This window comes from Pseudomonas sp. JV414, from assembly GCF_032424305.1.
In the GTDB taxonomy this organism is placed as follows: domain Bacteria; phylum Pseudomonadota; class Gammaproteobacteria; order Pseudomonadales; family Pseudomonadaceae; genus Aquipseudomonas; species Aquipseudomonas lini.
In genome coordinates this window covers 114,785-170,657 of record NZ_VYKC01000002.1, presented here as the reverse complement: position 1 = coordinate 170,657, position 55,873 = coordinate 114,785, and the positions used below count along the sequence as shown (strand labels likewise).

Below are 55,873 nucleotides of genomic sequence, written 5' to 3'. Positions count from 1 at the left end.
CATCGGCGCCAGTGTCGACAGGGGGGGCGGTGAAGTACTCGCGATGCAGGCATTGCTCCTGCCAGCCCTTGGCCTTGGCCGTGTCCAGCACATGCTGCATAAAACCGCCGGGGCCACACACATATAAATGAACATCGCTCTGAGGCATGGCCAGGACCTTGGCCGCATCCAGCGCAGTGTCGGGTTCCTGATCGAAATGCAGGAACACCCGGTGGGCAAAAGCCGAGTGTTGCAGGCGTTCGACAAAGGCCGCGCGTTCTCGCGAACGGGCGCAGTAGTGCAGCTCGAAATCCGCTCCACTGTGGGCCAGGCGCTCGGCCATGCAGAGGATTGGGGTAATGCCGATACCGCCGGCGAAGAGCAGGCTGCGCCTGGCTTCATGGGCCAACGGAAACAGGTTGCGCGGCTCACTGATAGACAGCCGCGTGCCGGGGTGTATCTGCTCGTGCATGGCCAGTGAACCCCCGCGAGAGGTCGGATCCTTGAGCACACCAATCAGGTAGCGATGGCGTTCTTCGGGGTGGTTGCACAGGGAATATTGCCGGATCAAGCCGCCAGGCAGATGCACATCGATATGCGCGCCGGCGCTGAAGGTCGGTAGCGGTCGATCATCGACACTGGCCAGCTCATAGCTGCAGATGTCCTGGGCTTCGTTGTTGCGCGATACCACCAGCACTTCAATCATGCCATTGACTCCTGTGGCGCTTGTTCCTGAGCGATCAGGCGCTCCAGAACACGGCGCGACTGCACGCCACCGGCGTCGATATTGAGCTTGAGCAAGTTGCGCTGGGGATGGCTGAGCAGGTTCTGTTGCTGGCGTTCGAGCATCTCCAGGTCCTCGCTGAAAATCTTCCCCTGACCCTCGCGAATGCTCGCGGTCAAGGCTTCATCCTGCGGGTTGAAATTGCGCGCCATGCCCCAGAAGTACCAGATCGAGGTTTCGGTTTGCGGCGTGATGAAGTCGACGACGATGCTCGATGCCTTGAACTGTTGGGGAGCGTGATAACCACCTTTTCCGGCATGGGCCACACCGACTTCGATCAGCACATGACTGGGCGGGGTGAAGCGGCAGATTTGCCAGCGATCCACTGGCACATCGTCGGCCAGGTTGTTGCCGCGCAGAGCCATGCGCCAGAAGGGCGGGGCCATGATGTTTTCCATGTGGCGGGCAGTGACCACCTCGTCGCCGTCGACCGTGGTCACCGGCGGTGCTTCGTCGATTTCCTTTTGGCCGATGCTGGACGCGTGGACGTAGGTTTCGTGGGTCAAGTCCATCAGGTTGTCGATCATCAGGCGATAGTCGCACTGGATGTGGAACAGGCCGCCGCCGTAGGCCCACTCATCGCTGACCGCCCATTCCAGATGATGGATCAGCGCCGGGTCGGCCAACGCCTGATCGCCGGGCCAGACCCAGATAAATCCGTAACGCTCGACCACGGTGAATGTCTTGTTGCACGGAAAGCCGCGAACCCGTTGCCCGGGCATTTCCACGGTCTTGCCGTCGCAGCCCATCACCAGGCCGTGATAGCCGCACACCAGATTGCCGTTTTCCACATAACCCAAAGACAGCGGTGCGCCGCGATGGGGGCAGAAGTCCTCGACAGCTGCCACCTTGCCTTCATGCCCGCGGTAAAAAACCATCTTTTCACCACAGATCTGACGGCCTAGCGGCTTTTCGGCGATTTCATCGGGCGTACAGGCGACGTACCAAGTGTTCTTGGGGTACATGGAGATTCTCCAAGGCTGTTTGTTGTTATTTAGTGGATCCATTAATGGTGGTTTATGGGGTGTTTGTCAAACTGATTCTGTTTGTTAACGATTTAGTGGATCCATTGATGGTTTTCTAACCCTCCGGATCAGCGCAATCCGAACTTCGTGACACCGACCACAAATAATCTATGCAGCGGATCAGTAACTCGTTAGTTAATAGTACGGAGGGTATTTACTGGAAATACGTCGCATCATACAATGAGAATCATTACTGCTAACTCATTGAGCGCGACGTCTTGAGCCATCCTCACCCCTTTGCCCGCCGCAAGGTCTTCATGAAACACGCGTTGCCGACACTCTCCTGCGTTATGTTTGCCAGTCCTTTATGGGCACAGCAAGCCATCGAACTGCCGACCACTGATATTCAGGCGAGCCGCGTCAGCCAAGACACGAGCTACACCACCTCCCAAGCCAGCACGGCGAGCAAAAGCAATGTGCCGATCAAGGAAGAGGCGCAATCGATCAATGTGGTCACCCAACAAACCCTGGCCGACTATCAGGTGCGCTCGCTGGCCGACGCCATGAAGTTCGTCAGCGGCGTCAGCCAGGGCAACACCCTGGGCGGCTCCCGGGACTCGCTGGTCAAGCGCGGTTTCGGCACCAACGATGACGGCTCGATCCTGCGCGATGGCGTGCGTTCCAATCTGGGGCACAACTTCAGCACCACGACGGATCGTGTCGAAGTGCTCAAAGGGCCTGCTTCGATGCTGTACGGCGCGCTGGAGCCCGGCGGATTGATCAATGTGATCAGCAAGAAGCCTGAATACACCCAGAGCACAACGCTGAGCGGCTCTGCCTATAGCGAAGGCGGCGGCACCATGGCGGTGGACACCACGGGGCCGATGGGCGATACGGGCCTGGCCTATCGCCTGATCGCTGAACGTGGCCATGAGGATTACTGGCGCAACTACGGCGTGAATGAGAGCACGTTGGTCGCACCATCGCTGAGCTGGACTGGCGACCGCGCCAGCTTGACGCTGAGCTACGAGTACAACGAATACTCCAATCCCTTCGACCGTGGCACCGTGTTCACCAACGGTCACCCGGCGGACATCGACTACGACAAGCGCCTCGACGAAAAATGGGCCAAAAGCGTCGGTATCCGTGAAACGGCCACCGCGCGTTTCGAATATCAGTTGAATGACGATTGGAAAACCCGTGTTACCTACGGCTGGAACAACGACCGCTACAGCCTCTCGATTGCCCAGCCGAGTTCGTTGACCGGCAACAATCTGCGACGTGCTGCCAATGGCGCTCACTACGACGATGAGACCCGTTACGCCAGTTGGGACTTCATCGGCCAGCAGGAACTGTTCGGCCAACGCCATGACCTGCTGGTCGGCGCGGACACTGAAGCGTCCGACCAATTTCGCGGTAAAACCTACCGTAATACGGCACGGTCAGGCTTCGACATCACGTCGCCGATTTATGGTCGTCTGGCAGAGCCCAGTCTCGTCAGTGCTGCCCAAAGCGACTTGAGCAACCAGCTGACCTCAAGCTCCGTGTACTTCAAGGATAACTGGCACCTCGATGACCGCTGGATCCTGGTCCTCGGTGGTCGCCAGCAGCATTACGATCAGTACAGCGATCAAGGCCGCGGCAGCAGCTACACCGTCAACCGCGACGATAACGGCGATGCCTTCGTGCCGTTTCTGGGCCTGGTCTACAAAGCCACCGATACCCTGTCGCTGTACGGCAACTACAGCCGTTCATTCAAGCCCAATACCGAAGTCGACGATGCCGGCCACACCTTCGATCCGGAGGAGGGCCGCAGCTACGAGGTCGGCGCGAAGTACGACCCGCTGCCGGGGCTGAACATCAATCTTGCGCTGTTCGACATCGTCAAGAAAAACGTCGTGACCAGCCAGACGCTCAATGGCGTCAGCCTCTCGGAGGCGGCAGGCAAGGTCGGTTCACAGGGCCTGGAACTGGACATTACCGGGCGTGTGGCCGAGCGCTGGGACCTGATCGGCACCTACGCTTACACCCACACGGAAATCCTCGACGATCCGGATGACGAAGGTCACCGCCTCGCCAATGCGCCGAAGCACACCGCGAGCCTGTACCTCACGCATCACTTGAACATCCCTGCGGAGTTCGGCGCTTGGCATACCGGTGCCGGCGCGCGTTACGTCGGCGAGCGCGCCGCCAACAACGCCAACGATTTCTGGCTGAGCAGCTACACCGTGGCCGATGCCTTCGTGCGTTGGGAATCGCCGATGTTCGGGTACAAGACTTCGCTGCAGTTCAATGTCGACAACCTGTTCGACAAACAGTACTACCCGTCCTCCACCGGCAGCCAGCTGCAGGTCAATGTCGGCGAGCCGCGCACAGCACGCCTCAGCGCCAGTGTGACGTTCTGACCCTGTGCATTGACGGCGATCCTTGGGCTTGTGTCGAGCCCAAGTAGCCGGCGCAACCCAATTCAAAATGTGGGAGCGGGCTTGCTCGCGAAGGCGATGTGTCAGTCAACATCAGTGTTGGCTGACCTGACGCTTTCGCGAGCAAGCCCGCTCCCACAGGTTCCGTACCATCAGGCTTCGACCTCTTCTTTCGTTCCGGTGACTCAGAAGTTGATCGAGGCACTCAGCCGCGCGGTCAATGGCGCGCCCTGGAACAGGTAGCCATCGCCCATGTACTCACCGGCATCACGCCAGTAGCGTTTGTCGAACAGGTTGTCCACGGTCAGGCGGAACACCGTGTCGTAACCGTCGATGCGCGTGCTGTAGCGGCTGCCAATGTTGAAGATGGCATAGGCACCGGTCTGCACTTCACCCTGGCGGTTGGCGTACTTGCTGGCGCTGTACTGCACCCCGCCGAGTAGCGCCAGGCCATCGAACCAGGGCAGGGCATAGTCGCCGTAGAGGTTGGCGCGCAGGGTCGGAACGTTAATCGTCTGGTGGCCCTCATAAGCGGGCGTGTCGCTGTCGGTGACCCGCGCGCGGATCGCCGCGACACTGGCAGAAATCTGCAGGCGCTGGCTGGCCCAACCATTGGCCGAGAGCTCCAGTCCGGTGTTCTTCTGTTCGCCCTGTTGGGTGAACGTGAACGTACCGTCGTCATTCGGTCGCGAGTACTGGTAGGCCTGACGGATCTGGAACAGCGTCGCGGCCAGGCTGATGCGCTGCCAGTCGTATTTGATGCCGGCCTCGATTTGTCGCGATACGGTAGGCGCGAGGATTTCATAGGCATTGGTGGTGAACCACGCCGCTTCGCCGCCCAGGGACAGGCCCTTGCTGTAGCGGGTGTACAGCGACAGGTTTTGCAGCGGCTTGTAGATCAGTGCGGCCTGGGGCAGGAACACATAGCGCTGGGTGTGCCGGGTGGTGTCGCCCTGGCTGTCGAAAGTCTCTTCATCCAGGCGCACTTCGCGCCCGCCGAGCACGGTCTGCCATTGCTCGTTGAAGCTGATCCGGTCATTGAAGAACAACCCGTACTGACGGCTGTCCAGGCGTCGATAGGAATCGTTGAGCGGCCCGTCGTAGCGGGCAAAATCAGCCGGCTCGCTGTTGATGTTGGCACTGCCGATCATCTGGTTGATGGCGTCGCGCTTGTCCACTACACGGCGGAACGCACTAGTCCCGACGCTCAGTTCGTGACCCAGGCCGGCGGTTTCGAAGCGGCCGCTGAGGACTGCCTGCACCTCATCGTTGCGACGGGTATCGTCGGGGCTGCGGAAATCGTAAATGTCGTAGTCGCCCTCGGGGCTGAAGTAGTTCGGCACTGCCGCGCTGGCGCAACTGGCGGAGCCGTAGCAGCCCCAAGCGAACGAGCTGTAGTCATCGATCACCACTCGGCTGCGCGAAGCGCTGAGGTTGCCTTTCCACTGATCGCTGAAGCGGTATTCGAAGTTGCCATTGAGGTTCAGCGCATCGGTGGTGACCGGCTTCGAACCGCTCTGGTGAGCCAAGAGCTTTTTCGGCGAGGCGTGGTGCGGCAGGCTGGAACCGCCGAGCAATTGATAGCCCGGTGCCGAGCGCTGTTCCTTGGTCTGGTACTCGGCGTCCAGTTGCAGCAGCGCATCGGGGCTGATGTTCCAGTCGAAGGCCAGCGAGGCGAAATCACGCTGGCCGTTGGTGTGTTCGACGTAGGAATGCAGGTCTTCGTGTGCCAGATTGGCGCGCAGGCCGAACTGCTGTTCGCTGCCGAACCAGCCACCGACATCGGTGGCCAGGTAACCGCTGCCGCGATCATCGGTGGAGACGGTGACCGAACGCACATCGGCAGGCCGCTTGGTCACGTAGTTGACCAGCCCGCCGGGTTCGCTGACGCCGCTTTGCAGACCGGAAAGGCCCTTGAGCAACTCCACTTGCTGTTTGTTTTCCAGCCCGACGTTCTGCTCGCCGGTGATGGTGCGGCCGTTGATCTTGTAGCTGCTGGCGGAGTTGAGGGAAAAGCCACGTACCACAAAGTTTTCGTAGTAACCGACCGGCGCGTAGCTTTCACCCACCGAGGCGTCGTTGCGCAGCACTTCGCTGAGCAGGCGCGCTTGCTGATCCTTGATCAAGGCTTCGTTGACCACCGAAATCGAAGCCGGCGTATCGAGCAATGGCGCCGCTTCGAAACCACCGACCGAAGCGCTTTCGGCCTGATAACCGGAGGTGTCTTCGCCGGTGACGGTCACCGCCGGCAGTTCAGTGGCGGCCCAGGCCGAAGGCATCGCGCTGGCCAGCAGCAGGCCCAGGTTCAGGGGATTGAACGTGAACCGCGGGGCGGTCACTCCCTCGCGGGAGGTCCGGTAAAGCATATCCATGAAAACTCCTCGACGACCGCACTCCCGGGCTGGCGAATACCGGGCACAGATGCCCGGGTGCGCTTCAGCAAAGAGTCGGTTAAAACTGGAAAAAGCGATGTGTGCCCTGAGGGCTGGTAGTGCATGACCCCTGGCGCATACGGCAATTATCGCGCAGGGGCGCTTTACGGTGGGTCAATGTTCTTTGGCTTTCCTGATCCTGATCAAAATAAACAGCAGGACGCAGAGCGCGATCGGGGTCATGGCCAGCAGGGCGTCTCTCGCGGAAATGTCCGCGCCCATGACGTGCAATCCCGAGTAGAGCAGCTTGAACAGGCTCAACAAGTAATAGGTGATGGCGATAATCGACAAGCCTTCGACCGCGCGCTGGATTTTGATTTGAGTATCGGCGCGGGCGTTCAGGCTCTTCAGGATTTCCGAGTTTTGCTCTTCCATTTCGACCTGGACACGGGCCTGCAACAAGTCCCCGAGGTTAGCCACGCTTTCGGCCAGTTGCTCCAGGCGTTGTTCGGTGACCGCGCAGTATCTGACCGTGGGTTTGAAGCGTCTTTCGATGAAGATACCCAGTCGCTGGCAATCACCCACGTGGCTTTCGCGCAGTTCGCCCAGGCGTTCGAAAACCAGCTGTGCATAGGCTTGGGTGGCGCTGAAGCGGTGTCGGGTTTTTGCGCTGCTGCTGACTACTTGCGCCGACAGGTTGGCAATGTCGGTGAGCAACGCTTTCGCATTTCCGGTATCGGGGCCGGCGTTACGTTCCGAGAGGTTTACCAGGGTCTTGTCGAAGACGTTGAGCTGAGTGCTCAAGGCTTTCGCGGTGATGAGTGAAAGCGAAGCCATCATTCGGTAGGTTTCGATTTCCAGCAGGCGGCGGATCATCCGTCCCAGCCGATACGCATTCAGGCGTTTATTAATGAACAGGAAACGGTTGGTGCCGTCCTCGCTCAGGCGAAAATCGCTCCAGACCGTCGCATCGCCACCACCGATGCAAGAGCCGCTAGGATCTTTGAATCCATAAACAGACAGATCGCCAGAAAAGGACGTATCAGTGCGCACCACAATCTGCACAGCGTTGATCATGTGCTGCATGAAGGGTTCGACCCGGTCCATCAAGGCTCTGGGGGGCGGGCTCCAGCATGGCTCGTGACTGGAGGAGGGCACCACCAGCGTCAGCGTCAGGAACTCCGCGTGCCGCTCCCACTTCAAGGCATGGCCCTCCAGCTCGGTGATGCCCTGGGCCGCATCCGGGTCGACCGGGCCGGGGCAGCAGCGACTCAGCAGAGTGTCGCACTGCCCGTCATTCGCCAGAAACGCCATATGAAACACATGGGCGGGCTCGTCGAAATACAGAGAAGGGCGCGCGTGCAACTCGTTGTGCAGGATCAGTCTTTGCGGATGCATGCTGTTTGGGCCATGTTGGAGTTGTTTGTTCTTGGGACAGGATGACGAATACCCGAGTCACAAACAAAACCTGGCGATTGCCCAATGCCAGTCAACCAAACCACGGAACCTGTGGGAGCGGGCTTGCCCGCGATGAGGGAGTGTCAGTCGATATTAATGTTGCCTGATACTCCGCCTTCGCGGGCAAGCCCGCTCCCACAGGGAATGCGTTTAACTGACTGGGTTCACGTAGTCCTTAACGCTGTACAGAACGCACGAATAGCCTCGCAGGCCTGGTGCAACGAAGCATCATCCAGCGCATAGGCAATGCGGATGTAGGGGCCAAGGCCGAACGCACTGCCATGCACCACCGCCACATCGGCTTCGTCGAGCAGCGCATGGGCGACATCTTCGTCGGTGTGCAGCACGCGACCGGCGGGCGAGGTGCGGCCGATCAGCCCTGCGCAAGAGGCGAACGCATAGAACGCGCCCGCCGGGCTCACGCATTCCAGCCCCGGCGTGTCGTTCAGCAGCGCCACCATCAAATCGCGCCGACCCTGGAAAGCGGCACGGCTTTCGCGGATGAAGTCTTTCGGCCCCTCCAGCGCGGCGAGTGCGGCTTGTTGCGAGACAGAGCTCGCGCCCGAGGTCTGCTGGCCCTGCAGCTTTTCCATGGCCTCAAGCAACCAGCGCGGCCCGGTGGCAAAACCGATGCGCCAGCCGGTCATGGCGTAGGCCTTGGAGACACCGTTCATGGTCAGGGTTCGCGGTGCCAGCCGTGGCTCCACCTGGGCCAGGGTGTAGAACGCTTGATCGTCAAAGATCAGGTGTTCATAGATGTCATCGGCCAGAATCAGCACGTGGGGATGATCCAGCAGCACCGCTGCCAGGGCACGAAGTTCCGCCTCGCTGTACACCGCACCGGTCGGATTGGACGGTGAGTTGAGGATCAACCAACGGGTCTGCGGGGTGATCGCGGCGGCCAGTGCCGCCGGCATCAGTTTGAAACCGGTACCGGCATCGCACGTGACGATCCGCGCTTCACCGCCGCACAGTTGCACCATTTCCGGGTAACTGACCCAGTACGGCGCCGGCACGATGACCTGATCGCCCTCGTTGAGGGTCGCGGCCAGGGCGTTGTAGATCACTTGTTTGCCACCGTTGCAAACCAGCGTGTCTTGCCAGCTCACGTCCAGACCATTTTCGCGCCGGAACTTGGCCGCCACCGCTTCTCGCAACGAGCGCACACCGGCGACCTGGGTGTAGCGGGTATGGCCATGCTCGATGGCGTGAATGGCTGCTTCACGCACATGTTTGGGGGTATCGAAATCCGGTTCGCCGGCACACAGCGAAATGATCTTCGCCCCTTGTGCCCGGCGCTCCGCCACTCGGTCCATGATCCGATAAGTCGCCGAGGGTTGTGCGCTGGCCAGGCGTTGGTTGAGGCGCTGAATGTCGGTGCTCATGCCCGGGTTCTCCAGTCGGTCAGGTTCATCAGTTCCAGCGTGGAGCGGCCTTCGGTCAGCGCCTGCATCATCTGCGCTTCCTTGTTCGCACGCGCTTCGCCTTCTGCGAGGGTACGTGCCGCATCGGCTTTGGGAATGATGATCACGCCGTCATCGTCAGCCACCACCAGATCGCCCGGCGCTACGAAAGCACCATTGAAATTGAACGGTTGTCCCACCGAGGGGGCGCTGGCCTTGACCGTGCCTTTCACCGAGATACCACGGGCGAATACCGGGAACTGGCGTTTCTTCAACGCAGCGATATCGCGTACGCCACCATCGATCACCAGACCCACCACGCCAGCCGCTTCGGCCGCCACGGTGAGCACCTCGCCCCAGTAACCGGCGATGAAACCGCCCGTGCCCACCACCAGTACGCTGCCACGGGGTACTCGTTCCATCGCCAGATGCAGGGCCAGGTTGTCGCCCGGCGAACATTCCAGCGGGTAGGCGGGGGCGGCGATGAAGGCGCCGTCCCAGATCGGCCGGATTGCACTGTCGACTGCGCAGGCCAGATGGGATGCCTCATACAGTGTCGAGCTGCCCAGTACTTTTGCCCGCGCGCGAAAATCCAGGGGGAAGGGGAGCGTGGTCATCAGACTTTCCTCTGCAGGTTGTGGTAGCCCAGGGCGGCCCGGGCTTCTTTAAGGGTTTTGCCTTGGCTGATCAGGGCGCGAATGTCGTCTTCGACCGATTCGATCTGACGGGCACACGCCGCCACTTCAGCGGCACGGGCACGAGGCACGATCACCACGCCGTTGGCGTCGGCGACCACGATGTCACGGGAGCAGACCCGCGCTGTACCGATGGACACCGGCTGGTTGACCGACTGCACTTGCACGCGGTCTTTGCCGGTGCGCATGAAGCGCCCTTTGCTGAAGATCGGGTAGCCATCGCCCAGTGCTTTGTTCACATCACGGCACACCCCGTCGATGACCGTGGCGGCGATCTGTCGGGTGCCGGCGTACTGGGTCATGATGTCGCCCCAGACGGTGCAGTCGGTGCGGCCGCCGTTGTCGATCACTACTACGTCGCCGGGCGCGACGTCTTCGATAAAGTCGCCCACCGTGCCCGGTGGGACACTGGCCGAGACGTACTGCACGGTGAATGCCGGCCCGACGATGACCTTGCGGTAATTGTCCAGCGGTGCCACGCCGAGGCATTGACCGGGCAGTCCGAGTTTGTCCAGCGCATCGGAAACGCCAGGTGTGTCCAAGCCTTCAAACAAGGCGACCAGTTCTTTGTCTTCAAGATTCATCAGGCGTGCTCCACATGGATCGCTTCGAATTGGGTGTCGTGCATCACCTCGGCCACCGAGCGACCGCTGCGCACGGCCTCGACCATGCCGTCCTGGCGGCGGGCGATGCGCTCGCCGAGATCGATGACCTTTTCGATATAGGTGTGGGGGACGAATACGGTTCCGCAGGTGTCGGCAATGACATAGTCATCCTCACTGACGTCGACACCGGCTACCTTGATCGTCACCGCGGCATCTATCTGCACCACCCGGTTGCGCGCGCTGATCATGGTGACCCCACGGCCATAAACCGGGTAACCAATCGCTTCGCTACCGTCGATGTCGCGACTGAAACCGTCGATCACCGTGCCGCGCACCTGCTTGCCGGCCGCCGCGTTGGCGAGGATGTCGCCCCAGCAGGAAATACCTTCGATACCACCGGCGATCACCAGCACACGATCGTCGCTGTCGATCTGTTCAACCACCGGGGTAATCAGGTGCACGGTCGGTGCAGTGTCGGACTTGGGCGCCAGCAACACGGTACTGGCGCGGCCGACGATCTTCGGGCAGTTCCACAGCGGGCGTAGCCCCACGGTGGCGCCCGGCAGGCCGAGGAAGTCGAGTGCGTCGGAAACCGTGTTGGTGTCCAGCGCCGCCAAACGTTCCAGCAAACTCTTATTGATCATGGGAAAGCCCCTGTGGTGACGGAGGCGCCCAGTGTCAGCGAGATAATTTGATAGGTATATTACTAATCACAGAAGCATTGCATACGTTAAACCTATGGATTAGCCATGATCAATTTCCGCCTGATTCGTCACCTCTGGTTGTTCCTGGCCGTCGCCGAAGAACAGAATTTCGGCCGCGCCGCCAAACGCCTGGGCATGTCCCAGCCGCCGCTGAGCGAGCAGATTCAGGTGCTGGAGCAGGCGCTCAAGGTCAAGCTGTTCGACCGCTCGCGGCGGGGTGCGAAGCTGACTCCGGTGGGGGCGGCGATCCTGCCGGCGGTGCGCAAATTCGCCGAGCAACTGGAGCGCCTCGAACTGGCCGTGGAAGAGGCGGTGGCGGGGCAGTCAGGGATGTTGACCGTCGGCGCAATTTCCACGGCGATGTTCGATGTGTTGCCGGGGTTGATCGAGCAACTGAAGATCGATTACCCGCACCTCACCGTGTCCGTGCGGGAAATCGACAGCGTCGAAGCCGTGCCTGCGCTGGAAGCCGGGGACATCGACCTGGCCTTCGCCCGTCTGGACGGTGACTTGGGGGCCTCGATCAAGTCGCTGCCGCTGACCGAGGATCGCCTGGTCGTGGCTTTGCCCAGCGATCATCCATTGGCTTCGCGCAAGCGCATCAGCCTGTCGAGCCTGGCCACTGAGCCTCTGGTGATGTTTTCCCGAAAGGTCAGCCCGGTGTACTTCGACAATCTGATCGCGACCTGTCGCGCCAGCGGTTTTTCCCCGCGCGTGCTGCATGAAGTGCGCTCCGTCGCCTCGCAAATCGCTTTCGTCAGTTGTGGGCAAGGCATCGCCCTGGTGCCGGCGTCGCTGAAAAAACTGGCCCCCGATAATGTGGTGCTGCGACCGCTGAGCCAGCCGCTCAATGTGGTGACCACTGCGGTGGCCTGGAACGCCGATCGACCCAATCCGCTGGTGGAGGAGGTGGTTGCCCGGCTCCGGAAGAGAGTTTGATAGGTTTGACCTATGACGGTATTCCCGAATGAGGAATTTACAGAAGGCCCGATCCCCCTGAAATTGTCGGCCTTGCTGGCGGCAACTCCGGCCCGGCGGTCACTTTTTCGCTCAAGGAATCCATCACGTGTCCACACCCGATACCTTCACTAAAGTGCATATCCCTCTGACGGTGGAGGGCGTCGAGCTGAACATCGCCACCCTTCACCGCGACGGTGCCTTGGCGCCGATTGTGTTCCTGCATGGGTTTGGCTCGACCAAGGAAGACTATGCCGACATCGTGCAGCAGGCCGCATTCGCCGGTCATCCTTTCGTCGCTTATGACGCACCGGGTTGCGGGGAAAGCCAGTGCAGTGACGTTTCGCGGATTTCCATCCCTTTTCTGCTGAAGACCGCGTTGCAGGTGCTGGAGCATTTCGGTATCGAACGCTTTCATCTGGTCGGCCATTCCATGGGCGGACTGACCGCACTGATGCTGGCTCATCAATGCCCGGACCGGGTGCTCAGCTTCGTCGACATCGAGGGCAACATCGCCCCGGAGGACTGCTTCCTCAGCCGGCAGATCGTTGATTACCCGGCGGACGATCCCGAGGTGTTTTTCGCCGCCTTCATCGAACGCGCCCGGCACGCCCCGGCTTATGCCAGTGCGCTTTATTCCGCAAGCTTGCGGCACAAGGTCCGTGCCGGCGCGGTGCGCGGGATCTTCGAGTCGATGGTCGATCTCTCCGACAACGCCGACTTGATGGGCAAGTTCCTCGGCCTGCCATGCCCGCGCATGTTCATGTACGGCGAGCAGAACGCTTCATTGTCCTATCTGTCGCATATCCAGGCCCAAGGCGTGCGCTTGGCGCCGATTGCGCAATGCGGGCATTTCCCCATGTATTCCAATCCGATCGCGACGTGGCAACAGATCGCCGATTTTCAGGCGAACGGCCATCGCGGATGAGTCCGGCACGAGTTGTACAGCACCGTTGTGAACTATTCTTTTCAAGTGGCCCCTGCAATGCCTCATTCAAGGAGTTGATATAAATCAACGCTTAAGAGGCTTTAATGGCGGAGTCTGGGCCTGATGCCGAATTCTTGAGCCGGCGTCGAGGATCAACCTGTCTGGGAGTCAGATCATGAGCCAGTATCAACGGTTATTACTGATCATCAACCCGCTGCTGCGCCATTCGCCTGCGATAAACCATGGCGCCGCCCTGGCCAAGGCTAGCGGGGCGAGCTTGCACATTGCCGGCCTGATTCCCTCGTTGGACATTCTGTCGCTGCTCGAAGAAGGCGACCGCAAAATGGCCCGGGCGACCTACCTGCAGGAGCACTGCGACTGGCTCGATGAGCAGGCGGAAAAGATGCGAGGCCGGGGGATCGAGGTGACAACCGAAGTCGCATGGGCTGACAACATGCGCCAGGACATCCTTGACCACGTCACGCAGATGCAGCCCGATCTGTTGATCAAGCAAGTGCAGCATGAGCCTGTGCTCAAGCGCGCGTTCTTCACGCCGCTGGATTGGCGTTTATTGCGCCATTGTCCGGTCCCGGTTTATCTGGTTGGGGGTGAATGCCATGCCTTGCCGCAGAAGGTAGTGGCCGCGGTTGACGTGTCAGACACCGAGCCTTCGAACAATGAACTCAATGACCGGATCATCTTGCAGGCTTCCGGCTTGGCGTTGCAGTGCAATGCCGAGTTGCATCTGTTGTACGCGTGTGACATTTCGGCAGCTTTTCTGGCGGACATGGGCGGCGGTCTGACGCTCGCGGAGCTTACCCGGGAGTTGCGCAGCGACCTGGAAAAGTCTTTTCTCAAATTGGCCGCTCGGTTCGGTGTGCCCTCTGACTGTCGGCATTTGATCATGGGGCACCCTGTCTCGGTACTGAGCGAATTCACCCACGAGCATCAAGTGGATGTGATCGTGATGGGCAGGGCTCAATACCGTGGTCTGGAGCGGCTACTTGGCAGCACGACCGAACATATTCTGTACCAGGTACCTTGCAGCATTCTGGCGGTCTAGGGGCGCACGCCCGTATTGGAATGATGGCCGCCGTCAAAAGAACGCCCGTTTTTGGGGCTTCCGCCCCGGGGAGGTTTTCAAATGACTAGTCCTTCATTGCAAACCATCTTGCATGACCGGGTGGATGCCGGCCGAGGCTTGGTGGAGCCGTTGCTTAAGTACGCTAAAAGAGCCGACGTCATCGTCCTTGCCTTGCCCCGTGGCGGCGTTCCGGTCGCCTATGAAGTGGCCACGGCCCTGGAGGTTCGCCTGGACCTGATGCTGGTGCGCAAGTTGGGAGTACCAACCCACCAGGAATTCGCCATGGGCGCGATTGCCAGTGGCGGCATACAAATCGTCAATGACGATGCGCTGCGGGCTAACGGTATTGATCAACGCACGCTCGATGGCGTGGTTGCAAAGGAAACGCAGGAGTTGTTGCGTCGCGAGCGGGTATACCGGGCATCCCGTGCACCGGTGGAGCTCAAGGATCAGGTGGTGATTCTGATCGATGACGGCCTGGCGACAGGGGCGACGATGATGGCCGCGATACAGTCCGTGCGTCTGCAAGCGCCGTCTCGCATCGTCGTTGCCGTGCCGGTGGCACCCCTTGAGACGGCAGAGGCGTTGCGTGACGAAGTGGACGAGCTGATTTGCCCGCTGATCCCTGATTGGTTGATATCGATCGGCCATTGGTACACGGATTTTTCGCAGACATCGGATGAGGAAGTCATCGATCTTCTGCATCGGGCGTGGCAGAGAGAGTCCGGCTCGGGCGACTCATTTCAGAACGGTTCCGGTATTTGAGCCGTTGCCTGGCGTGGAGCAAACCACGTCAGGCCTTCAAGTAATCCTGACGTTCACGAATTGCCACGGATCGGATTCATCGGTCTGCTCGGGCATCAGTGAGTGACGTCCGGTAAGCGGCGTCCAGTCGGAATAAATGCCTTCTACATTGCCCAGATACGGCATGCAGATCTGCAGAATCTCCCTGAAGGGCAATTCATCCGGCTCGACAATGCCGCGTTGAGGATTGCGAATCGCCCAGATCACGCCGGCCAGCACTCCCGCCGTCACTTGCAGGCTAGTGGCGCTGTTATAGGGGCATAGAGCCCGGGCTTGCTGGATCGATAGGCGCGAGCCATACCAATAACTGTTTCTGGCATGCCCCATCAGCAGCACGCCGAGTTCGTCACTGCCGTCGAGGATTTCGTCGTCGAGCAGGCGCTCGCCGCTCTGGGGGTTCCAGTTGCGCTCGGCAAGTTCATACATCGATAGCAAGGCATCGTCACAGGGCCGATAGGCGTAGTGGACGGTCGGACGGTAAGTCGGCTGCCTTCCCTGGCCAAGGGTGAGGTAGTTGGCAATCGACAGGGCTTCGTTGTGGGTCACGAGCAGCCCATGGGTTGGTCCCGTCGAGGGTGTCCAGGTGCGAACCCGCGTGGAGGCGCCGGGGCGTTGCAGATAGATCCCGGCCTGGCACCCGAAGGCGTGGTAGTAGCCATCCTCGGGAAGCGCTTTTTCATGGCTGCCCCAACCCAATTCCGCCGGTTGGCTGCCTTCACTGATGAAGCCGTCCACTGACCAGGTGTTGACGAACTCATCGGCGATTTTGTGTTGCGATGAATACTGCGAATCGCGTTCGGCGATGTGGATGCAGCGGATATTCAGTCGGCTGGCCAGTTGCGCCCATTCTTCGCGATTAGCGGGCAGGGGCGTTGTGTCACCCAAATCTTCAGCGAGGTTGACCAGTGCCTGTTTGACCAGGTGAGACACCAGCCCTGGGTTGGCACCGTGGGTCAACATGGCGGTGGACAGACCTTGCGCACTTTCACCCCGAAGCTGAAGTGCCGCTTCTCTCAATGCATAGTTGGATCTTTCGGACAGGGATTTGTCGGGGTCGATATAACCGCCTTCCCACGGCTCGATACAGGTGTCCAGATACAGCACGCCTTTACGCTGGGCGAACTGAATCAGGGACAGGCTCGATACCCCTACCGAAAGGTTGAGCAGGAAATCGCCAGCGCTCAAAAGAGGGTCCAGCACCGCCTCGTAATTGCTCTGGTCCAGTTGCTCGGCTTGGTGGGAGACGCCGAATTCCTGCGCGAGCAAACGTCCATCTTCACCAGGGCTAAGGATCAACAGTCGCTGCGGTTCAAGCTCAAGATGGCGCAGTAGCAGCGGGAGTACGCCTTTGCCGATACAGCCAGAGCCGATCATCACCAACCTGGCATTGAAGGGCTGAATGACATGCTCAAGATCTGACATCGATTGCCTCCACCGCCTGACAGCGCGTTCGCCGCGAATGACCTGTCGATAATCACGACGCTCTTAACTAGAGACTGCAACGCTGACTTAAAACTCAAAAAAGTTTCGGACTCCCTCAAGGTGGATCAACTGCCCCCATCGAGACCGAAAAAAACTCATGGAAATGAGGCGAACTGCTGGCCCCCCGATGTCCGGTTCGTTGTCAAACTTGCTTTCTTTTCAGAAGGTTAGGCATCGGCGATATGCGGACTTTGGTATGGATGGCTGCAACGTTTGCCCTGGTGACTCTCTCGCTTGAGGCTCAGGCAAAGGACCTGAGCAAGAACAGTCGTTTCGTCTGCAGCTGAGGCTCGGACATAGCTGCCGGCGCACAGGCGTCAAAGCTTTCCGGGCTCACGCTTTACGGGGCACGCAGGAAACTGCAAGCGCGCAAATTTCCCCGGCCGTGGATGCGCATGACCGCCATGGGGATCACGGAACAAACCTACAACAGTCCCTCCCGTCTCAAGCCTGCCGACATCAAGCAAACGTATTACGAGCAATGCATCAAGCATGAATTGGCGCAACGGTAGGCTGGGGGCGGCTAATCGTAGGAGCTGCCGAAGGCTGCGATCTTTTGACTTTGGCGTCTGTTCAGGCAACGAGTCGCCCGTTGGAAAGATCAAAAGATCGCAGCCTGCGGCAGCTCCTACGGGGGTTCCCTCGTAACATGCGCCGACAACTCACAATCCCCATCCCTCTCTGACAGCCTTTCGAATCCCTTCCAGCAACATCGCAAACGCCGGGTTGTCGTTGTTTTCGCGCCAGATCAAATGCAGCTCGCTCTGCACGCCTTCCCCCAGATCGATGTCGCGAAACACCACGTTCTTGAACACGACGCTGGTGGCGCAACGCGGCACCAGGGCCAGGCCCATTCCGGCGTTGACCAAGGCCAGGATGGTCAGCGACGAGCCGAGCCACTGCACATATTCCGGGGCGACGCGGGCCGAGCGGAGCATGCCGGTCAGCAGTTCGTTGAACGGCGGGTAAGCCGCATGGGAGTACATAAGGAAGGGTTGTGCGTCCAGGTCTTTGACGGACACCGTTTCGGCGCTGGCCAGCCGATGGGTATGGGGTACGGCCAATACGAAGGGTTCACGCACCAGGCATTCGGTGGCATAGCCCGGCTCCAGCAACGGCGCGCGAACGATGCCCAGATCGATCCGGCGGGTGCGAAGGGCCTCGTGTTGCTGGTAGGTATTCATCTCCGACAGATCGATTTTGACCTGAGGTTGTTTGAGCCGCGCTTCAGCGATGACCTTGGGCAGAAATTCGTACACCGCGCTGCCGACGAAACTGATGTTGACCGTACCGATGTCCCCTTCGGCGAAGCGTCGGGCGGTCACGGCGGCTTGCTGGGCGCGCTCCAGCAGATTCTGCGCCTCGATGAAAAAGGCACGGCCGGCGGCGGTCAAAGCGACGCTACGCGTGGTGCGGTTGAATAACTCGACGCCCAGGTGGTGCTCCAACAATTGAATCTGGCGACTGAGGGGAGGCTGGGTCATGTTCAACCGTTCGGCGGCCCGGCGAAAGTTGAGTTCGGTGGCCACGGTAGTGAAGCAGCGCAGTTGCGTCAGTTCGAACATTGATCTAATCCGGGTATCAATCGAGTGCCAAGTTAGATTAGACGGGATCAATAGGCGCGTCCATGATCGTTTCTCCCTTAAAAAAACAATGAACGGGAGTCGCCCTTGAATAACCATCAGAGTCCGCCGGACCCGACCGTCCTTGCCCGAGCAGCGGCCAAGGTCAAGCGTCATGTACTGCCGCTGTTCGTGGTGATGTTCATCGTCAACTACATCGACCGGGTCAACATCGGCTTCGTGCGCAGCCATCTGGAAACCGACCTGGGCATTGGCGCAGCGGCCTATGGATTGGGCGCCGGGCTGTTTTTCATCGGTTACGCCATCTTCGAAGTGCCGTCCAATATGTTGCTGCAACGCTACGGTGCCCGCGCCTGGCTGACGCGCATCATGTTCACTTGGGGTGCGGCGGCGATGGCCATGGCCTTCGTGCGCGGCGAAACCAGCTTCTTTGTCCTGCGCTTCATTCTCGGCGCCGCCGAAGCAGGGTTTTTCCCCGGCATCATTTATTACTTCACCCAATGGCTGCCGTCGACCGAGCGGGGCAAGACCATGGCGATCTTCCTCAGCGGTTCGGCCATTGCGTCGGTGATTTCCGGTCCAGTGTCCGGCGCGCTGCTGCACGTCAACGGTCTCAGCCTGCATGGCTGGCAGTGGATGTTCCTGATTGAAGGCTTTGCTTCCATCGTGCTCTGTGGGTTTGTCTGGTTCTGGCTGCAATCCCATCCACGCGAGGCGAAATGGCTGAGCGTTGAAGAGAAGGACGCGCTGGTAAGCGCCATTGCCCTGGAACAGCAGGCTCGCGAAGCCGTGCAGACGGTCAAACCGTCGATGTTCAAATTGCTGGCTGACCGGCAGATTGCCCTGTTCTGCTTTATCTACTTCTCCATCGCCCTGACGATTTATGGCGCCACGTTCTGGCTGCCCAGCATGATCAAGAAGATGGGTAACCTCGGCGACTTCCAGGTCGGCCTGTTCAACTCGATCCCGTGGATCATTTCCATCCTGGCGATGTATGGCTTCGCCGCTATGGCCAGCAAATGGAAATACCAGCAAGCCTGGGTGGCGGTGACGTTGGTGATTGCCGCGTTCGGCATGTTCATGTCCACCACCGGCGGGCCGATCTTCGCCTTCGTCGCCATCTGTTTTGCGGCCATTGGTTTCAAGGCGGCTTCAGCATTGTTCTGGCCGATTCCCCAGGGCTATCTGGATGCGCGTATCGCCGCGGCGGTGATCGCCCTGATCAACTCCATCGGCAATCTCGGCGGCTTTGTGGCGCCGACCGCATTCGGGTTCCTGGAACAGACCACCGGCTCCATCGAAGGCGGCTTGTACGGCTTGGCGGCCACTTCGCTGGTGGCGGCCGTGGTGATCTTTTTTGCCCGCACGGCACCGCGTGGCGACACGCGCCGCTCGCTCACCGCTAAACCGGTCGACGCCGCAGCGCCAAAAAATCCTGTCAGTCATCAAGCCTTGAATACCGAGCCAAAGGGAGCTGCCTCTTGAAAATCAAACGCGTCACCGTCACCCCCATCGCCTTCCGTGATCCGCCGCTGCTCAATGCCAGTGGCATTCACGAACCCTTCGCGCTGCGTTCGATCATCGAGATCGAGAGCGACAATGGCTACATTGGCTTGGGCGAAAGCTACGGCGACGCCCCGGCGCTAGCGATTCAACAGCAATTGCAAAGTCAGCTGATCGGTCTCGACCCGTTCAACCTCAACCAGTTGCGCGCCATCGTGCAGGCCACCGTGGCGGCAAACAAAACCCAGAGCATCGCCGGGGCGGAACTGGCGCCCGGCTCACATGCCAGCAAAGCGGTGAGCAACGCGTATTCGGCATTCGAAGTGGCGTTTCTCGATCTACAGGCGCATTCCCTGAACGTGCCGCTGGTGGACCTGCTGGGTGGGGCGATTCGTGATGAAGTGCCGTTCAGCGCCTATCTGTTCTTCAAGTACGCGCAACACATCGATTCACCGTACAAACCGGACAGCTGGGGCGAAGCCCTGAACGAAGAACAGATCGTCGCCCAGGCCCGGCGCATGATCGAGGCCTATGGCTTCAAGAGCATCAAACTCAAGGCCGGCGCACTGCCGCCGGAGCACGAAGTGTCGTGCATCAAAGCGCTGAAAAAAGCTTTTCCCGGTTACCCGCTGCGCATCGATCCGAACGGCAACTGGTCGCTGGAAACCTCGATTCGCATGGCGGAACTGTTGGGCGATGACCTGCAATATTATGAAGACCCGACGCCAGGCCTCGACGGCATGGCCGAACTGCACAAACGCACCGGCCTGCCGTTGGCGACCAATATGGTGGTCACGGATTTTGATGAGTTCCGCCGTAGCGTGGCGTCGAACAGCGTGCAGATCGTGCTCGCTGACCATCATTACTGGGGTGGCCTGCGCGACACTCAGGCGCTGGCGAAAATGTGCGACACCTTCGGCCTTGGCGTGTCCATGCATTCCAATTCGCACCTGGGCATCAGCCTGATGGCCATGGCACATGTCGCCGCCTCGGTGCCCAACCTCGATTACGCCTGCGACACCCATTACCCCTGGCAGGAACCGGACGAAGAGGTGATCAAGGGTGGCAAGCTACCCATCGTCGATGGCTGCGTGAAAATCACCCGTGCGCCAGGGTTGGGCCTTGAGCTGGATCACGATCAATTGGGCAAGCTGCATGATCAATACCTGACCTGCGGCATTCGTCAGCGCGATGACGTGAAGCAGATGCAGCGTTACAAGCCGGAGTGGAAGACGATCAAACCGCGGTTTTGATCGCGCATTACCTGACAAACCGGCAACTGTCCCTTCGCGCTTCAGCCCGCCCGACTGGCATCAGGCGCGAAGGCAGTTAGAGCCGCTCATGTGTTATCCGGCGCCAGAAACCGTTGCTCGATGGCCTCCGCAAACGGATAGTACGAAAACCACGGCCTGGCTTCGTCAATCACCCGTTGAAATGACGGTCTCTGTACCAACCGCTCGAAATAGGCGCTCAAATGCCGGTAATCGTCGGGGAATGGCACGAGCGTTCTGGCATAGAAAAGTGCCGGGGCCGCGGCGCAATCGGCCATGCTGAACGCCGGGCTGGCCACCCAGATTCTGGACGCCATCCGGCGATCGAGCATGCCATACGCCGTCTCCAGCGTGGCCCGTTCTCTGCTCAAATCACCGTTGGTCGCGTGTAGCCGATCACTGACAATCTGTTGCATCGGCACTTGTACATAATGGTCGAAGAAACGATCCCATAACCGGACCTCCAGTGCGCTATCCCAATCGTCTGGGACCAGGCGGTGCTTACCTGGATACTGTCGATCCAGGTACTCGATGATGATGCTGGACTCCGGCAGATTCCGCTGGTGAACAGGGTCGCGAATAACCGGGAACTTTCCGATTGGCCACAATGCCAGAAGTTCTGCGCTGTCGGCAGCGTCCCCGAGATCGATGATCCTTCTCTCGAACTCGGTGCCGTTTTCGTAGAGCGCGATGAGTACTTTGTGACAGAACGACGCCAGCGGATGGTAGTAAAGCGTCAGCGACATCTTTCAACTCCTCATTTGACGTGAGGGGGCGAGAGCCCTGGAACTGATGAAGGTGGGGCAATGAACAATCATAGGCGGATGTTGGCAATGCGTCAGGGCCGCCACTTTCAAGCGTGCGTACTTGCACATGGGAAAATCCCTGCTTAACTGAGCCACTGGTCGGTTTGTGACTTGTTAGTCATGGCGTTCATCTCAGCGCCCTTGTACCGTTGTCGCTGGTTCTTGCTGTCAGGCTTGCCCGGAGGAAGCCGGATAGCCATTCACGCTGTGTGATGATCCAATTTGTTCAAGGAAGAGAATGACATGATGCTGAAAACCGCGATCGTCGAGATTGGCAAGAAGTACAAGGTTTATACCGAGCATTATCTCAACGCCACCGCCGACAAGACCATTATTCTGGTCAATGGCTCGCTGGCAACGACCGCATCTTTTGCCCAAACGGTGCGCTACCTGCGGCCACGCTTCAACGTAGTCCTCTACGATCAGCCCTACGCCGGTCAATCGAAACAACACAACCTGCATGACCAACCGATCCGCAAGGAAGACGAGGCCGCAATCCTGTTGGAGTTGATCGAGCACTTTCGTGCGCAGCATGTGATGTCCTTTTCCTGGGGCGGGGCGGCGACCTTGCTGGCGCTGGCGCAGCATCCGCGACGAATCGAAAAGGCAGTGATCAGTTCATTCGCCGCGCGAATCAACACTCCGATGCGCGATTACCTGGAGAGCGGTCGGGATTTTCTCCAGGCGTGTGATCGGCGCAATGTCGGGCGCTTGATCAACAGCACCATCGGCAAGCACCTGCCGTCGCTGTTCAAGCGTTTCAATGAGCGCCATGTCAGCAGCCTGGACGAACACGAATACCAACAGATGCATTTTCACGTCAATGAGGTGCTGACCCAGGACACTCACTGCTACGTTTCCTGTGCCGATGCCATCGAAGTTCCGCTGCTGTTTATCAACGGCGAATGGGATGAGTACACCTCGGTGGAAGACGCTCGTCTTTTTGCCGCTCATAGCCGTCAGGCTCAGTTTCAGACCATCAAGAACGCCGGGCACTTCCTCGATATGGAACACCCAACGGCATGGAGTGACACCCAACAAGCCTTGCTGGGCTTTCTGCAACCGGTCGCCAAGATACCGAGCCAGCCCCGTGACCTGACATTCAGTGGCAAATCGTCAGTGATTCCGCCCCTTCAGTCAGCTAACTGGGTGCGGCTTTAACTGACGCAGCAACTCGATCTGATCTGCTGGGACCAGGGTGCGCAGGGCTTTATACAGCGCGCGGGTTTCAAGCAGGTTCCAGACGCGCAGCATGGTTTCCAGGGCATCCAGTGGCTTGCTGATGAAGTCTTTGGCGCCCAGGGCCAGCGCGCGCAGTCGGGTATCGCGGGTGGCGTCGGCGGTGAGCACGAGGATCGGCAGGTATTCGCCGGCCGGGATGCGCCGATTGAGCTGTTCCAGTACCGCAAAGCCGTCGAACTCCGGCATGTGCAGGTCAAGAATCACCAGATCAGGCTCGAAGCTGTTGAACAGGTCCAGGGTTCGCAGCGGCTGAGTGCTGCTCAGTACATTGGTCAATCCTTCGCGGACAAGCAGCTGCTCCATCAAGTCGAGGTTGGGCCGCTGGTCGTCGATGATCAGAATGCGCAGGTCAGTGTTCACACAGGCTCCGGTAGATGCTGGTCGAGATGGGCGAGGAATGAAGGGATGTGAATCGGCTTGGTCAGCACCGCCGTCGCTCCCGCCTCCAGCAACGCCAGATGAGTGAGGTCGCTGGCATCGGCGGTAATCATCAGCACTGGAATGGCACGGGTGATGGAAGACTGGCGCAAGCGTTGCAGAACATTGAAACCATCCAGATCCGGCAGCGCCACGTCGAGCAAAATCAGCTGCGGCGCATGTTGACGGGCCAGATCCAGGCCCATTTGCCCCTGCATGCTTGAGAGCAATTGGATATGCGGTCGTCGGTGCAGCAGGGTTTCGATCAGGGCCAGGCTTGAGAGGTTATCTTCGATGCACAGCACTTTACCCTGGTAATCGGGAGCGGTGAGGGCGGCCGTGACGGTTGGGTGACTGATTCGTGAAACCGGTGGTTCGGTGACGGGTTGCAGGCGCACAAAGGGCAGTTCCAGGGTGAAACTGGAACCTTCGCCGGGCTGGCTTTTGACGGTCAGGCTGCCGTTCATCATTTCCAGCAAACTCTTGCTCAAGGCCAGGCCCAGGCCAGTGCCTTCCACATTTGGATCGGTCTCCAGGCGCTCGAACGGCTTGAACAGTTGCTCCAGTCGATCGGCCGCAATGCCCTTACCGGTATCGCAGACCGACACGGCAATTCGCTGCTGAATGACCCTGACTTCAATGTGCACCTGGCCCTGGGGCCGGTTGTATTTGATCGCGTTGGACAACAAGTTGAGCAGCACCTGAACCAGGCGTTGCCGATCGGCGACGATTCCGCTGTCGGCGGCCAGCATCGGCAGCTCGACCAGTTGGATGCCGGCGTCGCAGGCCATGGGCGAAACCAACGTCAGGGCTTCTTGCAGCACCACCGCCAAGGGCACGGCTTCAACGTTGAGTGGCAGGCGCCCGGCCTCGATCTTGGCGATGTCCAGCACCTCGTTGATCAGGGTCAGCAGGTGTTGTCCGGCCCGCAGAATGTGACCGATCTGTGCCCGCTGCCCTTTGGACGAGTCCATATCCAGCAGTTGCGCGAAGCCGAGAATGGAGTTGAGCGGGGTACGCAGTTCGTGGCTCATGCGCGACAGGAATTCGCTTTTGGCGCGGCTGGCGCGTTCGGCTTCTTCGCGTGCGGTGCTCAGTGCTATCTCTGCCACGCGGCGATCGGAGATGTCGCGGGTGATCTTGGAGAATCCGCGCAGGGCGCCACTGCTGTCGTATTGCGCGGTAATCACTACGCTGGCCCAGAAGCGGCTGCCATCCTTGCGGCAACGCCACGCCTCTTCCATGTAATGACCGTCGCGAGTGGCCTCGCGCAGCGCCATGTCGGGATGCTGCGGGCACTCTTGCGACAGATAAAACACCGAGAAATGCTGGCCGACGATTTCCTGTTCCGTGTAGCCCTTGATCCGTTCGGCGCCCGCATTCCAACTGGTGACGAAGCCTCGTGTGTCGAGGGCGAAAATACCGTAGTCCTTCACCCCGTCGATGATCAGCCGCAAGCGCTCTTCGTTATCGCGCAACGCCCGTTCACGTTCAGCCAGCAACAGCCCGGCTTCGACCAGACGTGTGCCCAATTGACCAATCTCATCGTTCTCCGGCGGTTGCGGCAGTAACGGCTGACCGAGTGCCAGCCGTTGTGCGTTGCCCTGGACCTGTTTGACCCGGGCGACGATGCCCTTGGACAGGAACAGCACCGCCACAATGGCGCCAAACAACCCGCACGCAGCGGCCAGCAAGGTGGAGAACAACAACCGCTGTCGAGTGGAGGCGGCCGCTGCGGTGCGCTCGGCCAGCAGCGTGTCTTCAAGGGTACGCATGGCGCTGATGCGTTCGCGCAATTCGTCGAGGATGTGCTTGTTGTTGATCAGGATGGTGGTGATCGACTCGGGTGTGGCGTTGCGATCATCGAGCAGCTCAACCAGGCCTTCGACCTTGGTGTCGATCAACGGGGTGATCACTTCCAGATGTTTGCGCACCCGCTCATCGCGAACGTTGCTGTCGAGCCGCTGCAGGGCAGATTCGATCAAGGGCTTGGCTTGCCGATAACCTGGCAGGAAATCCTCGCGGCGAGTCAGCAGATAACCACGTACGCTGGCGGCGGCCTCGGCGAGCAGGGTGTGCACGGCCTGAATGTCGCCTTGCACCAGCAGCACTCGGCGCACGTCCTCTTCCGCGCGTGCGGTCTGGCGTTCGGTGATGTAGATCAACACCAGCGAGAGCATCAGGATCACCAGCGGCAGGGAAATCACCACGAGGGCTTTGCCGCGTAATGGCAGATCGGCCCAGCGGCGCGCGCTTGATACTTTCATGATTGGGTCACCAGACCGAGGGCGATGCCACGAACAGCGGCCTGGGTTCGGTCGGCGGCGCCGAGTTTGCCGATGACCCGTTCTACGTGGGCTTTGGCCGTTCCCGTGGTGATGCCCAATTCTTCGCCGATTTCGCGATTGCTGAAACCGCTGGCCACCAATCCGAGGACCTGGCGTTCGCGGGCAGTCAAGGTTTCGGCAGGCGCGGCGCCACTGGCGTTGCGTTCGGTCATGCGCCGTAGCAGACGTGCGCTGACCGCGCTATTGAGGGCTTCCTCACCCGCCGCGACGCGTTGCAGGGCGTTGATCACTTCATCGCGGCTGGCGTCTTTGAGCAGGTAGCCCACGGCACCGGCATTCATCGCCGCTTCCAGGTGGTCCGGGCTGTCGTCCATGGTGAAGATCACCACTTTCAGGGCCGGCAGGCGCTGCTGAAGAATCCGCGCCGCGCCCAACCCGTTGAGCACGGGCATGCGAATGTCGAGGATGACGATGTCGGGCAGCAGGCGTTCACAAACGTCCACCGCTTCCTGACCATCGCGGGCCTGGCCGACCACTTCGAATTGCGGATGGCCCGCCAGCAGCGCAACGAAGCCGGTTCGGGTGACCTCATGATCGTCCGCCAGAACCAGACGTAAAACTTCAGTCATTGAGCTGTTCCATTGAGGTCGGAAGGGACGGTGGCGCGCAGTTGTGTTCCGCCGTGCGCTTGGCTGACGCAGGTGAAATCACCGCCCAGCAGGCTCGCGCGTTCCTGCATCGCCGCGAGCCCCAGATGTCGGGCGCCGCAGGTGTCGAGTCGTTGCTCCATGGCAAAACCTTGGCCGTTGTCGTCCACCCGCAGCGAGGCTTGTCCTTCGTGCAGTTCCAGCGACAGTACGACGTGGCTGGCCTGTGCATGTTTGAGAATATTGTTGATGCCTTCCTGGGCAATCCGGAACAGGGCTATCTCCACCTGGCTGGGCAAACGTGCTTCGCAACGCGTGCTCCAGTTCACTTTGATCCCGGCGTCGCGCAGGCGATCTGCCTCTTTGTCGACCGCCTTCAGCAAGCCAAAGTCGTCGAGCACGGTCGGGCGCAGGCCGCTGATCAATTGCCGGCCTTCACCCACGCAATGCTGGGCCAGCGCAAGAATCGTCTGTAAGTCCGCACCGAGTTCGTCCGGCAGAGGTGGGCAGCGGCCGGCAAAACCTTGCAGGCGCTGATGCAGCCCGGCGAGGGTTTGCGCCAGACCGTCGTGCAGGTCGTAAGCCATGCGTTTGCGTTCGTCTTCCTGCGCTCTGAACAGCCGATGCACCAGATCGGACATGGTGCGCTCGCGGGCGACCAGTGCATCCAGCAACCGCTGGTTTTCCAGGTGCGCGGCCAGCAGGGTGGCGAGCAATTGCAGGGATTCGATGTCCTCGGTGTCCGGTGCACTGATGCTGATACTGTTGGCCAGCACCAACGCACCGAAGGCCGCGCCATCGCCACCGCGCAAGGGCACTCGCAGCACATTGGGCAGGATCGCGCTCGGCTGCTCCTGCCATCGCGGAGTGCGCATCGCGGTATCGGCGAGGTGTTCGAGGCTGTTTAAACGATCACGGCTACCATGACTGGCGGTGGTCCTGACCTGCGCATCCACGTCCCATTCCAGCAATAGCGCGTGGTCCATCGCGAGGAAGGCACAGGCCCGTTGCAGCACCCGTTGACGCATGGCTTCAGGGGCCAGTTGCGTCAGTTCCTGGCCGGTATCCACCAGCAGCCGCAGACGCGCCGCGCGACTTTGCGATTGCCGATATTGGGTGCGAATGGCCAGGGCGCTACCGGGGTCATGATCATGAATTTGCATGGGCGGGTTCCGGCGCAGACACGCCCGTTCGGGCAGGGGCGTCATTAAACCTTGTTAACGGGGCAGGGCGCTATCTGCCGAATGGCATAGGCAAATGACTCCGGTTGGCCGATGGCGGGCGACGTTTCGAGCGGCACAGTGGGGCCATCGACCACCATTGGAATAGCGCAATGAAATTCAAGACCTCAACCATCGCCCTGTTGTTCGCCCTGACCGCCCCGTTGGCCCAGGCGTTGGAGGCAGTGCCGTACGTCTACAGCAGCGTGGCCGAACAGCCCGGTAACGTGAAGGATCGCGAAATCGCCGCACTGTTTGATCAATGGAATAGCGCGTTGAAGAGCGGCAATGTTCAGAGCGTGGTCGACCTCTACGCGCCGAACGCAGTGCTACAGCCGACGGTTTCCAATAAGGTGCGCACCACGCCCGCGCAGATCAAGGACTACTTCGATCACTTCATGGCGCTCAAGCCGGTGGGCCAGATCAACTACCGTGAGATCCGTCCATTGGGCGCCAACGTGGCCATGGACAGCGGCGTCTACACCTTTTTCCTGACCGAGGCCGATGGCAAGACCCGTCAGGTACAGGCGCGTTACACCTTCGTCTATGAACAAGTGGGCGGTCAGTGGAAGATTCTCAACCACCACTCTTCGGCGATGCCGCAAGCGCAGGTGTTGCACGCCGGGAAGTAACTACGTCTTCGATGGCCAATCGCAAAAAATGTGCAAGACACAGCCCAATGTCAGTCAAGCACAATCCCTGTGGGAGCGGGCTTGCCCGCGATTGCGGTGTATCAGTCAACATTGATATCGACTGACTCGCCCTCATCGCGGGCAAGCCCGCTCCCACAGGAATCGCGCCTTAGCTGACTGTGCGTTGTGTCAGTTCAAAGCCAGGTCGTCCACAGGCTGCTGCCCGCGGGCCTGCGCGGTGCGTTGCAACTGGCTGGCGATCAGGGTGTTTTTCAGCAGATAGGCAATGGTCATCGGCCCGACGCCACCGGGCACCGGGGTGATCGCACGGGCGACGGTGCGGGCGCTGGCGTAATTGACATCGCCCACCAGACGGTTGCCAGACTCGTCGGCGATGCGGTTGATGCCGACATCGATCACCACCGCGCCGGGCTTGAGCCAACTGGCGTCGATCAACTCTGGCCGACCCACCGCCGCGACCACGATATCCGCCAACCGGCACAACGCCGGGGCATCGACGCTGCGCGAGTGCACCACGCTGACCGAGCAGTTGGCCTGCAACAACAAGGTCGCCATCGGCTTGCCAACAATGTTCGAACGGCCGATGACCACCGCGTGCAAGCCGCTCAAGTCAGCACCGCAGGTTTCGTGCAGCAGGCGCATGCAGCCGCTGGGCGTGCAGGGGGTCAACACCTCCATGCCTTGCACCAGCCCGCCGACGTTTTCCCGATGAAAACCGTCCACGTCCTTGATTGGATCGATGGCATGAATCACCGCCTGCTCATCGATAGGCACCGGCAAGGGCAGCTGCACCAGGATGCCGTTCACCGAGGCGTCGGCATTGAGTTGCGCAATCAGTTCCAGGACCTGGGCCTGGCTGGCGGTTTCCGGCAGACGGTATTCAAGGGAGCGGATACCGACTTCCTTGGCGCGCAGCAGTTTATTGCGTACATAAACGTGGCTGGCCGGGTCGTCGCCGACCAACAGGACCGCCAGGGCGGGATAGATTTGCTGGCCGGCCAGGGCCAGAACCTCTTCCCGGACCTCGTCGAGAACCTGGGCAGAAATGGCTTTGCCGTCGATATCGCGGGCAAGTGCAGGGGTGCTGCTGGTCAAAAGAGTCACCGTTGTCTGATTTAAAAGGGGTGAAGTGATCATCAAGGCGTCTTTGCGCACCGATGATCCATCAGAGACATGCAGGCAAGGGCGCTCAGGCTACCAGTTGAGGGCAGGCCAATACCACCGCAACACCGGAAGATAAGACAGGCAGGGGATCGTGGGCAATCTGTAGGAGCTGCCGAAGGCTGCGATCTTTTGATCTTGATCATCGTTATCGATAAAAGATCGCAGCCTGCGGCAGCTCCTACAGGGATCGCATTCGATCCTCCTTGCGGGTCATGATCAGGCTCAACAGCACCGAAGTCAGAATGATTCCGCCGACAACGGCCAGCGACCATTCAACCGGCATGTGAAGCCACGGCATCAGCGTCATCTTGGTGCCGATGAACACCAGCACGATCGCCACACCGTATTTGAGCAGGTGGAAGCGGTCAGCCATGTTGGCCAGCAGGAAGTACAGCGCCCGCAGGCCCATGATCGCGAAGATGTTCGACGTGAACACAATGAACGGATCGGTGGTGACGGCGAAGATCGCCGGGATGCTGTCGACCGCAAACATCAGGTCGCTGGCCTCGATCAGCACCAGCACCAGAAACATCGGCGTCGCCCAGTGCCGACCGTTTTTCAGCACAAAAAAACGCTCGCCATGAAACCTGCTGGTGACGCGCAGATGGCCGTGTATCCAACGCAGAAAGGGGTTGTTATCGAGGTCAGGTCGCTGATGGGCGAATAGCAGCATCTTGACCCCGGTGATAATCAGGAACACACCGAACACATACAGCAGCCACGCGAACTGCGACACCAACCACACGCCGGCGAAAATCATCGCCCCACGCAACACGATTGCCCCGAGCACACCGTACAGCAACATCCGGCGCTGCAACTCCGGTGGTACAGCGAAGTAGCCGAAAATCATCACGAACACGAACATGTTGTCGATCGACAGCGACTGCTCGATCAAATAGCCCGTGAGGAATTCCAGAGTTTTGCGCTGGGCGATCTCGGGCCCGAACTCGCCATTCAAGTACCACCAGAGCAATCCTGCAAAGACCAGCGCCAGCGCGCACCAGGCAATCACCCAGCACGATGCCTCGCGCACCGATACCCGATGCGCCTTGCGCCCGCCGAAGACAAACAGATCCACGGCCAGCATGGCGATGACGAAGAGGATAAAGGCGACCCACATCCAGAGTTCGCCGATGTTCAGGGGTTGCATGTCGTTCTCCCTGTCTGGACGTGTTCTGGAGCCGACAGAGTCATGCTAGCGGGGAGATTGCAGTGAAGAAAAATCGAATATTCTTCACTGACAATTCGTTATTTACGAAGTGTTGCTGACAAAACCTCAGCAACGCTCTCAATGCATCATGCTGTGATCCTGCATGCCGAGCGCCCGAGCGTCGGCGTCAACCTTGATTGTCTCTTTTTCGCCCTTGGCGTTTTCCACGGTCAGGGTCAGGGGCACTTTGTCGCCTTCCTTAACCTGAGTCGTCAGGTCCATCAGCATGATGTGGTAGCCATGGGGATCAAAGCTCACCGGTTTGCCGGCCTGCAGCGCGACGGACTCGACCTGGCTCATGCTCATCACATCGTCTTTCATGCTGGATTGGTGAATTTGCACGGTGTTCGCGACCGGCGACTGCACGCTGAGCAGTTTGCTGTCGCTGTCGGCCTGCAGGGTCATGAAGGCGCCGGTCGAATGCTGGCCGGCCACTGTCGCGCGAACCCAGGCGTCGTTTACCAGCGTTTGGGCGGACACCTGCCAGGCCATGCCGATCAGGGAAAGGCCCAAGGTCAGTTGTTTGATACGTTTTGTGCAGAACGAAGTCATCAGCAGACCTCCATGACGGTGAGCAGGTCTTCTGCACACTCTTTAGCGGTAAGGGACGCGGACAGCCCCAGGCGCAAAGTGCCTCGGGAGTCGAAAACGAAGCTGGTCGCGGTGTGGGAGAGGGTATAGGTCGAACCGCTCGGGATCTTTTCAAAGAACACACCGAACTCCTTGGCGGTGGCGGCGGTTTCTTCCAGCGTACCGTGCAGCGCCTCGAAACTTGGATCGAAGGCTTTGACGTAGGCGTCGAGCATTTGCGGCGTATCGCGTTCGGGGTCCAGAGTGATGAAGATCACTTGCAGGCGTTCGCCATCGCGGCCCATCAGTTTTTTCGCCTGTGCCGCACGGGCCAGCGTCGTCGGGCAGACCGCCGGGCACTGGGTGAAGCCGAAGAAGATCATCGGCATCAGGCCACGGTAGCTGCCCAGCATCCGGTACTCGCCCTGGGCGTCCTTGAGCTTGAAGGTACGCCCCATGATCTTGTCGCTGAGGTCCTTGCCGTACTTGAACGACAGCTTGCTGCTGTCATCGCAGCCAGCGAGCAGGCCAAGGCTCAACAGGCTCATGCCTTGCAGGACCGTGCGACGGGTATACAACGTACTCATGGAAAAAAGCATCCTGTGTAGCGACCGGGAATCTACAGTGGCTGATCAATCGATGAAAAAAAGCGCAGGGATGTTAACAAACTGTTGCCCTGTGGCGCTCAATCGATGGCCAACCGGCATGCGCCAAAAGGTCGCGGTCTCGGGATACATGGAAATACAAATGACGCGTGTATGACATATGGCAGGCAGCAAGCACCGAGAAACCTGTGGGAGCGGGCTTGCTCGCGAAGACGGCGGTACAGTCAACATTGATGTCGCCTGATACACCGCTTTCGCGAGCAAGCCCGCTCCCACAGGGGAATGGAGCTCACACTTCTATTTTATCCAGTACCCGGTTCGCCGTGATCTCCGCGATCATGATGCTGTTGGAAATGCCCAGCAGCGCGTGACGCGATTCACCTTCCAGATGATCGACCAACTGATGGACCATCACATCGACCGAGGCCAGCGTCTCGACCAAAAAAACCGCCAGGGTTTCGGCCGTGGCCTCCGGGTTCACGGAAAACATAGTACTGGGTGTACGCGCGGTGGCTTTGATATCGGCATTCGACGGGAAGTGGAAGTCGAGGGCGCGTTTGGCGGCCTCGTTGAGTTCTTTTGAATCGGGTTCGTACGGGGATATCGGATCGGTGTTCGGCGGATTCGGTGAAGGCTTTATCATATGCTGAGTTTCCTAATGGTGTGCCACCCCTCTTGCGACTAAACGAAAGGGGAGGCAGCTGCACGCAGGTTAGTCGACCGGGAAACTCAGCAATCCGGCGCGCCCGAGGGCGCCCTACGTACAGCCACCATCAAAGTACAGGTCAATGAAAAACCTGCATGACAGATGCACGCACAACCGAGTTAACACGGGCGACTAAACCCGACCACTGATGGGCAGTGGCACGGAAACAATAGAGGCCAGGAGCAGGGCGCACAAGCCGGCGGATTCTGGCGTAAGCGTAGGCAACGGCGCAAGATCTTGTAGCTTGCAGGAAGTAACCTTCATGGTTTTTAAACACGCGCTTTCCGGCAATGTTGAATAATCTGACGCGCACGTCCTACAAGCGGTAAAAGCCTCGAAAGAACCGCTACATGCACTTTTATAAAGCGCGATGCCATAAAAACGTGCGCCTGCCGCGAACGGTGCCCTGAGTTTTCCCCTTTGTCCTCTGTTACCAATGATCCGTGCAACCACGTCTGAAAGACTGTCTTATTCCTGCCAAAACACGTCTATCCCGCGATCGCCAAGCCTGTTTGCCGATTGTTCAGTCGCAAGTTTTACAACGCAAATGAAGCATCGACCCACCGACTGGCACAAAGGCTGCATTGATCCTCTCAGGTCCATCGAAAACAGATGGGCAGCCCACTCGATCAACGAAGATCGACCGGCCGAGCAGGTCGTGGGCAACATCGGTGGATCAGGCGAAGGCGCCAGGTCGAACACCGCGAAGAACAGGCAAAGACGCCTGAAACCGAGAGGTTTCAGGCGTTTTTTTTTGCTTTTTTTAACCGTGATTGGCTTTGGCTGGGTGCTTACTATGAATTCCAATGTTGCCGCGTTGAACAAACTGCAAACACTGATCGTGATCGGCAATGGCATGGTCGGACATCATTGTGTCGAGCAGCTCATCGAGCGCGGCGCCCTTGACCACTATCGCCTGCATGTCTTCAGTGAAGAGCCGATGCGCGCCTACGACCGGGTGCATCTGTCCGAGTATTTCGGCGGTCGCGATGCTGAGTCGCTGGCCCTGGGCGAAGCCTCTCTGTACCAGACGCCGGGCGTCACCCTGCATCTGGGCGTGCCGGTGCTGGAAATCGACCGTGACCGTCGTCAGGTAATCACCGCACAAGGTTGCGTCTCGTACGACAAACTGGTTCTGGCCACCGGTTCTTATCCGTTTGTGCCGCCTATTGAAGGTGCGGAAGGTGACTCGCGCCTGGTCTATCGCACCCTCGAAGACCTCGACGCGATTCGCGCCGCTGCGGCCAATGCCCGACGTGGCGTTGTGGTCGGCGGTGGCCTGCTCGGTCTGGAAGCCGCCAACGCCCTGAAAAGCCTGGGCCTGGAAGCGCATGTGGTGGAATTCGCCCCGCGCTTGATGCCGGTGCAGCTGGACGAGCAGGGTGGCTTGGCGTTGAAAGCGCAAATCGAGCGGCTCGGCGTGGGTGTGCATCTGTCCCGTGGCACGCAGTCGATCAGTGCTGGCGAGCAGTACCGCTACCGGATGAATTTTGCCAATGACGAATTCCTCGAAGCCGACCTGATCGTGTTCTCCGCCGGCATCCGCGCGCAAGACGCGCTGGCCCGGCAATGTGCGCTGGACATCGGTCCGCGTGGCGGCGTGGTGATTGACGATCAGTGCCTGACCAGCGATCCGAATATCTATGCCATCGGCGAGTGCGCCGCCTGGAATGGCAGCCTCTTCGGTCTGGTCGCCCCCGGTTACCAGATGGCCCGTGGCGTGGCGTCCTTGCTGTGCGATCAAGTCGCGGAGCCGTTCCAGGGCGCCGACATGTCGACCAAGCTTAAACTGCTCGGCGTCGACGTCGGCTCCATCGGCGATGCTCACGCCCAGACGCCGGGTGCGCGCAGCTATCAGTTCATCGATGAAGCGACGGCCAGCTACCGCCGCCTGGTGGTGGATGCGGACAGCAAACGCGTGCTCGGCGCGGTACTGGTCGGCGACAACAGCTACTACGACACCTTGCTGCAATACATGCAGAACGGCATTGCCTTGCCGTCGGAACCTGCCAGCCTGATTCTGCCATCGTCCACCGGTGCGCCAACCCTGGGCCCGGGCGCGTTGCCTGAGGCAGCAACAGTGTGTTCGTGCCATAACGTCACCAAGGGCTCTATCTGCTCGGCCATCGACGGTGGCTGCACCGACTTGGGCCTGCTCAAGTCACAGACCAAGGCTTGCACCGGTTGCGGCGGTTGCGCGGGGCTGCTCAAGCAAGTGTTCGAGCATGAACTGATTGCCCGTGGCGTCAGTGTCGACAAGAGCCTGTGCGAACACTTCGCCTACACCCGTCAGGAGCTTTATGCGCTGGTGCGGGTAGAAGGGGTGATCACCTTCGAAGAACTGTTGGCCAAGCACGGTCGCGGTCACACCGGTTGCGACGTGTGCAAACCGGCGGTGGGCTCGATCCTCGCCTCGTGCTGGAACCAGCCGATCATGGACGCTTCGCTGGTGCCGTTGCAGGACACCAACGACACCTTCATGGCCAACATGCAGAAAAACGGCACCTATTCGGTGGTGCCGCGCATCGCCGGCGGCGAGATCACCGCCGATAAGCTGATCGCGATTGGCGTGGTGGCGAAGAAATATGACCTCTACACCAAAATCACTGGCGGCCAGCGGATTGACCTGTTCGGCGCGCAGTTGCATCAGTTGCCGGACATCTGGTCCGAGCTGATTGAGGCCGGTTTCGAAACCGGGCACGCCTATGGCAAATCGACCCGCACGGTGAAGTCTTGCGTGGGCAGCACCTGGTGCCGTTATGGCGTGCAGGACAGCGTGAAAATGGCCCTGACCCTTGAGGATCGCTACAAAGGCCTGCGCTCGCCGCACAAGCTCAAGTTCGCGGTCTCTGGCTGCACCCGTGAATGTGCCGAGGCGCAGAGCAAAGACGTGGGCGTGATTGCCACCGAGAACGGCTGGAACCTCTATGTGGCCGGTAACGGCGGCATGCGCCCGCGTCACGCCGAGCTGTTCGCCACCGACCTGGACGATGAAACCCTGATCCGTTACATCGACCGGTTCCTGATGTTCTACATCCGCACCGCCGACAAATTGCAGCGCACCTCGGTCTGGCGCGAAAGCCTGGAGGGCGGCCTGGATTACCTCAAGGACGTGGTCATCAACGACAGCCTGGGCCTCGGCGCGGAACTCGAATCGCAGATGCAATTGGTGGTCAACCGCTACGAATGCGAATGGGCCAACGCCCTCAAAGACCCGGAAAAACTCAAGCGCTTCCGCACCTTCGTCAACGATCAACGCCCGGACCCGGACATCCATTTTGTTCAGGAACGCGGTCAACGCCGGCCGATCATGGCCGCCGAACTCAACCTTATCCCTGTCACCGAGGAGAATGCCTGATGAGTCAGTCCAATACCCAGCGTGTCAACGCCCTTGCCACGGCGGCCAATGCTCAAGCCTGGCAGGCGGTGTGCAGCGAGCAGGATCTGGTCAGCAACTCCGGCGTCGTCGTCTGGCTCGACGGCGCGCAGGTGGCGCTGTTCTACCTGCCGCAGGCCGAAGGTCGCACCCTCTACGCCATCGACAACCATGATCCGCAATCCGGCGCGAACGTTATCGGTCGCGGACTGATCGGCAGCCTCAAGGGGGATCTGGTGGTGGCCTCGCCGATCTACAAACAGCATTTCCGTCTTGAAGACGGCAGTTGCCTGGAGTACCCGGAACAGCGCCTTCGGGTATGGCCGGTGCGCCTGAACGCCGGCGTCGTGGAAGTCGCGGCGGCTTGATTGCCGCCCTGAACCGTATCGGAGAACGTTGATGAAGACAGCCGCACAGTTGCTCAAACTGAAAATCGTGCAAAACCAGCAGGTGCATAGCATCGCACCGGATGAGATGGTCCTCGACGCCCTGAAAATGATGGCCGAGAAAAACGTCGGCGCGTTGCCCGTCATCGAAGACGGGCAGGTGGTCGGTGTCATCAGCGAGCGCGACTATGCGCGCAAGGTGGTTCTACAGGGACGATCTTCGGTCGGTACACCGGTGCGCGAGATCATGAGCGCGCCGGTGGTGACCGCCGACAGTCAGCAGAGCATCGAGCGCTGCATGGCGGTCATGACCGACAGTCATTTGCGCCATCTGCCCGTGCTGGAGAGCGGTGAGCTGATCGGACTGTTGTCGATCGGTGATCTGGTCAAGGAAGCCATCGTCGAGCAGGCCGATTTGATTCGGCAACTGGAGCACTACATTCGCGGGCACTGAGCACGCTGCGTCGCCGAATCACAAAATCAAAACGCGATAAGGGCATACCACAGGTCGTAAAAAACGGCTCAAACGGAAATAAGCCTAAGTAACCGGTTGGAACAGTCGATAACCCCAAGAGCAAAGCAAGTCAGCCGACCATGCAGATGCCGCCAGGGGAATCATCGAATGTCCATAAAGTTGCGTTTGTTTTTGTTGATCGGCACCAGTTTGCTCACCGCCCTGATCGTGAGCCTGGTCAGCTATCTGGGCAATACCCGGATGGCTGAAGCGGTGAGTGACAACGAGGTCAGCATGACCGCGCTGCGCAACCACCTCGAAGCCGACATGATGCACGATGCGCTACGCGCGGATGTGTTTTCGGCAATGTTGGTCGGGTTGGGCAAAAGCGACAGCAGCAAAGCAGAAGTGCGCAGCTCCCTCGATGAGCATGCGGCGCATTTTCGGGAGATGCTCGGCGACAACCTCAAGCTGCCGGTCAACGCCACCCTCAAGGCAGCACTGGACAAGATCAAGCCCAGCCTTGATACGTACATTAGTGCCGCCGAACGCATTGTCGGGCTGGCGCTGGAAAATCCGGATACCGCACAGCAGCAACTCGGCACATTCAATACCGCGTTCAGCCAACTGGAAGACCAGATGGGCGCTCTCAGCGAGCTGATCGAAACCAGCACCCAACAGACCAGCGCGGGCACTGCGCAAGCTATCAGCAGTGCCAACTTCACCCTCGGCACCGTCCTCATTGCCAGTTTGTTATTGCTGCTCGCCCAAGGGCGCTGGGTCATCCTGAGCATCATGGGGCCGTTGCAGATCGCCAGTCGCATTGCCGAGAGCATCGCCCATGGCAATTTGAGTGAACCTATTGTCGAGCCCACCCGCAAGGACGAAGCCAGCACCTTGATTCGCAGTCTGGCGACCATGCAGCGCGACCTGCGCGGCATGATCGAGGTGGTTCGCAGCAATGCCCACGGCGTCAGTGGCATGAGCCAGCAATTGAGCAGCGGCTGCCATCAGGTCGCGGGCAGCAGTCAGCAGCAAAGCGTCGCCGCCAGCACCATGGCCGCGGCCGCCAGTGAGATGACCGCGAGCATCGAAGAAATCACCCGGCATGCCGAGCGCGCACTGGATATGGCCAATCAGGCCGAGGAGCTGGCCAAGGACGGCGGTCGGGTGATCCATCAGGTGGTCAGCGACATGGACGGTATTGCACGTTCGGCGCAGCAATCGGCCCAGGTGATTCGCACTCTGGACAAAGAGTCCGAGGGGATTTTCAGCATCATTCAGGTGATCAAGGGCATCGCCGATCAAACTAACTTGCTGGCGCTAAACGCCGCCATCGAGGCCGCTCGCGCCGGTGAACAGGGCCGTGGTTTTGCCGTGGTGGCTGATGAGGTGCGCAGCCTTGCGGGCCGCACCAGCGCCTCCACTCAGGAAATCGCCGCCATGGTCGCGCGCATTCAGCAAAGCACCCGTGAGGCGGTCACCAGCATGGAGGCGGGCGTCGCGCAGGTCGACAAAGGCATGGCGGTGACCGCCGACGTCGAGCGTGCCATCCGCGAAATCCTCCAGGCCACGCTCAGCACCACTGAGCTGGTCAATGACATCAGCCGCACCATCGGTGAGCAGAGCCTGGCCAGCAATGAAATTGCGCACCAGGTGGAAATGATTGCCGGCATGTCCGAAGGCAACAGCAAGGTCATCAACCAGACCGCCTCGACCACCGATGAGCTGTCCACCCTGGCAGGCCAGCTCTCGCAATCGGTGGATCGGTTTCGTCTTTGAGGCATTGGCTGGCCCTGTTCCTTGGGCCAGTCAGCTCATCCAGTTGCCGCCATCGACGTTATAAGTCTGTGCCACGATGTACTCGCTCTCGTTTGATGCCAGGAAGATCGCCATACCGACAAGGTCGTCTGCCGTGCCCATGCGTCCGAACGGGACTTCCTGACCCGCCAGCTTTTTCTTCTCCCCGAGCGGCCGGTTTTCATATTTGGCGAACAGCGCATCGACGCCATCCCAATGCTCACCGTCCACCACACCCGGTGCGATGGCATTCACATTGATCTTGTGGGGAATGAGATTGAGACCGGCCGATTGCGTGAGGCTGATCACCGCCGCTTTGGTCGCGCAATACACCGCGACAAGCGCCTCACCGCGCCGACCGGCCTGACTGGCCATATTGATGATCTTGCCGCCGTGGCCCTGGCGGATCATCTGTTTGGCCGCGGCCTGCAGCGTAAACAGAGTGCCGGACACGTTGATCGAGAACAGCCGTTCGTAGCTGTCGCGAGAAATCTCCGCAATCGGCGCGAGATCAAACAGTGCCGCGTTGTTGATCAGGATATCGAGCTTGCCTGCAGTGGCGATGACCGCCGCGATGGCGCCGTCGATCGATTGCTGATCGGTCACGTCCATCTCGACCGCATAGGCATTCGGCCCCAGTTCGGCCGCGGTGGCTTGTGCGCGATCCAGGTTGATGTCTGCAATCGCGACCGTAGCGCCTTCACGGATATAGGCCTGCGCGAACGTTCTCCCGATGCCTCTGGCAGAACCGGTGATAAGGGCGCTTTTTCCTTCCAGACGTTTCATCTTTCCCATCCATTCATAAGAGCTATAGAGACGCCCCCGTTGAGGGCATTAAAAGCGGTCGTCAGGCTGCGAAGAACCCTGTGGGAGCGGGCTTGCCCGCGAAGGCGGCGTGTCAGACGACATCAATGTTGAATGTGCCGGCCTCTTCGCGGGCAAGCCCGCTCCCACAGGAATTGCATCAAGTCGTTGCTACTTGGGATAACCAGCGCGCTTCATCTCGCGTTCGGTAGTTTGCTGGGCCGAGGCCAGAGCCTGCTCAACCGGCATCTGCCCGGTGAGCGCCGCAGACAGCAGCTTGCCGACCGAAGTGCCGATGGCCTGGAACTCAGGAATGGTCACGTACTGGATACCGACGTAAGGCACGGGTTGGACTGACGGGTGCGCAGGGTCGGCGTGCTGCATCATTTTCAACGTGACACCGGCGAAGGGTGCCGCCTGCAAATAAGCGTCGCTGTAGGTGGACATGCGAGTGCCCGGCGGTACGTTGGTGATGCCATCCTTCTCGGCGACCAGTTGGATGTATTCCTTGGAGGTCGCCCAAGTCACAAAGGCCCTGGCGGCTTCCTTGTGTTTGGACGTCGCAGGGATGGCCAGCGACCAGGCATAGAGCCAAGACGAGCCCTTATCGGTGACTTGTGTGGGCGCCGCGACGAAGCCGACCTTATCGGCCACCTTGCTTTGAGTGGTGTCGGTGATGAAGGAGCCGGCGACGCTGGCATCGACCCAGATCGCGCATTTGCCGCTGTTGAACAGGGCCAGCGTCTCGTTGAAACCATTGCTCGAAACACCCGGCGGGCCGTACTGCTTGAGGGTGTTGACGTAGAAGTTGGCCGCAGCGGTCCATTGCGGCCCGGTGAGTTGCGGCTGCCACTGCTCGTTGAACCAGCGCGCGCCAAAAGCGTTGGACATGGTGGTCAGCAGGGCCATGTTTTCACCCCAACCGGCCTTACCGCGCAGGCACATTCCATACTGCTCTTTATCCGGCTGGTGCAGCTTGCCGGCGAACTCACCGAGCTGCGTCCAGGTCGGGTGCTCGGGCATCGTCAGGCCGGCGTCTTTGAACAGGTCGGTACGGTAATAGGTGATAGTGCTTTCGCCATAAAACGGCAGGGCGTAGAGCGTGTCGTTGACTGACAGTCCCTGACGAACCGAGGGAAAAATATCCTCGAGGTCATAGCTGGCGGGCAGATCCTTCATCGGTTCCAGCCAATGCTTGGCACCCCACAGTGGTGTTTCGTAAGTGCCGATGGTGAGCACGTCGAATTGACCGCCCTGAGTGGCAATGTCAGTGGTCAGGCGCTGACGCAACACGTTCTCTTCGAGTACCACCCAGTTGAGCTTCACGTCCGGGTGCAGCTGTTCGAATGTTTTGGACAACCGCTGCATGCGGATCATGTCGCTATTGTTCACGGTGGCGATGGTCACCGTTTCGGCCGCCTGGCAGAGCAGGGCAGAGGACAGGCCGGCGGACAGAAAAAACGCGCTTGGAATGATCTTCATCGTGTTCTCCGCTCTGCGCCTTGGGCGGCAGAAGCTCTTATTGTTTTTGTAGTCCTCGGTGCGAGTCATCGCCGCAACGGGATGACCACAGGATTACAGCAACCCAAGCGGTGAACAAATGAACGGCATACGCGGCACTGATACTTTTTTAACCACGCAGGACCATGGAAAAAAAGTATCAGTGCCCGCCATCCAGCGCGCTAGGCGTGCTACCTGTTTAGGGTGAATCTGATAACAGCGCCGTAGAGTTTCGAATCAGCTTCGACTCGTCCCGGGCTTCGCGGTAGCTTTGATAAAACCAACAAAAATGGAATCGCCAGGGTGATGAACCATCACGTAACCGCAGACAAGCCACCAGCGCTTGAAGTCATTCTGAACGAGCCCCAGCACAGCTTTCGTTGGTATGAGCATGACTATCCCTTCGACCTTGCGCGCTGGAACCATCATCCGGAATTCGAGATCCACCTGATCCGCGAAGGCAGCGGACGGCTGTTGGCCGGTGACTACATCGGCTTGTTCGAGGCCGGCCATGTCGCCCTGATCGGTCCCGGCCTGCCTCACGACTGGATCAGCGACCTGGGCAAAGGGGAGGTGATTGCCGGCCGCGACGTCGTGTTGCAATTCGATGGTCAGATGCTGATGCAACTGCGCGACAAGGTTCCTGAACTCAGCGAGTTGCAAAGCCTGTTTCGCCAAGCGGCCCAAGGCATTCAGTTTCATGGCGTTACCCGCAAGAAAGCGGCCCGACTGCTGGAAGACATGGGCCAGTGCGAAGGATTGCAGCGATTGTGCCTGTTCCTGTCGTTGCTGCAGTTACTGGCATCGGCCCCCGAAAGTGAAAGACAGACGCTCGCCAGCCTGCAATATGCGCCGATGCTCGACGCATTGACGGCCCAGCGCATGAGCATTGTCTTCGACTACATCCTCAACGACCTCGCGGATGAGCTGCGGATGTCCGTCATCGCCCAGCGCCTGGACATGAATGAACCGGCCTTCTCCAAATTCTTCAAACGCGCCACTGGCCATACCTTCGTCGACCTGACGCGCAAACTGCGCGTCCAGCGCGCTTGCCGTTTGCTGGTGCAAAGCAGTTTCAGCGTTGCGGATATCTGCTTTGAAGTGGGATATGCCAACCTGTCGAATTTCAATCGACACTTTCGGCATGAAATGCAGGAGACGCCCAGTCAGTATCGACAGCGGTTGCAACGGGTGGTGGCGGTCAGTCATTAAAGGGCACAAGATCAAAAGATCGCAGCCTTCGGCAGCTCCTACGGATGTACGCGATCCATGTAGGAGCTGCCGAAGGCTGCGATCTTTTAAGGCTGAGGGGACAGACCTGGAATTATTTTCCTCCAGTTCTTGACATGCCTTTCGAACCAGTCCAGAATTGCGTCCATTCCTGCTTAGGGAACACGAAAACCCCTTAGATTTCAAAGGGTTGGATGCTAGATTAGAATCTTGTTTCCAGATACGAGTTTACACGTTTGGTGTTGTGCTACTGACATCAGATGTTTGAGGCCGAATAGCAAAATGGTTATGCAGTGGATTGCAAATCCACCTACGCCGGTTCGATTCCGACTTCGGCCTCCACTTTAAACGAGCTCCGTAGATCCATGATCTACGGAGCTTTTTTATTTCGCAGTCCTGCAAGATTTAGTCTTGAAAAGGATCTTTGCGAACTTGCTTCACCGGAGCGGGATGTATATATTTCCCCCTCTGTTGCACAAGCGTCAGAACTGCCAGATCGTTATTGGTCAGTCTTCAGACCGCTTTACCGCGCTACCGCCCGAATGGCGAAACTGGTAGACGCATGGGACTTAAAATCCCCCGCTCGTAAGGGCGTGCCGGTTCGATTCCGGCTTCGGGCACCATCTAAAATCAAGGGTTTGCGGGCGAAAGCTAATGCAAACCCTTGTTTGTTTCTGGTCCGCTATTGTGGAGTTGGTCCGCAACTCACTTGGTTGGCGAAACTTTTTTGCCCTTGCGGTTGCGTATGTACTGCTCTGTCACTCCAGCGGTCTCCCTGGCCATATCAAACCTCTTGCACAACATGGCCACCGTTATTCGCTGGCCGATTAAATAGGTCAAGTCCATTTTCGTCACGCAGGCCAGCATCGGCGTCAGATGATTGCTGCTAGCGTCTGGCTGCCGCCGGCATGAGTGGTGGTCATGTGCATCACGGAACGACTTGGCGGCCGGATGCACCCGCCAGTTCGCACCTGCATACTCTCCGCGCTTTCGGGATCAGCTACAGTTGATAGATCATTCAACGGAGGTGCGTATGAGCATCACTGTCTGCGTCGTATGTGGAGATACCGCCGAGAAGGCTTATCCAGTAGGCAGTTTTGATGAGTTTAAATGTGCGAGCTGTGGCTATTACTCAGTCAATCGGCAGTTGATTGAGGAGATGGAGGCAGCAAATCAGGTCTTTGATACTGAGCGCACCCAGCAATATTTGATGATCCACTCTCGGCAGGGCCAAGTGCCTGCGATTACGCGTGTAGAGACTACAAAGCATCGACTGATTGTGGAGAACGCCTGAAAAAGCTCGCCGACAGGGTAGTGTCACTCATCGCCGAATAACTCGGCCCGAAGTATGGCGGGCTGGTCATGCAGCACTGCACTGATTGGTCAGGCAGCGTCCGCATCATCTCGATGCAATCGCCAACCAGTATCTGGTGGGAAAGGATCATAATTGGTTTCCAGTCAGGCGCCGGGCCTCGCCGGCTGGCATGAAGTGTATTTGTGAGCTATTGGTTGATGGACCGGCGTGAGGCCGGATTGAGGAGAGTCGATATGGCTTATTGGGATTCGTACGGTTATCCAGAGAGCGACCCAAAAGTGTGGATCACGTTCGGCCCGCAAAAGGATGGTCCGCCGCAGGTGGCGTTTCTCGGCCCTATTCAGCCAGAGGGTGATAGCCCCAAAGCGGTCGAGTACTACCAAGAGGTGGCAGGGCGCTGGACTGACGAGCTTGCAGCCCATGAAGAGTTGGACAAAATAGCTCAAGCACTCATTGAACAGAAACGTCTGTAGCAATAAGAGAGGGGTTAGCTGCGCGCGTGAGCTGATCGGTGAGCTGGCGGGGAAGTCCGCGCAGCGTCAGCGTGCCGCCAGCTTCGCAGCAGTGGTGAGTCCGGCTGACACGGTCTGCCTGACGCACCGCAATTTCTGATTCTACGACTGCTTCGCAGCCGAACGCAGCCTTCGGCAGCTGCTACAGATCCACATCAAACACTACTTCTCCGTCCATTTCCCACCACCGGTTTCGCAATCGATCTTGGCCTGCGGCAGGTTCTCGATGCTGTAGTAATACGTGATGACCTGGGCATTGTCGGGGATGTTCAGCGGTTTGCTGTTCTTGTCTTTGCTGATGGATTGAGGGTTGGCCAGCGCCTCAGGAGTCAATGTGCCCAAGCAGGTGGCCCGATAGCGATCGCCGCACTGTGCGACTTTTTTCTTGGTGCTGGTCAGCATTTCCTTGCTCTCATTGCTGCAGGACCAATCTATAGAGTCCACGGGCATGCCTTCGTACTCATAGCAGGAATGTGTTTCGATCACGGGAACTGAAGGGCTTTGCGATCGGGTTTTGACGTCGCACCCTTGCGCCATCACCCACGTCGGGCACAGGCAGACGATCAGAAGCAGAAGAAGTCTGTTCATCGGTATTTCCTCTCCTATAGCGCCCCGTATGGGGATCAGGAGTCAGCTACACGAATGGCTGGCCGGTGAAACCGCGTGGCAGTCTTTGCAAACCGGGCATTTCGATCAGCCGCTGGGTCCAGGCTGCGCGCCAGTCATTGGCGGTGTGGGTGGCTTTGGCCTTGCGTGCGGCCCGACGTGCAGCGTTGCGTTCGGCTTTGCGTGCTTCTTTGAACGCATCGGTGTTGCGGCAGCTTCTGCATTTCACGCGGGTCAGTACGCTGCTTGAAGTCAGGTTGCTGCCTTTGTGTCCGCAGGCCAGGTGCCCGCCGACTTTGAAGTGAGTGACCATGGGGTATCTCCTTCTCGATATGTAATCGTTCGACAGGCGGGCGAGGGCGTTCGTTCGTTATATAGCAGGCAAAAAAAGGCCCGCATGCGGGCGGGCCAGGGGATTTCTTGAAAGGAGTGGATGCACTGTAGGGGATGAGTTGTGAAGGCCGTGTGAAATGGGAAAAGACACAAACAAAAAATCCCGGCAAATTTGGCCGGGTGGGTGTGTAGCGCAGACAGGTGTAAGCCTGGTGACGATGATGATCACCGATCAGGCGTCCTGACTCGGGCTCAATCCCTGGTTTGAGTATCTTGGTCGACTCATCTGAAACGAGGCAGCGGCGGCTCGACAGGTTTGAGTGAAGAGAGCGCGCTGCGAATCTGCGGCGTGTCTTTCTCGATGTCATTCAGACGATCGCGAATCCTGAGGGCTGTCGGATGCCCCCCTTGATTATCAACCCAATCGGCGATTTCCTTGCATGCAGCGGCAAGGCGCGCCTGACGGGAGTCAAGCAGGGTAAGCAGGGTGGTGATGGACTCTTTCTCGGACATGACATACACCTCCGTTCAAAGAAATCGGGCAAAGGGCAACAAAAAGCCCGCGAGGAGCGAGCTTTCTGCCGATGGGTCGCTGATCCTTCAGCTCCTCTGAGTATAGACCCAGATAAGAAGCCCGCAGAATTCGCAAGAATCGTACGCAAGGTGTTGCGGGCAGCCGTAACGGTGCGCATCTCGTCTTCCGGTTGAACAATCCTCATGACTTTATTGCAAGATGCATGTGCTATGGTTGTGTGCTCAAGCATTAATCATCTAATAACCAGAAGCCACCATGAATAACGATCAGCGAACCGCTCACCTCATTTACGGACCGATTGCTGCAGGAAAATCAACCTTTGCCCGCACACTTGCCACAGAGGTCAACGGTGTTCGCTTCGCCATTGACGAGTGGATGCAGGCGATGTTCGGGGCTGACGCGCCTGAACGAATGGACATGTCGTGGGTCATGCCTCGCGTGGCCAGATGCCAGGCCCAGGTCTGGTCAGTCGCACAACAAATACTTGGCACCGGAACAGATGTCATTCTGGAGCTTGGCTTGCTTCAAAAAACGGATCGGGATTCGATCAAGTCGAAGGTTGAACAAGCGGGGCATGTGGTGCTTTTCCACTTTGTCGACGCCCCACTGCCAATTCGCAGACAACGTGTGCTTCGCAGGAACGCGGAGAAGGGGGAAACTTATTCGTTCGATGTGACACCGGGGATGTTTGAGGCTATGGAGTCCTGCTTTGAGCATCCGACCGACAGTGAACTGTCGGACTCGCACCTTGTGCGAGCACCGCAAGAATGAGCAGAGTCGTGAATACAGATGACAATGGCAGTGCGGACGCAGGTCTTGAGTTTTGCATCAGATTGTCGCGCGCCTATGCCAATTTGACGCGGCGCCTTGATAACGTGTTGTCCGGCTTGCACGGGCTCAGTTTTGCCGATTTCATGACCCTTTATTACCTTGAACGCGCGCCGGGTGGCAGGCTGCGTCGAGTGGACTTGGCTGAGCGCCTGGGCTTGACCGCCTCCGGTGTCACTCGCAGCTTGCTTCCCCTGGAAAAATTGGGCCTGGTATCACGACAGCCTGACCCGAGGGATGCACGAGTGGGCTACGCAACACTCACAGATTCGGGGCGCCAGCTCTTGGGCCATGCAGTTACGTCGGTCCGCACTGTTGCACAAGATGCAACCGAATGGGTTGCATCAGAACAGATCGAGGCGGCATCAGCACTACTCGGGCGACTGGCAGGGATGAACTCGTCCAATAGTTAGAAGCGCCAGGATTGGGGCAGTCATTTCGAATTATGCGGGCGCCGAAAATGAAACGAACCGGCTTCAGGCCTGCCGGGACTTCGGCGAGCTGACCGCGTTAAGCCGCCGACATTCGCGCGCGGCATCCTCTTCAAGATCGAAGCCGTCACCGATGAAGCCGCGAGTGCGGGTATCGGCGATGCGATACCAGACGGCAGCGTCGGGGGGTGGGTGATCGGGTTCTCCAGCCCGGCGACCATGAATAATGATCTTGTTGCAGCGTTTCACAACGAAAATGTCTTCCATGGCGTCACCGAAGCTATTCGTATTCAGATCAAGCATAGAAGCCCTTTGCAATCACGCAAAAAAAGGGCAGGTCAGTTCGTCGGTTTAGTTCGCATGGAAGAGGTCTTACGGTGTTTCGGCCGTCTCGATAAGTTTATCCAGAAGCACAGCCAGCGCGACTTCTTCGGCCCTGAGTCTTTTACGTCCCCTCGATCGCGGTAGTTCAGATAATGCGCCCCGCATGAAACCATCGACGACCGCCGGATGGATGTAGCACTTGCGGCAAACCGCCGGGGTATTGCCCAACTGCCGGGCGACGTTCTTGACCATTTCCACCACATGCCGCTTCGCGTCGGCTTCCGATTCCCACTGCAACTCGCGCAGCACCGCCAACGCCAGTGCACTGCCGGCCCAGGTGCGGTAGTCCTTGGCGGTGAAATCGGCGCCGGTCAGCGTCTGCAAGTAGGCGTTGACGTCGGAGGAGCTGATGGTATGCCGTTCGCCGTTTTCGTCCAGATACTGAAAGAGGTTTTGCCCAGGAATCTCCAGGCAACGTTTGATAATTCGCGCCAGGCGCCGGTCTTTGACGGTGATCTGGTGCTCGATGCCGCTCTTGCCACGAAACTGGAACAGAATCGCGCTGCCGTTGACCTCGACATGACGGCTGCGCAAGGTCGTCAGGCCATAGGAGCGATTGTCCCGGGCGTATTGCGTGTTGCCGACCCGGATCAGCGTCGCATCGAGCAAGGTAATCACCGTGGCCATGACCTTGTCGCGGCTGAAGCCGGGCGCGGCCAACAGAGTTTCAAGCTGTTTACGCAGTTTCGGCAGGGCCTGGCCGAAGTCCCGCAAGCGCGAGTATTTGTCGGCATCGCGCACTTCCCGCCAGCGCGGGTGATAACGGTATTGCTTGCGGCCGCGAGCGTCGCGGCCGGTGGCTTGCAGATGGCCGCGCGGGTCGGGGCAAATCCATACATCGGTGTAGGCGGGCGGCACCGCGAGTGTATTGAGGCGTTTGATTTCATCCGGATCGGTAATGCGCTGACCCGCCGGGTCGAAGTAGCAAAACTTGCCGCGCAGGAGCTTGCGGGTGATGCCGGGCTGGCTGTCATCGACGTAATGCAGGTCGGGCGGCAGAACATCGGGCAACGCGGTATCTGGCATGATGGGCAATCCTGGGCGACGAATCATGGGTCGTTAAGCCATTGACCGCGTACCGTTGCCGGGGTGCCGACAGATTTTATGCCAGCACCGCCACCGCTTTGATTTGCGCCCAGAGTTGCTGTCCGGGGTGCACGCCTAACTGATCCCGGGAATAGCGGGTGATCCGCGCCAACAGCGGTGTACCGGCCGCGTTCAGGCGGATCAGTACGTGAGCGGCGTTATCGGCGCCGATTTCACTGATCACCGTGACCGGCAGGCGATTGAGAATGCTGCTTTGCTCGACGCCTTGCAGGCTCAGGCTGACATCCCGCGCCTGGACCTTGCAGCGCAGTGCCTGGCCTTCAGCCATCGGCGAATGGGCGACCCGAATGCTCAAGTCCGTGTCGGGCAGCTGCAAGGTCAACAACTGATAATCGGCGTCATAGGCGCTGACGTGTCCTTCGATCACCACGCCGGCGTCGTCGCCCAGCGCCAGTGGCAAATCGAGCCGGGCCAGGGTTTCGCCGATGGCGCCGCTGGCCAAAGCCTTGCCGTCGCTGAGCAGGACGAGGTGGTCGGCGAGCCGCGCGACTTCATCCTGGGAATGGCTGACGTACAGCACGGGGATGTCCAGCTCATCGTGCAGCCGTTGCAGATACGGCAGGATTTCGTTTTTACGCTGGGTATCGAGCGCCGCCAGCGGCTCGTCCATCAGCAGAAGCTTCGGGCTGGTGAGCAGTGCGCGAGCGATGCCGATCCGCTGGCGCTCGCCGCCAGAAAGGTTCTGCGGATCACGGCCCAACAAATGGCCAATCCCCAGCAATTCAGTGGCATGCGCCATGTCGACCCGGCGCTGTTGGCGGGGAATACGTCTGAGGCCGAATTCAAGATTGGCCCGCACCGACAAATGCGGGAACAGGCTGGCTTCCTGGAAGACATAACCCAAAGCGCGTTTATGCGGCGGGACAAAAATCCCCTTGTCGCTGTCTTGCCAGACTTCATCGTTGACCTGAATAAAACCCTGTTCGGCCTGCTCCAGGCCGGCGATGCAGCGCAGGCAGGTGGTTTTGCCCGAACCGGAATGGCCGTAAAGCGCCGTTACTCCGCGGCCGGGCAGTAGCAGGTCGACATCCAGGGAGAATCCCGAATAATTGAGTTTCAAGCGCGTATGAATCATCGATCAGCTCCAGACCGCTTTGGTTTTACGGCTGGAGTAGAGCGCCAGCAATACTGCAAACGAGAACACCAGCATCGCCCCGGCCAGCCAATGGGCCTGGGCGTATTCCATGGCTTCGACGTGATCGTAGATCTGCACCGAGACCACGCGGGTCTTGTCGGGAATGTTGCCGCCGATCATCAGCACCACGCCGAACTCGCCGACGGTGTGGGCGAAACCGAGAATGGCCGCGGTGATAAAACCGGGGCGAGCCAGCGGCAGAATTACACTGAAGAACGTGTCCCAGGGATTGGCGCGCAAGGTGGCAGCCACTTCCAGTGGGCGAGTGCCGATGGCGGAAAAAGCATTTTGCAGCGGTTGGACCACGAACGGCATCGAGTACAGCACCGAGCCGATCACCAACCCCGCAAAACTGAAGGTCAAGGTTCCAAGGCCCAGCGATTGGGTGAACTGACCGATCCAGCCGTTCGGGCCGAGCGCCAGCAACAAGTAAAAGCCGATCACTGTGGGCGGCAGCACCAGGGGCAGGGCGACGATCGCCCCGATCGGGCCGCGTAGCCAGGAGCGGGTGCGCGACAGCCATAACGCAATCGGAGTGCCGATGACCAGCAGGATCACGGTCGTCAGGGACGCCAGTTTGAGCGTCAGCCAGATGGCGGAATAATCGGCACTCGATAGCGTCATTTAGAGTTGGTAACCGTAGGATTTGATAACAGCGGCGGCTTTCGGACCTTTGAGGTAATCAACCAGCGCCTTGGCGGCCGGGTTGTCCTTGCCCTTATTGAGGATCACCGCGTCTTGTTTGATCGGGTCATGTAGATCGGCCGGGACGATCCAGGCCGAACCGCTGGTGACTTTGCCGTCTTTGTAGATCTGCGACAAGGCCACAAAACCGAGTTCGGCGTTGCCAGTGGAGACGAATTGGTAGGCCTGGGTGATGTTCTGGCCTTCGACGAGTTTGTCTTTAACCTTGTCGGTCAGGCCCTGCTTGGCCAGTACCTGAGTGGCGGCCAGGCCATATGGGGCGGCTTTCGGGTTGGCGATGGACAAATGTTGATACTGATTGTCGCTCAGCACCTTGCCCTTGGCATCGACGTAACCGTCCTTGGCCGACCATAGCGCCAAGGTACCGATGGCGTAAGTGAAGCGCGAGCCTTTGACGGTGTCGCCTTCGGTTTCGAGTTTTTGCGGGGTGGTGTCGTCTGCCGAGAGGAACACTTCGAACGGCGCGCCGTTCTTGATCTGGGTGTAGAACTGGCCGGTTGCACCAAAGGAGGTGACCAGTTTGTGCCCGGTGTCTTTCTCGAAATCGGCCGCGATGGCCTGGATCGGCGCGGTGAAGTTGGCGGCAACGGCGACCTGGACTTCATCCGCCTGGGCGGAGCCGAAAGCGAACACAGTGAACAGGCACGCGGGGGCAAAGCGTGAGGCACGAATGATCATGAAACGGCTCCGTGGCGGGCGAGATGAAACGCTATATAGCGGAATATATAGCGAATTGCCTGTAAACGGAACTTGTCGGGTGCAGAGAGCGGGTTGGCATTGAGTGCTGCTAAGTGCGGAACCTGTGGGAGCGGGCTTGCTCGCGAAGGCGGTGTGTCATGCGACATCAATGTTGACTGTGCCGTCGTCTTCGCGAGCAAGCCCGCTCCCACAGGTTTTGTGTCTAGTGAGTCAATTTGGCCAACGCTTCATCCGCCAAACGCCGAGTCAGCTCTGCCGAAGTCAATTCAACGCCCAACGTAAACGCCTGCCCCGCCCAAAGGTTGCTGAAATCCGCTTCCCCCTTTGCTCGCAATGGCATCAACGCACCGCCCGCCAGGGGGAACGCCGGCGCTTTGGCGCTCATCGGCCCCAGCTCACGCATCACCCGATTAAGAATCCCGCGCGCCGGGCGCCCGGTGAAAATGTTGGTAACCGCCGTCTCGCTTTCCTTGGCCGTGCGCAACGCCTTGTGGTGAGACGCGCTGACCTTGGCCTCCGGCGTGAACAAATAAGCCGTACCCACCTGGACCGCCGAAGCGCCCAGCAGAAAAGCTGCCGCGACGCCCCGCGCATCTCCAATCCCGCCCGCCGCAATCACCGGCACGTTCACTGCATCGATGATCTGTGGCACCAGGGCGAAGGTCCCCACCTGGCTGCTCAGGTCATCACTGAGGAACATCCCCCGGTGGCCGCCGGCTTCGTAACCCATGGCGATGATCGCGTCGCAACCGTGCTGCTCGAGCCAGATGGCTTCTTCGACCGTAGTCGCCGAGGAAAGAATTTTCGCCCCGGTGGCTTTTACCCGATCCAGAAGCGACTTTTCCGGCAGGCCGAAGTGAAAACTCACCACTTCAGGACGAAACTCTTCGAGCACTTCGCAGGCCGCATTATCGAACGGTGCGCGATTGGACACCGGCGTCGGCGCGTCGAAATCGACCCCCAATTCCCGATAGTACGGTTCCAGCAGGTTCTTCCAGTCCTGGGCGCGCTGCTCATCGGGCGGCGGAGGTTGATGGCAGAAAAAATTGACGCTGAACGGGCGCTGGGTGTGTTGGCGAATCGTTTTCAGCTCCTCACGCAACTGCTCGATGCTCAGCATCGCGGCGGGCATCGAGCCCAGGCCGCCAGCGTTGCTCACCGCAATCACCATGGCCGACGTCGTCGCGCCGGCCAAGGGGCCCTGGATAATCGGCTGTTCGATCCCGAGCAGGTCAAGAATGCGGGTGTCTGGCCATTGACTCATGTGCAGTGTTCTCCGACGTCGGTAGAAGCGAATTTGTATCAGTAATGACTGACACAAGGCCAGTCGAGTTTGAGGATTGGCTTAAAGTCGGCTACGGCGATGTGTTTTCATGTGCTATTTCAACAGCACGACAACTGAGTGATTCCATCGGGAGGCAGTGATGTTCAAAGGCATTTTGATCGACAAGGACGACAGCGGTTACCGGGCCACCTTGCAAGAGATCAACGACGATCAATTGCCTGAAGGCGATGTGACCGTGCGCGTGGCGTACAGCACGCTGAACTTCAAGGATGGCCTGGCGATCACCGGCAGCAGCCCGGTGGTGCGCAAATTCCCGATGGTGCCGGGGATCGATCTGGCGGGCACTGTCGAAGTCAGCGGTCATCCGGACTACAAGGTCGGTGATCAAGTCCTGCTCAATGGCTGGGGTGTGGGCGAAGGACACTGGGGCGGATTGGCGCAGAAAGCTCGCCTGAATGGTGACTGGCTGATCCCGTTGCCCAAAGCATTCACTGCCGCGCAAGCGATGGCCATCGGCACGGCCGGCTATACGGCGATGCTGAGCATCCTGGCGCTGGAGCACAACGGCGTGAGCCCCGCGCAGGGCGAAGTGCTGGTAACGGGCGCCAACGGTGGCGTAGGCAGTTTCGCCATCGCGCTGCTGAGCAAGCTCGGCTATCGCGTGGTGGCATCCACCGGCCGCACCTCCGAGCACGAATATCTCAAGCAATTGGGCGCCAGCGAAATCATCGATCGCGCCACATTGTCAGCACCGGGCAAACCGTTGGCCAAGGAGCGTTGGGCGGCGGTGATCGACTCGGTCGGCAGCCACACGCTGGCCAACGCTTGCGCGAGCACTCGGGCCAACGGCACCGTTGCTGCCTGCGGTCTGGCACAAGGCATGGACTTTCCGGCCTCCGTCGCGCCGTTCATTTTGCGCGGTGTGACCCTGGCCGGCATCAACAGCGTGACCCAGCCCAAAGCCAAGCGGATACTGGCCTGGAATCGCCTGGCCAAGGATCTGGATTTCGCCTTGCTGCCGCTGATCAGCCACGAAATCGGCTTGAGTGAAGCCATTGATGCGGCTTCGCGTCTGCTCGCCGGCCAGTTGCGCGGTCGGGTGGTGGTCGACGTCAATCGTTGATCGTCTCGGCGCCAATCAAACAGACAAACTGTAGAAACAAGGAAATAGCGACAATGGATGTAAAGCTACGTGAAGTGCTGCCCTTTAGTGTCTCGGGTTTGCAGGTGCGAACCCTCAATGCCGCAGAACAGCAGCCAGATACCGCGCGTATCGGCCCGATGTGGGAACAATTTTTCGTTGAGGATGTTTTCGACAAGATCGCCCACAAACAGCCGGACTCCTTTATGTACGGCGTCTATTCCAACTACGAGTCCGACGCTTCGGGCCACTTCGATGTGACCGCGGGTGCGGCGGTCACCGCGCCCTCCGAGGGTTTTGCGCAGATTCAAATTGAGGGTGGCGATTATTTGGTGTTCAGCGCCAAAGGGCCGATGCCCGACAGCGTCATCCAGACGTGGGGCCTGATCTGGGCTTACTTCGAGGATAACCCGCAGGTTCGCCGCAAGTTCGCCACGGACTTCGAGGTCTACACCGGTCCGGAGTCTGTGGCGGTCTACATTGGCATTCAGGACTCAGCCGCGTTTTCGCGTTCCAGCAACTGACGCTTGCGCTCCACACCCCAGCGATAGCCCGACAGGTTGCCGTCGCTGCGCACCACGCGATGGCAAGGGATTGCCACCGCCAAGTTGTTCGCGCCACAGGCCTGGGCCACGGCGCGCACGGCTTTCGGTGCGCCGATGCGCTGAGCGATATCGGCATAACTGGCGGTGCTGCCGGCGGGAATCTCCCGCAGCGCTTGCCACACCCGTTCCTGAAACGCCGTGCCGCGTACGTCCAGCGGCAAGTCCAGGCCGAGGGCTGGGGCTTCGATAAAACCCACCACTTTGGCAATCAACTGCTCGAACTCATGATCGGCGCCAATCAGATTTGCGCGGCGAAACTTGTCCTGCAGATCACAGACCAATTGATGCGGGTCGTCTCCCAACAGAATCGCGCAGACGCCGCGCTCACTTTGCGCCACCAGAATCGCCCCGAGGGAACATTGGCCAACGGCAAAACGAATGTCGTTGTTCTGCCCGGCGGCACGGTAATCGACGGGCTTCATGCCCAGCACTTGATCCGCCGCCTCATAGAAACGGCTGTTGGAGTTGAATCCGGCGTCATACAGCGCGTCGGTGACCGTGCCGCCGTCCGCCAGGCGTTCGCGCACCTTGCGTGAGCGATGGGCCGTGGCGTAGCCCTTGGGCGTCAGGCCGGTGATGGCCTTGAATACGCGATGGAAGTGGAAACTGCTCAGGCCGGCCGCGTCCGCCAGTTCATTCAATGCCGGCAACGTCTCGGCGGACTCGATGTGACGGCAAGCGGCGGCCACGGTCGTGGCGTGCTGTGCGGCGACGTCGCTTTGATCCTTCGCGGCCCGTTTGCTGGGACGATAACCTGCCGCCTGAGCTTGCTCGGCGGTGTCGAAGAATTCTACATTCTGCGGTTTCGGCAAGCGTGCCAGGCTGCTGGGGCGGCAGTAGATGCCGGTGGTTTTTACTGCATACACAAACTGCCCGTCGGCGCTGGGATCGCGTGCGACCACGGCAGCCCAGCGAGGATCGTTTTCGGTGGCGATATTTTTCGAATGAGTTGTCATGGCTTCATGTCCGTTGACCCGTTTCATGCAGATTAACCAGCCGGCAGAGACGCCACACTCCGGGTCTTGCGGTCGAATTCAACGGTTTCATCCAGCGGTACGAAAGGTGAAGTTGATCCGTTGTTCGCCCAGCTGAGGGTGATAACCCTCCTTGATCGGCAATACGCCGTGATAGCGCAAACGGTCCACGCCGCCCCAGACCACAATATCGCCGTGCATCAGCGGCACGCGTTGGCTTTTGGCGCTGCGTTCGAAGCCACCAAACAGAAACGTCGCCGGCAACCCCAAGGACACCGACACAATGGGCGCCGCGTAGGAACCTTCGTCTTTGTCCTGATGCAACGACATTCTGGCACCGGGAATATAGCGGTTGATCAGGCAGGAATCCGGTACGAAATCCATAAACCCTGCCTCTCGCGCCGCCGCTTGCGCCAGCTCGAAAAACACCTCGGGCATTTCAGGCCAGGGCAGGCCGGTCTGCGGATCGTTGCGGGTGTATTGGTAGCCGCTGCGATCGGTGGTCCAGCCCCAGGTGCCGCAACTGCTCAGTGCCACTGACATGGTAAAGCCGCCGGGCGTGACCATCTGCCGAAAGGGCGCGGCTGCCAGAACCGACTCCAGCGCCGGCAGCAACCGGTCGAACCACGGCAGGGCGAAGCCTCTAAGCACGTAGGATTGTTCGCCGATTTGCTCGCGCTTGGGTTGTTGCTCTGGTTCGGCATCGGCAAACAAATCGAGGGTGATCGGGCTCATGGGGTCATAACGCATCGTGAAAGATGATTCCAAGGGTATGCCGTTTTCCACTGTGCAGGCGACTCACCCCGTGACGCATGGTCACCCGGTAATAGCCGCGAACGCCTTTTACCGGGCGCTGATTCACGGCAAAAATCAACGCGTCGCCTTTCTTCAGGCCGATGACTTGCGGGCGTGACTGCATCCGTGGGCGTTGTTCGGTCAGCACAAATTCACCGCCGGTGAAGTCTTCTCCCGGTTCTGACAGAAGAATCGCCACTTGCAGCGGGAAGACGTGTTCGCCGTACAGATCCTGATGCAAACAGTTGTAGTCCTGCGGGCCGTATTGCAGCAACAAAGGTGTTGGACGTTCCTGACCGGCCTCATGGCAGCGTTGCAAAAATGCTTCGTGCGATTCGGGGAAGCGGGTCGGCAGGTCCATGCATTCGTGCCAGCGATTGGCGATTGGAACCAGTCGAGGGTAGA

The 55,873-nt window shown here is 59.3% G+C and carries 54 protein-coding genes, 2 tRNA genes and 3 pseudogenes (2 of these 59 cut by a window edge); 24 read left to right on the top strand and 35 right to left on the bottom strand.

Annotated elements, in window-relative coordinates:
* Together F6R97_RS01895 and F6R97_RS01890 are read right to left on the bottom strand one after the other, a co-directional pair.
* On the bottom strand, window positions 1-685 hold the 5' portion of the coding sequence (locus F6R97_RS01895) for a PDR/VanB family oxidoreductase (RefSeq protein ID WP_038983135.1). It extends 266 nt beyond the left edge of the window; only the first 685 of its 951 coding nucleotides appear in the window; the start codon lies at window positions 683-685; the stop codon falls past the left edge of the window.
* On the bottom strand, window positions 682-1,728 hold the full coding sequence (locus tag F6R97_RS01890) for an aromatic ring-hydroxylating oxygenase subunit alpha (protein ID WP_050682041.1): 1,047 nt from the start codon (window positions 1,726-1,728) through the stop codon (window positions 682-684). Before F6R97_RS01890 ends, F6R97_RS01895 begins: the two co-directional genes overlap by 4 nt.
* A 317-nt stretch (window positions 1,729-2,045) precedes the next feature.
* On the opposite strand from F6R97_RS01890, the gene F6R97_RS01885 reads away from it, so the two are divergent.
* Entirely contained in the window at window positions 2,046-4,133 is a 2,088-nt protein-coding gene (locus F6R97_RS01885; protein WP_315866132.1) for a TonB-dependent siderophore receptor, read from the top strand.
* 203 nt (window positions 4,134-4,336) lie between these two features.
* Here F6R97_RS01885 and F6R97_RS01880 read toward each other — a convergent pair whose 3' ends face one another.
* The 6 genes from F6R97_RS01880 to F6R97_RS01855 form a co-directional block, all read right to left on the bottom strand.
* Window positions 4,337-6,523 carry a TonB-dependent siderophore receptor gene (locus tag F6R97_RS01880; RefSeq protein ID WP_315865926.1) on the bottom strand — a complete coding sequence of 729 codons (2,187 nt, stop codon included), beginning with the start codon at window positions 6,521-6,523 and terminating at the stop codon, window positions 4,337-4,339.
* Between the two features lie 174 nt (window positions 6,524-6,697).
* Entirely contained in the window at window positions 6,698-7,921 is a 1,224-nt protein-coding gene (locus F6R97_RS01875; RefSeq protein WP_315865925.1) for a DUF3422 domain-containing protein, read from the bottom strand.
* A 224-nt stretch (window positions 7,922-8,145) separates the two neighbouring features.
* The gene (locus F6R97_RS01870; RefSeq protein ID WP_315865924.1) at window positions 8,146-9,366 is read right to left on the bottom strand and encodes a pyridoxal phosphate-dependent aminotransferase; all 1,221 of its coding nucleotides are present in this window, start codon (window positions 9,364-9,366) and stop codon (window positions 8,146-8,148) included.
* Complete coding sequence (locus F6R97_RS01865) at window positions 9,363-10,001, bottom strand: RraA family protein (protein WP_050682037.1); 639 nt, start codon at window positions 9,999-10,001, stop codon at window positions 9,363-9,365. Before F6R97_RS01865 ends, F6R97_RS01870 begins: the two co-directional genes overlap by 4 nt.
* A complete protein-coding gene (locus tag F6R97_RS01860) occupies window positions 10,001-10,663 on the bottom strand; it encodes an RraA family protein (protein ID WP_048393211.1) in 663 nt (220 codons plus the stop codon). The genes F6R97_RS01865 and F6R97_RS01860 overlap by 1 nt, the downstream gene beginning before the upstream one ends.
* Complete coding sequence (locus F6R97_RS01855; protein WP_315865923.1) at window positions 10,663-11,328, bottom strand: RraA family protein; 666 nt, start codon at window positions 11,326-11,328, stop codon at window positions 10,663-10,665. Before F6R97_RS01855 ends, F6R97_RS01860 begins: the two co-directional genes overlap by 1 nt.
* Before the next feature lie 105 nt (window positions 11,329-11,433).
* Between F6R97_RS01855 and F6R97_RS01850 the strand changes: the two genes are divergently transcribed.
* The 4 genes from F6R97_RS01850 (at window position 11,434) to F6R97_RS01835 (ending at window position 15,122) form a co-directional block, all read left to right on the top strand.
* A complete protein-coding gene (locus F6R97_RS01850) occupies window positions 11,434-12,327 on the top strand; it encodes a LysR family transcriptional regulator (protein WP_048393215.1) in 894 nt (297 codons plus the stop codon).
* Between the two features lie 127 nt (window positions 12,328-12,454).
* Window positions 12,455-13,273 carry an alpha/beta hydrolase gene (locus F6R97_RS01845; RefSeq protein WP_315865922.1) on the top strand — a complete coding sequence of 273 codons (819 nt, stop codon included), beginning with the start codon at window positions 12,455-12,457 and terminating at the stop codon, window positions 13,271-13,273.
* 175 nt (window positions 13,274-13,448) lie between these two features.
* The gene (locus F6R97_RS01840; protein WP_050682036.1) at window positions 13,449-14,336 is read left to right on the top strand and encodes a universal stress protein; all 888 of its coding nucleotides are present in this window, start codon (window positions 13,449-13,451) and stop codon (window positions 14,334-14,336) included.
* Between the two features lie 81 nt (window positions 14,337-14,417).
* Window positions 14,418-15,122, top strand: coding sequence for a phosphoribosyltransferase (locus F6R97_RS01835; RefSeq protein WP_315865921.1), 705 nt, complete (start codon window positions 14,418-14,420; stop codon window positions 15,120-15,122).
* 36 nt (window positions 15,123-15,158) lie between these two features.
* Here F6R97_RS01835 and F6R97_RS01830 read toward each other — a convergent pair whose 3' ends face one another.
* The gene (locus tag F6R97_RS01830) at window positions 15,159-16,583 is read right to left on the bottom strand and encodes a homospermidine synthase (protein WP_315865920.1); all 1,425 of its coding nucleotides are present in this window, start codon (window positions 16,581-16,583) and stop codon (window positions 15,159-15,161) included.
* Between the two features lie 242 nt (window positions 16,584-16,825).
* Here F6R97_RS01830 and F6R97_RS01825 point away from each other — a divergent pair.
* A pseudogene (locus tag F6R97_RS01825) lies at window positions 16,826-17,155 on the top strand (hypothetical protein).
* A gap of 150 nt (window positions 17,156-17,305) precedes the next feature.
* Here F6R97_RS01825 and F6R97_RS01820 read toward each other — a convergent pair.
* A complete protein-coding gene (locus tag F6R97_RS01820; RefSeq protein WP_048393220.1) occupies window positions 17,306-18,208 on the bottom strand; it encodes a LysR substrate-binding domain-containing protein in 903 nt (300 codons plus the stop codon).
* 105 nt (window positions 18,209-18,313) lie between these two features.
* Here F6R97_RS01820 and F6R97_RS01815 point away from each other — a divergent pair, with 105 nt between their 5' ends.
* Window positions 18,314-19,711 (top strand): MFS transporter, encoded by a 1,398-nt coding sequence (locus F6R97_RS01815; RefSeq protein WP_315865919.1) that lies wholly within the window; start codon window positions 18,314-18,316, stop codon window positions 19,709-19,711.
* Window positions 19,708-20,982, top strand: coding sequence for a glucarate dehydratase family protein (locus tag F6R97_RS01810; RefSeq protein WP_315865918.1), 1,275 nt, complete (start codon window positions 19,708-19,710; stop codon window positions 20,980-20,982). Before F6R97_RS01815 ends, F6R97_RS01810 begins: the two co-directional genes overlap by 4 nt.
* A gap of 86 nt (window positions 20,983-21,068) precedes the next feature.
* On the opposite strand, the gene F6R97_RS01805 is transcribed toward F6R97_RS01810, so the two are convergent.
* Window positions 21,069-21,746: a glutathione S-transferase family protein gene (locus tag F6R97_RS01805; RefSeq protein ID WP_038983152.1), complete on the bottom strand. Its 678-nt coding sequence runs from the start codon at window positions 21,744-21,746 to the stop codon at window positions 21,069-21,071.
* Between the two features lie 303 nt (window positions 21,747-22,049).
* Here F6R97_RS01805 and F6R97_RS01800 point away from each other — a divergent pair, with 303 nt between their 5' ends.
* A complete protein-coding gene (locus tag F6R97_RS01800) occupies window positions 22,050-22,967 on the top strand; it encodes an alpha/beta fold hydrolase (RefSeq protein ID WP_038983153.1) in 918 nt (305 codons plus the stop codon).
* On the opposite strand, the gene F6R97_RS01795 is transcribed toward F6R97_RS01800, so the two are convergent.
* From F6R97_RS01795 to F6R97_RS01780, 4 genes are read right to left on the bottom strand one after another with little or no spacing between them, the layout of a single operon-like run.
* Window positions 22,944-23,408, bottom strand: coding sequence for a response regulator (locus tag F6R97_RS01795; RefSeq protein WP_030128799.1), 465 nt, complete (start codon window positions 23,406-23,408; stop codon window positions 22,944-22,946). The two genes, F6R97_RS01800 and F6R97_RS01795, sit on opposite strands and share 24 nt — an antisense overlap.
* On the bottom strand, window positions 23,405-25,732 hold the full coding sequence (locus tag F6R97_RS01790) for an ATP-binding protein (protein ID WP_050682031.1): 2,328 nt from the start codon (window positions 25,730-25,732) through the stop codon (window positions 23,405-23,407). The genes F6R97_RS01795 and F6R97_RS01790 overlap by 4 nt, the downstream gene beginning before the upstream one ends.
* Window positions 25,729-26,382 carry a response regulator gene (locus F6R97_RS01785; protein WP_217855995.1) on the bottom strand — a complete coding sequence of 218 codons (654 nt, stop codon included), beginning with the start codon at window positions 26,380-26,382 and terminating at the stop codon, window positions 25,729-25,731. Before F6R97_RS01785 ends, F6R97_RS01790 begins: the two co-directional genes overlap by 4 nt.
* Window positions 26,379-27,563, bottom strand: coding sequence for a sensor histidine kinase (locus F6R97_RS01780; protein WP_315865917.1), 1,185 nt, complete (start codon window positions 27,561-27,563; stop codon window positions 26,379-26,381). The genes F6R97_RS01785 and F6R97_RS01780 overlap by 4 nt, the downstream gene beginning before the upstream one ends.
* 170 nt (window positions 27,564-27,733) lie before the next feature.
* Between F6R97_RS01780 and F6R97_RS01775 the strand changes: the two genes are divergently transcribed.
* The gene (locus tag F6R97_RS01775) at window positions 27,734-28,252 is read left to right on the top strand and encodes an SgcJ/EcaC family oxidoreductase (protein ID WP_048393224.1); all 519 of its coding nucleotides are present in this window, start codon (window positions 27,734-27,736) and stop codon (window positions 28,250-28,252) included.
* A gap of 189 nt (window positions 28,253-28,441) precedes the next feature.
* Here F6R97_RS01775 and F6R97_RS01770 read toward each other — a convergent pair whose 3' ends face one another.
* The 5 genes from F6R97_RS01770 to F6R97_RS01750 all read right to left on the bottom strand — a co-directional run bounded on the left by F6R97_RS01770 (window position 28,442) and on the right by F6R97_RS01750 (window position 32,465).
* Window positions 28,442-29,368 (bottom strand): bifunctional methylenetetrahydrofolate dehydrogenase/methenyltetrahydrofolate cyclohydrolase FolD, encoded by a 927-nt coding sequence (locus F6R97_RS01770; protein WP_315865916.1) that lies wholly within the window; start codon window positions 29,366-29,368, stop codon window positions 28,442-28,444.
* A gap of 247 nt (window positions 29,369-29,615) precedes the next feature.
* The gene (locus F6R97_RS01765; RefSeq protein WP_048393226.1) at window positions 29,616-30,587 is read right to left on the bottom strand and encodes a TerC family protein; all 972 of its coding nucleotides are present in this window, start codon (window positions 30,585-30,587) and stop codon (window positions 29,616-29,618) included.
* Window positions 30,588-30,725: 138 nt separating this feature from the next.
* A complete protein-coding gene (locus F6R97_RS01760) occupies window positions 30,726-31,199 on the bottom strand; it encodes a copper chaperone PCu(A)C (RefSeq protein ID WP_315865915.1) in 474 nt (157 codons plus the stop codon).
* Window positions 31,199-31,804, bottom strand: a complete 606-nt coding sequence (locus tag F6R97_RS01755) for an SCO family protein (protein WP_038983160.1) — start codon at window positions 31,802-31,804, stop codon at window positions 31,199-31,201. The genes F6R97_RS01760 and F6R97_RS01755 overlap by 1 nt, the downstream gene beginning before the upstream one ends.
* A gap of 307 nt (window positions 31,805-32,111) precedes the next feature.
* The gene (locus tag F6R97_RS01750; RefSeq protein WP_038983161.1) at window positions 32,112-32,465 is read right to left on the bottom strand and encodes a DUF6124 family protein; all 354 of its coding nucleotides are present in this window, start codon (window positions 32,463-32,465) and stop codon (window positions 32,112-32,114) included.
* An 859-nt stretch (window positions 32,466-33,324) separates the two neighbouring features.
* On the opposite strand from F6R97_RS01750, the gene nirB reads away from it, so the two are divergent.
* From nirB to F6R97_RS29505, 5 genes and pseudogenes are all read left to right on the top strand, one after another.
* Window positions 33,325-35,886 (top strand): nitrite reductase large subunit NirB, encoded by a 2,562-nt coding sequence (gene nirB, locus F6R97_RS01745; RefSeq protein WP_315865914.1) that lies wholly within the window; start codon window positions 33,325-33,327, stop codon window positions 35,884-35,886.
* Window positions 35,886-36,272: a nitrite reductase small subunit NirD gene (nirD, locus tag F6R97_RS01740; protein ID WP_315865913.1), complete on the top strand. Its 387-nt coding sequence runs from the start codon at window positions 35,886-35,888 to the stop codon at window positions 36,270-36,272. The genes nirB and nirD overlap by 1 nt, the downstream gene beginning before the upstream one ends.
* A gap of 31 nt (window positions 36,273-36,303) precedes the next feature.
* Window positions 36,304-36,744 (top strand): CBS domain-containing protein, encoded by a 441-nt coding sequence (locus F6R97_RS01735; RefSeq protein WP_038983164.1) that lies wholly within the window; start codon window positions 36,304-36,306, stop codon window positions 36,742-36,744.
* A 168-nt stretch (window positions 36,745-36,912) separates the two neighbouring features.
* Window positions 36,913-37,668, top strand: a pseudogene (locus F6R97_RS29510) (MCP four helix bundle domain-containing protein); the annotation flags it as partial.
* The gene (locus F6R97_RS29505) at window positions 37,663-38,526 is read left to right on the top strand and encodes a methyl-accepting chemotaxis protein (RefSeq protein WP_409999785.1); all 864 of its coding nucleotides are present in this window, start codon (window positions 37,663-37,665) and stop codon (window positions 38,524-38,526) included. The pseudogene F6R97_RS29510 and the gene F6R97_RS29505, both read left to right, overlap by 6 nt.
* Before the next feature lie 30 nt (window positions 38,527-38,556).
* Here F6R97_RS29505 and F6R97_RS01725 read toward each other — a convergent pair whose 3' ends face one another.
* Both F6R97_RS01725 and F6R97_RS01720 read right to left on the bottom strand, forming a co-directional pair.
* A complete protein-coding gene (locus tag F6R97_RS01725; RefSeq protein WP_038983166.1) occupies window positions 38,557-39,330 on the bottom strand; it encodes an L-iditol 2-dehydrogenase in 774 nt (257 codons plus the stop codon).
* Between the two features lie 189 nt (window positions 39,331-39,519).
* A complete protein-coding gene (locus tag F6R97_RS01720) occupies window positions 39,520-40,830 on the bottom strand; it encodes a sugar ABC transporter substrate-binding protein (RefSeq protein WP_315865911.1) in 1,311 nt (436 codons plus the stop codon).
* A 324-nt stretch (window positions 40,831-41,154) separates the two neighbouring features.
* Between F6R97_RS01720 and F6R97_RS01715 the strand changes: the two genes are divergently transcribed.
* The 4 genes from F6R97_RS01715 to F6R97_RS01700 all read left to right on the top strand — a co-directional run bounded on the left by F6R97_RS01715 (window position 41,155) and on the right by F6R97_RS01700 (window position 43,372).
* The gene (locus tag F6R97_RS01715) at window positions 41,155-42,060 is read left to right on the top strand and encodes a helix-turn-helix domain-containing protein (protein ID WP_038983168.1); all 906 of its coding nucleotides are present in this window, start codon (window positions 41,155-41,157) and stop codon (window positions 42,058-42,060) included.
* Window positions 42,061-42,346: 286 nt separating this feature from the next.
* A tRNA-Cys gene (locus F6R97_RS01710) sits at window positions 42,347-42,420 on the top strand.
* Between the two features lie 194 nt (window positions 42,421-42,614).
* Window positions 42,615-42,701, top strand: a tRNA-Leu gene (locus tag F6R97_RS01705).
* Between the two features lie 410 nt (window positions 42,702-43,111).
* Window positions 43,112-43,372: a hypothetical protein gene (locus F6R97_RS01700; RefSeq protein WP_038983173.1), complete on the top strand. Its 261-nt coding sequence runs from the start codon at window positions 43,112-43,114 to the stop codon at window positions 43,370-43,372.
* 46 nt (window positions 43,373-43,418) lie between these two features.
* On the opposite strand, the pseudogene F6R97_RS01695 reads toward F6R97_RS01700, so the two are convergent.
* Window positions 43,419-43,523, bottom strand: a pseudogene (locus tag F6R97_RS01695) (site-specific DNA-methyltransferase); the annotation flags it as partial.
* 103 nt (window positions 43,524-43,626) lie between these two features.
* Between F6R97_RS01695 and F6R97_RS01690 the strand changes: the two are divergent.
* Window positions 43,627-43,866, top strand: a complete 240-nt coding sequence (locus F6R97_RS01690; RefSeq protein WP_038983174.1) for a hypothetical protein — start codon at window positions 43,627-43,629, stop codon at window positions 43,864-43,866.
* Between the two features lie 201 nt (window positions 43,867-44,067).
* On the opposite strand, the gene F6R97_RS01685 is transcribed toward F6R97_RS01690, so the two are convergent.
* The 3 genes from F6R97_RS01685 to F6R97_RS01675 form a co-directional block, all read right to left on the bottom strand.
* Complete coding sequence (locus tag F6R97_RS01685) at window positions 44,068-44,493, bottom strand: hypothetical protein (RefSeq protein ID WP_038983175.1); 426 nt, start codon at window positions 44,491-44,493, stop codon at window positions 44,068-44,070.
* A gap of 46 nt (window positions 44,494-44,539) precedes the next feature.
* On the bottom strand, window positions 44,540-44,824 hold the full coding sequence (locus F6R97_RS01680; protein WP_038983176.1) for a hypothetical protein: 285 nt from the start codon (window positions 44,822-44,824) through the stop codon (window positions 44,540-44,542).
* Window positions 44,825-45,126: 302 nt separating this feature from the next.
* On the bottom strand, window positions 45,127-45,357 hold the full coding sequence (locus F6R97_RS01675; protein WP_008012835.1) for a hypothetical protein: 231 nt from the start codon (window positions 45,355-45,357) through the stop codon (window positions 45,127-45,129).
* A gap of 277 nt (window positions 45,358-45,634) precedes the next feature.
* Between F6R97_RS01675 and F6R97_RS01670 the strand changes: the two genes are divergently transcribed.
* Together F6R97_RS01670 and F6R97_RS01665 are read left to right on the top strand one after the other, a co-directional pair.
* Window positions 45,635-46,150 carry an ATP-binding protein gene (locus tag F6R97_RS01670; protein WP_315865910.1) on the top strand — a complete coding sequence of 172 codons (516 nt, stop codon included), beginning with the start codon at window positions 45,635-45,637 and terminating at the stop codon, window positions 46,148-46,150.
* 8 nt (window positions 46,151-46,158) lie between these two features.
* Window positions 46,159-46,620 carry a MarR family winged helix-turn-helix transcriptional regulator gene (locus F6R97_RS01665; protein WP_231669742.1) on the top strand — a complete coding sequence of 154 codons (462 nt, stop codon included), beginning with the start codon at window positions 46,159-46,161 and terminating at the stop codon, window positions 46,618-46,620.
* A 63-nt stretch (window positions 46,621-46,683) separates the two neighbouring features.
* Here F6R97_RS01665 and F6R97_RS01660 read toward each other — a convergent pair whose 3' ends face one another.
* From F6R97_RS01660 to F6R97_RS01630, 6 genes are all read right to left on the bottom strand, one after another.
* Window positions 46,684-46,941: a hypothetical protein gene (locus F6R97_RS01660; protein ID WP_038983179.1), complete on the bottom strand. Its 258-nt coding sequence runs from the start codon at window positions 46,939-46,941 to the stop codon at window positions 46,684-46,686.
* 69 nt (window positions 46,942-47,010) lie between these two features.
* Entirely contained in the window at window positions 47,011-48,048 is a 1,038-nt protein-coding gene (locus F6R97_RS01655; RefSeq protein WP_048393248.1) for a DNA topoisomerase IB, read from the bottom strand.
* 76 nt (window positions 48,049-48,124) lie between these two features.
* Complete coding sequence (modC, locus tag F6R97_RS01650; protein ID WP_315865909.1) at window positions 48,125-49,204, bottom strand: molybdenum ABC transporter ATP-binding protein; 1,080 nt, start codon at window positions 49,202-49,204, stop codon at window positions 48,125-48,127.
* 3 nt (window positions 49,205-49,207) lie between these two features.
* Window positions 49,208-49,888, bottom strand: a complete 681-nt coding sequence (modB, locus tag F6R97_RS01645) for a molybdate ABC transporter permease subunit (protein WP_038983182.1) — start codon at window positions 49,886-49,888, stop codon at window positions 49,208-49,210.
* Complete coding sequence (modA, locus tag F6R97_RS01640) at window positions 49,889-50,647, bottom strand: molybdate ABC transporter substrate-binding protein (RefSeq protein ID WP_315865908.1); 759 nt, start codon at window positions 50,645-50,647, stop codon at window positions 49,889-49,891.
* A gap of 223 nt (window positions 50,648-50,870) precedes the next feature.
* Window positions 50,871-51,932 carry a nitronate monooxygenase gene (locus F6R97_RS01630; RefSeq protein ID WP_315865907.1) on the bottom strand — a complete coding sequence of 354 codons (1,062 nt, stop codon included), beginning with the start codon at window positions 51,930-51,932 and terminating at the stop codon, window positions 50,871-50,873.
* A gap of 160 nt (window positions 51,933-52,092) precedes the next feature.
* Between F6R97_RS01630 and F6R97_RS01625 the strand changes: the two genes are divergently transcribed.
* Both F6R97_RS01625 and F6R97_RS01620 read left to right on the top strand, forming a co-directional pair.
* Entirely contained in the window at window positions 52,093-53,076 is a 984-nt protein-coding gene (locus F6R97_RS01625) for an MDR family oxidoreductase (RefSeq protein WP_315865906.1), read from the top strand.
* A gap of 53 nt (window positions 53,077-53,129) precedes the next feature.
* Entirely contained in the window at window positions 53,130-53,618 is a 489-nt protein-coding gene (locus tag F6R97_RS01620) for a GyrI-like domain-containing protein (RefSeq protein ID WP_315865905.1), read from the top strand.
* Here the strand turns inward: F6R97_RS01620 and ada are convergent.
* From ada to F6R97_RS01605, 3 genes are all read right to left on the bottom strand, one after another.
* Window positions 53,582-54,655, bottom strand: a complete 1,074-nt coding sequence (gene ada / locus F6R97_RS01615; protein ID WP_315865904.1) for a bifunctional DNA-binding transcriptional regulator/O6-methylguanine-DNA methyltransferase Ada — start codon at window positions 54,653-54,655, stop codon at window positions 53,582-53,584. The two genes, F6R97_RS01620 and ada, sit on opposite strands and share 37 nt — an antisense overlap.
* Window positions 54,656-54,742: 87 nt before the next feature.
* A complete protein-coding gene (alkB, locus tag F6R97_RS01610) occupies window positions 54,743-55,423 on the bottom strand; it encodes a DNA oxidative demethylase AlkB (protein ID WP_315865903.1) in 681 nt (226 codons plus the stop codon).
* On the bottom strand, window positions 55,413-55,873 hold the 3' portion of the coding sequence (locus F6R97_RS01605) for a 2OG-Fe(II) oxygenase (RefSeq protein WP_050683077.1). Its footprint extends 250 nt past the window's final position; the window shows 461 of its 711 coding nt (coding positions 251-711); its start codon lies beyond the right edge, outside the window; the stop codon is at window positions 55,413-55,415. The genes alkB and F6R97_RS01605 overlap by 11 nt, the downstream gene beginning before the upstream one ends.

Bases quoted from the DNA above. Each gene is read 5' to 3' on its own strand.
- F6R97_RS01890 (WP_050682041.1), bottom strand. From the start codon at position 1,728: ATGTACCCCAAGAACACTTGGTACGTCGCCTGTACGCCCGATGAAATC.
- F6R97_RS01885 (WP_315866132.1), top strand. From the start codon at position 2,046: ATGAAACACGCGTTGCCGACACTCTCCTGCGTTATGTTTGCCAGTCCT.
- F6R97_RS01880 (WP_315865926.1), bottom strand. From the start codon at position 6,523: ATGGATATGCTTTACCGGACCTCCCGCGAGGGAGTGACCGCCCCGCGG.
- F6R97_RS01875 (WP_315865925.1), bottom strand. From the start codon at position 7,921: ATGCATCCGCAAAGACTGATCCTGCACAACGAGTTGCACGCGCGCCCT.
- F6R97_RS01870 (WP_315865924.1), bottom strand. From the start codon at position 9,366: ATGAGCACCGACATTCAGCGCCTCAACCAACGCCTGGCCAGCGCACAA.
- F6R97_RS01865 (WP_050682037.1), bottom strand. From the start codon at position 10,001: ATGACCACGCTCCCCTTCCCCCTGGATTTTCGCGCGCGGGCAAAAGTA.
- F6R97_RS01860 (WP_048393211.1), bottom strand. From the start codon at position 10,663: ATGAATCTTGAAGACAAAGAACTGGTCGCCTTGTTTGAAGGCTTGGAC.
- F6R97_RS01855 (WP_315865923.1), bottom strand. From the start codon at position 11,328: ATGATCAATAAGAGTTTGCTGGAACGTTTGGCGGCGCTGGACACCAAC.
- F6R97_RS01850 (WP_048393215.1), top strand. From the start codon at position 11,434: ATGATCAATTTCCGCCTGATTCGTCACCTCTGGTTGTTCCTGGCCGTC.
- F6R97_RS01840 (WP_050682036.1), top strand. From the start codon at position 13,449: ATGAGCCAGTATCAACGGTTATTACTGATCATCAACCCGCTGCTGCGC.
- F6R97_RS01835 (WP_315865921.1), top strand. From the start codon at position 14,418: ATGACTAGTCCTTCATTGCAAACCATCTTGCATGACCGGGTGGATGCC.
- F6R97_RS01830 (WP_315865920.1), bottom strand. From the start codon at position 16,583: ATGTCAGATCTTGAGCATGTCATTCAGCCCTTCAATGCCAGGTTGGTG.
- F6R97_RS01820 (WP_048393220.1), bottom strand. From the start codon at position 18,208: ATGTTCGAACTGACGCAACTGCGCTGCTTCACTACCGTGGCCACCGAA.
- F6R97_RS01805 (WP_038983152.1), bottom strand. From the start codon at position 21,746: ATGTCGCTGACGCTTTACTACCATCCGCTGGCGTCGTTCTGTCACAAA.
- F6R97_RS01800 (WP_038983153.1), top strand. From the start codon at position 22,050: ATGATGCTGAAAACCGCGATCGTCGAGATTGGCAAGAAGTACAAGGTT.
- F6R97_RS01790 (WP_050682031.1), bottom strand. From the start codon at position 25,732: ATGAAAGTATCAAGCGCGCGCCGCTGGGCCGATCTGCCATTACGCGGC.
- F6R97_RS01785 (WP_217855995.1), bottom strand. From the start codon at position 26,382: ATGACTGAAGTTTTACGTCTGGTTCTGGCGGACGATCATGAGGTCACC.
- F6R97_RS01780 (WP_315865917.1), bottom strand. From the start codon at position 27,563: ATGCAAATTCATGATCATGACCCCGGTAGCGCCCTGGCCATTCGCACC.
- F6R97_RS01775 (WP_048393224.1), top strand. From the start codon at position 27,734: ATGAAATTCAAGACCTCAACCATCGCCCTGTTGTTCGCCCTGACCGCC.
- F6R97_RS01765 (WP_048393226.1), bottom strand. From the start codon at position 30,587: ATGCAACCCCTGAACATCGGCGAACTCTGGATGTGGGTCGCCTTTATC.
- F6R97_RS01760 (WP_315865915.1), bottom strand. From the start codon at position 31,199: ATGACTTCGTTCTGCACAAAACGTATCAAACAACTGACCTTGGGCCTT.
- F6R97_RS01755 (WP_038983160.1), bottom strand. From the start codon at position 31,804: ATGAGTACGTTGTATACCCGTCGCACGGTCCTGCAAGGCATGAGCCTG.
- F6R97_RS01750 (WP_038983161.1), bottom strand. From the start codon at position 32,465: ATGATAAAGCCTTCACCGAATCCGCCGAACACCGATCCGATATCCCCG.
- nirB (WP_315865914.1), top strand. From the start codon at position 33,325: ATGAATTCCAATGTTGCCGCGTTGAACAAACTGCAAACACTGATCGTG.
- nirD (WP_315865913.1), top strand. From the start codon at position 35,886: ATGAGTCAGTCCAATACCCAGCGTGTCAACGCCCTTGCCACGGCGGCC.
- F6R97_RS01735 (WP_038983164.1), top strand. From the start codon at position 36,304: ATGAAGACAGCCGCACAGTTGCTCAAACTGAAAATCGTGCAAAACCAG.
- F6R97_RS29505 (WP_409999785.1), top strand. From the start codon at position 37,663: ATGCAGCGCGACCTGCGCGGCATGATCGAGGTGGTTCGCAGCAATGCC.
- F6R97_RS01725 (WP_038983166.1), bottom strand. From the start codon at position 39,330: ATGAAACGTCTGGAAGGAAAAAGCGCCCTTATCACCGGTTCTGCCAGA.
- F6R97_RS01720 (WP_315865911.1), bottom strand. From the start codon at position 40,830: ATGAAGATCATTCCAAGCGCGTTTTTTCTGTCCGCCGGCCTGTCCTCT.
- F6R97_RS01715 (WP_038983168.1), top strand. From the start codon at position 41,155: ATGAACCATCACGTAACCGCAGACAAGCCACCAGCGCTTGAAGTCATT.
- F6R97_RS01700 (WP_038983173.1), top strand. From the start codon at position 43,112: ATGAGCATCACTGTCTGCGTCGTATGTGGAGATACCGCCGAGAAGGCT.
- F6R97_RS01690 (WP_038983174.1), top strand. From the start codon at position 43,627: ATGGCTTATTGGGATTCGTACGGTTATCCAGAGAGCGACCCAAAAGTG.
- F6R97_RS01685 (WP_038983175.1), bottom strand. From the start codon at position 44,493: ATGAACAGACTTCTTCTGCTTCTGATCGTCTGCCTGTGCCCGACGTGG.
- F6R97_RS01680 (WP_038983176.1), bottom strand. From the start codon at position 44,824: ATGGTCACTCACTTCAAAGTCGGCGGGCACCTGGCCTGCGGACACAAA.
- F6R97_RS01675 (WP_008012835.1), bottom strand. From the start codon at position 45,357: ATGTCCGAGAAAGAGTCCATCACCACCCTGCTTACCCTGCTTGACTCC.
- F6R97_RS01670 (WP_315865910.1), top strand. From the start codon at position 45,635: ATGAATAACGATCAGCGAACCGCTCACCTCATTTACGGACCGATTGCT.
- F6R97_RS01660 (WP_038983179.1), bottom strand. From the start codon at position 46,941: ATGCTTGATCTGAATACGAATAGCTTCGGTGACGCCATGGAAGACATT.
- F6R97_RS01655 (WP_048393248.1), bottom strand. From the start codon at position 48,048: ATGCCAGATACCGCGTTGCCCGATGTTCTGCCGCCCGACCTGCATTAC.
- modC (WP_315865909.1), bottom strand. From the start codon at position 49,204: ATGATTCATACGCGCTTGAAACTCAATTATTCGGGATTCTCCCTGGAT.
- modB (WP_038983182.1), bottom strand. From the start codon at position 49,888: ATGACGCTATCGAGTGCCGATTATTCCGCCATCTGGCTGACGCTCAAA.
- modA (WP_315865908.1), bottom strand. From the start codon at position 50,647: ATGATCATTCGTGCCTCACGCTTTGCCCCCGCGTGCCTGTTCACTGTG.
- F6R97_RS01630 (WP_315865907.1), bottom strand. From the start codon at position 51,932: ATGAGTCAATGGCCAGACACCCGCATTCTTGACCTGCTCGGGATCGAA.
- F6R97_RS01625 (WP_315865906.1), top strand. From the start codon at position 52,093: ATGTTCAAAGGCATTTTGATCGACAAGGACGACAGCGGTTACCGGGCC.
- F6R97_RS01620 (WP_315865905.1), top strand. From the start codon at position 53,130: ATGGATGTAAAGCTACGTGAAGTGCTGCCCTTTAGTGTCTCGGGTTTG.
- ada (WP_315865904.1), bottom strand. From the start codon at position 54,655: ATGACAACTCATTCGAAAAATATCGCCACCGAAAACGATCCTCGCTGG.
- alkB (WP_315865903.1), bottom strand. From the start codon at position 55,423: ATGCGTTATGACCCCATGAGCCCGATCACCCTCGATTTGTTTGCCGAT.